Genomic DNA, 56,119 nt, shown 5'->3' with positions numbered 1-56,119 from the left:
GCTGGTCGTGCACGGCCCGCTCGTCTGCCTGGGCTACCTCGACGACGGCACGCTGTCCCACCGGTTCCACCCCGCGGCCGAGGAGCCCTCGTACCGCACCGGGGACCTGGTGCGCACGGACGACCACGGCGATCTCGTCTTCGCCGGGCGGCTGGACGGCGAGGTCAAGGTGAACGGCATGCGCGTCGACACCGCCGCGCTGGAACAGCGGGTGGCCACCCTGCCCCGGGTACTCGACTGCAGGGTCGCCCAGGACGAGGGGCACACCGTGGCCTTCGTCAAGACCGACCCCGCCACGCTGTCGGACCCCCGCACCCGCGACCGGATCGAGTCGGTGGTGCAGGACTTCTCTCCCGCGATCGGGGTGCGCCTGGTGGGCCGTTACCCGGTCAAGGCCGGCGGCAAGGTCGACTTCCCCACCCTCATGGACCGATACCGACTGACAGACAAGGCCGAGGAATCATGACCGACATATCACCGACCGCCATCACCGACTGCCTGCGCGAGGTGCTCGACCGCGACATCGCGGCCGACGCCGACATCTTCACCGCCGGAGTCGACTCCCTGGCCGTGCTGCACTGCCGCGCCCTGCTGAAGGAGCGGACCGGGGTCCGGGTGCCGGGCCACGTCTTCTTCGAGGGCAGGACCCCGGCACGCATCGCCGAACTGATCGGAGCCGAGCATGCTGGTCGTTGAGGACAGCCCGCTGTACTCGCCCGAGTTCTTCGCCGACGACGACCCGTGGGCGTACCTGGCCGAGCTGCGCAAGAACGATCCGGTCTCGGTCCACCGCAGGGCCGACGGCTACGAGTTCTACGCGCTGACCCGGCACGCCGACGTGTACGCGGCCTACGTGGACCACCGCCGGCTCAGCTCCTCGTACGGCACCATGGTCGACGGCTCCTACCTCCCGCAGAAGGACTCCGCCTCCGGCCGCATGCTCATCGTCTCCGACCAGCCGGCCCACACCGCGATCCGCAAACCGATCAAGACCAGCGGGTTCAGCCGGGACATGCTCGAGCGCGTCGGCCGCACGGTGCGCCGCAACATCCGCGAGGCCCTCGGCGGGCTTTCGGTGGGCGACCGGCTCGACTTCAGCACGGTGATCGCGCCGGAACTGCCCAAGGGCGTACTGGAGGTGCTCTTCGGCATCGGCCCCCAGGACGCCGGGGGGCTCCTTGAGGCGACCCGCACGATGATCGGCTACCGCGACGAGGCATACGCCGGGACCCGTCCCCTCGACGCGCTCGTCGACGCGCAGCTCGACGTTCTGGAGTTCATCGACGAGCTGATCGGGCAGCGGTTGGCGGCGGGCTCGGCCGACGACATGATCGGTTTCCTCGCGCAGTGTGTCGCGGACGGCACCATGCCCCGGGACGTCGCCGTGCTCAACGGCCTGAACGTCGCCGTCGGCGGGAACGAGACCACCCCGCACACCGCGAGCCTGACCGTCCACACCATCGACCAGGAGCGCGACCAGTGGCGGAAGGTGGCCGACGGCGACGTGGGCTGCGAGGTGGCCACCCAGGAGTTCCTGCGCTGGACCTCGACCAACAGCTATGTGCAGCGCCTGACGGTGGAGGACGTCGAGATCGGCGGACAGCTCATCCCGGCCAACAGCTTCGTCACCCTGTGGAACATGTCGGCCAACCGCGACGCGGAGGTCTTCGAGCGCCCCGACTCCTTCGTGATCGACCGGGCGGAGAACAAGCAGATCGCCTTCGGGGCGGGCGTCCACCGCTGCGTGGGCGCCCCCGTGGCCAGTCTGGAGATCCAGACGTTCATCGAGGAACTGGCCGCGTGGGACAAGGCGTTCGCGGTCCTCGCCCCGCCCCGCCGCCTGCGCTCCAACTTCATGCTCGGGCTGACCGAGCTGCAGGTGGAGGTGGTCGACGCGAAGGACGCCGGCACGTGAGCGAGCACCCCGGGGCGGGCGTCCTCGTCTGCTTCCCGGCCGCGGGCGGAGGCGGCGCGACCCTCGCGCTGCTGAGGGACGCCGCCGTCCGCCGCGGCCTGACGCCGCTGGCCCTGTCGAACGCCGACTCCGTGGACGACTTCGACTCCGGCCGCTGGCGGGCCCGTACGGTGACGGAGATCCGGCGGGCAGCGGACGGGACGCCGGGAGGCCGGGTCGTCCTGGCCGGGCACTCCATGGGCGGCCTGTCCGCCGTCTGCCTGCACTCCGGCCCCGGCGCGCGCATCGGACCGCCGAGCGGGGTACTGGTCATCAACACCCCGTGCCCCGACTCATCAGGACGCATACCGACGATGTCACAGCTTCAAGACCGCGAGATCGCACAGGTTCTCGCCCACGACGGCTTCCCGCAGGAGTTACTCGACGACGAGGACATGCTGGCGGAGATCGCCCACGGACTGCGCGCGGACGCGGTCGTGGCCGACCGTCTCGCCGAGTGGATCGCCTCCCACGACCCCCGTCCCGAGCGGCTCCACGTGCTGTCCGGGCGCGACGACCGGTTCATCCCGCCCGAACGCTGCGCCGCCTGGCGCGACCGTGTGAGCGGCGATCTCCACCTGACCCTCGCGCCCGGCGGGCACAGCCTGGACAGCGCCGGGGCCGCGGTGCTGGAGCGCGCCCTCGACGATCTCCTGGCCACCACCACCCCGTCAGAGGAGGGCCAGGCGTGAGCGGACTGCAGAAGTCACTGGGCGGCGCCGTCGGCACGTTCCTGGCGCTCTCCACGATCCTGGGCAGCGGCATGATGATCCTGCCCGGCACCAGCTACCACCAGCTGGACCGCTCGGCCTGGATGCCCTGGGCCGTCGCGGCGGTGTCGGTCATCCCGCTGCTGTACTGCTACGCCTGGCTCGGTCGGCGCTACCCCTCCGCGTCCGGAGTCGCCCACTACTCCGAGGTCGCCTTCGGGCGGCCCGCGGGGCGCTCCGCCGGGCTGCTGGCCACACTCGCCCTGGTCGCAGGCATCCCGGCGACCGCCATCACCGGCGGGCGCTATGTGGCGGAGTTCTCCGGCATCCCGAGCCTGGCCTGGGTGTTCCCGGTCGCCGTGCTCGCGGCCGCAACCCTGATCGGCTGCCTGGGCACGAACATCTCGGGCAAGGTCCAAGTGGGCCTGGTGCTGGCCCTGTTCATCCTGGTCACCTGCACCGCGCTGCTCGCCCTCGGCGTCCACGGCGTGCGGGCACCGAGCACCGCGGTGCCCCCGCTGGGCGAACTGGGCAGCGTGCTCACCGCCGTCTACGTCGCCTTCACCGGCTGGGAGACCGTGGCCTTCACCTTCGAGGAGCACAAGCGCCCGGACGCCATCCCACGCATCTTCGCGGCCTCGTACGCGATCGTGGTCGCCCTGTACGGGCTCGTGCTGCTCGGCCTGTTCAGCGCGGTGGACCCCGGCGACGGGGCACTGGACCAGGCTCCCCTGCTGAGGCTCGCGGAGCGTTCGCTCGGCGACCTCGGCCGGCCGGTCACGCTGGCCCTGGTCGTCGCCGCCATCACCGCGAACGTGTGCGCCTCCGTCCTGGCCCTGTCCCGGCTGGTGTTCGGCATGGCACGCAGTGGCTATCTTCCCGCGCCGCTGGCCCGCGTGCGGGAAAGGGACGGCAACCCGGTCACGGCCGTACTGGCGGCCGGCGGTGTCCTGACGCTGATCGCGGTGCTCGGCTCGACCGGCGTCATGTCGTTCCAGCTGCTCTTCGTCCTGTCCGGCGGGATCTACTTCGTGCTGTACGGCCTGGGCGCGGCCTCGTACACGAAGCTGGCCGGGCAGGGGCCGCCCCGCGCCGTCGCGGCGCTGTGCGCGGTCACCGTGGTCGCGGTCACCGTGCTCGCGGGGCCGCCCATGTGGACGTGCTGGGCCCTGTTCGCCGTCGTCCTGGCGGTGACCGCGGTCCTGGCTCGACGGCGGTCGACGGCGGCGCCGGAGCGCGAACGTGTGCGGACGGACGAACCCACGAGGTGAGCCGCCCTCACATCTCGCGTGCCGCACGGGCCAGTTGGGACGCCGACAAAGTCAGGGAGGACGTCATGACCGACAGCGTGTTCTTTCCCGGAGCGGGCTCCTTCGGCGGCGAGTTCCGGCCGCTCACCCAGGCGCTGGGACCAACGTCCTGGCTGGTGGGCTATCCGGGGCGGCACGGCCGGGGCTTCGGCGTGCCCGCCGCCTCGTTCGACGCGGTGGTCGGAGCCTGCGCCGACCAGATCGTCCAGCGCGCCGCCGAACCGCCGCTGCTGTTCGGGCACAGTTACGGCGCCTACGTGGCGTGCGCCACCGCGGCGCGCCTGTGGGAGGCCGGGGTGGACGTCGCATCGCTGGTGGTCGCCGGTGCCGCCGCCCCCGGTCGGCTTGAGCTGCCGGACGGAGCGGCGGGCAGCCCGGCGGAGGCGGCCGCGTATCTCACCCGGGTCGATCCCGGCATGCTCGCCGAGGCGCCCTCGGAGGAGTGGCGCGACCTCGTCGCGGAGACGACGGCGCAGGACCTGGCCCTGCTCGGCGAGTTCGATCCCGCCGAGGTGGCTGCCCTGCACTGCCCGGTCCTGGCCGCCCGCGGCGCCGAGGACCCCCTGACCACGGATGACACGATCGCCGAGTGGCACCACGTCACCACCGGCCCCTTCGCCCAACGCACCTTCCCGGGCGGCCACTCGGACCTCCTGCGCTCGCCGGACTGCGCGAAGTGGCTCCGTGACTCGTGGCAGGCCGTCAGTACCTGACGGGGCGCGGTGTGCCCTCTCGAAGGCGTTGGAGTGGTGCGTGGCTGGTGAAGCCGGGGCTGCGGCCGCGTCCTGCCCGCCCCGGCTGAGTCAGTGCCCGGGGGCGGTGACGGTGGTGCGGCCGGTCGAGAGGGCGGACGGCCGCCGGTGCAGCAGGCTGACGGTGACGGCCGCGGCGGCCGACACCGTTCCGCCGAGCACCAGAGCGGCCTGAGGACCCGCGGTGTGGACGAGCAGGCCGATGCACGGGGCGACCAGCGGCGTGGTGCCGAGGGAGGCCAGCATGTAGAGGCTCATCACCCGCCCTCGCATGCCGTCGCCGACCCCGAGCTGGAGGCGGGCCTTGGCGACGGTGAGGAACACGAGCAGCGCGGTGCCCGTCGGAACCAGCATCAGCAGGAAGGCGAGGTGACTGGGCATCAGGCTGCTGACTGCCTCCAGGACGCCGAAGACGGTGGCCGCTGCCGTCATCTGGTCGCCGCTGGGCCGCTGACAGCGCACGGCGAGCAGGGAACCGATCACGGACCCGGCGGCGAGTGCCGCGTTGCCGATGCCGAACGCGGCGGCCGGGGCCCGGTACACCTGGGTGGTCATCAGAGCCGTCGTGATCTGGAAGTTCATACCGAACGCGGCGACGATCGCGACCAGCACGAGGGTCCGCGCGAGGTCGGGGTGCTCGTTCACATACCGCAGTCCCGCCCGCACCTGGCCGGCCGCGCGCGCCGCGGGCGGGGCCGGATTCAGGGAGCCGGGATCTATGAGCAGCAGGCATACGATCACCGCGAGGTACGACGCGGCGTTGGCCATGAAGGCGGGCGTGGGACCGAACACCACGATGAGGGGCCCCGCCAGCGTGGGACCGGCCATGCGCGCCAGATTGAGGACCGCGCTGTTGAAGGCCAGGGCACTGACCAGTTGGCCGGGCGCGACGGACTCGGCGATGAAGGCCTGAAGGGCGGGCTTCTCCACGACCATCGTCAGCCCGAATGCCAGCGCCAGGCCGTACAGCGCTCCGAGACCGATGGTGCCCGTCACCACGAGCACCGCCGGAACCAGCGCGACCACGGCCATCACGGCCTGGGTCGCCATCAAGGTCCACCGTCTGGAATACCGGTCCACCAGGACGCCGCCGTACGGGCCCAGGAGCAACAGGGGCAGGAACTGCAGGGCGGTGGTGATGCCGAGCACGGTGGCGTCACCGTGCGACAACTCCAGCGCCAGCCAGTCCTGGGCCACCTTCTGTATCCAGGTGCCGGTGTTGGAGGCCGTCTGGCCGAGGGCGAAGAGGCGGAAGTTGGGGCTTTTGAGCAGGGGCCAGCGGCGCGACGGGCGGGTCCGCGCAAGCAGGGGCCATCTCCTGGCCGACGACGCGTCGGTGCTCACCAGACGGCGGCCGCGATCGGGGCAGCAGCACGCAGGCGGGCCCGGCAGGCCGCCACGACCGCGGGGGTGACGGTCGGCATGGCGGTGCGCCAGCCGACGTTGGCGTTGACCTCGCACAGGGTGAAGCCGCCGCCCGGCGTGAACAGCAGATCGACGCCCGCCACGCCCAGCCCCAGGACCTCCGCCGCCCGCACGGCGAGGGCCTCGCCCTCCGGATAACGGCCCGTGCACACCCGGGCGGTCCCGCCAAGCGCCAGGTTGGAGCGGAACTCCCCGTCCTGTGCCGTGCGGACCTGCGCCGCCACCGCACGGCCGTCGACCACGATCACCCGCAGGTCGCGCCCGTGCGAGTACTCCAGGTACTCCTGGAACAGGAACGGACTGTCCTGGCAGAGGCTTCCCTGGATGCCGTGCAGCATCGCCGCGTCGGGAGCCAGGAACACCTGCTCGCCGCGGTGCCCGCGCACGGCCTTCACGACACACGGCTGCGGGACTCCGGCCCCGATCGCGCCGTTCAGCGGAGCATCGGCGTACGTCCAGGTGTCGGGCACCGGCAGGCCCGCGCTCGCGAGCTGCTGCAGATGCCAGAACTTGTTCAGACACGCCAGCATCGCGTCCACCGGATTCACCAAGGCGGTTCCCATCGCCTCCAGGTGCCGCAGCAGGGTGATCTCACGGTCGGTGCCCACCGTCGGCGTCCACACCCGGGCGTACGCGACCTTCGGTGCGGCCAGTTCACGGCCGTCCAGGTCGCACAGCGCGAGACGGCCACCGCGTACGGCCATGAGGAGATCCTCGCTGCACACCACCGCGCAGCGGTCGCCGAACTCCGCGGAGAACGCCTCCGCGAGGCGGCCCGTCAGGGGCCGTTCCTTCAGTCCCGCCCCCAGTACGAACCAGAAATCGGCAGCACGGCCCCTCGCACATCCACCGATTCCGCCGACATCCACCACACGCAACTCCCGTCGCCCACCGTGCGCGCGGACCATCCGCCACACCCGTACGACGTCTGCCCCACCGCGGCGACAACTGCGCCGAACCCGGCGGCCTCCACCTGATCGGCCCACAGCGGGGCCGGGCGAACAGCCGGTTGGCCGCCGCACCCCGTCCGGGGCAGGCGCGGCCGCGGGGTCCCGGCCGGGGCAGTGCCCGGAGCCTCAAGGGGTGGCTCCTTTCGGGGCGTTGTCGGTGGATGGCCGGAAGTGCCGCAGTGGGCAGGGCGTGGCGTGGGGCATGGTGGCGGAGTGCTGAGGTTCAAGCGTGCTGTTGCAGTGCTTGGGTTCGTCGTCGCGACTCTCGTGCCGTCGGGGACACCGGCCTCCGCCGCGGCCCCGGCGGGCGGCCGGGCGGGCGTCCAGGAGTTTTCGGAGGTGGTCGCCCCCGGGGTCGGGTACCGGGCGTTCACCGTACGCACGTCCCATGGAAGCGCCCGGGTGCACGTGGTGACGGTGGATCTGGGCCGGCGCGGAACGCGGGCCGGACTGTTGTATCCGGGCGGTGTGGCCGTGCGCCAGAAGGTGTCCGCGATGGCAGCGGAGCAGGGTGCCGTGGCGGCGATCAACGGAGACTTCTTCGACATCGAGGAGTCGCAGCATCCCGGTGTGCAGGCGACCGGCGCGACCTCCGGCCCCGCCGTGCTGGCCGGGAGGCCGTTGAAGGGCGCGGTCCCCGACGGGCAGCGGTTCGGCTGGCCACTGCCCGTCGGGGGCTCCACCCAGGACGTGGTCGGCATCGGAACCGATGGGCTCGGCCACACCGCGCGCCTGACACTTCAGGGCCACATCCGCACCGCACACTCCGTGCTGCCCTTGCGCGGCCTCAACCAGTACGCCCTGCCCGTCGGTTCGATCGGGGTCTTCACCCCGAGCTGGGGCGAGGCCTCCCGTGCCCGCGCCGCCTGCGGCACCGACGGCAACCGGGCCGCGCCCTGCACCCCCAACACCTACGAGGTCACCCTCCGGCACGGCATCGTCCGCTCGGTCGCGCGGACACCCGGGTCGGGGCGCATTCCCGCGGGTACCGTCGTCCTGCTGGGGCGCGAGGCCGGGGCGGACGCCCTGCGCGCGCTCACGCCGGGGACGGCGGTGCGGCTGGACTACCGCTTTTCCTCCACCAGTCGCGTCCCGCTGGCCTCCGCGCTGGGCTCCCATCGCATCGTCCAGCACCGCAGAGCCCTGCCCGGGCTGGACAAGGCGGTCGCGGAGCCCCGTTCAGCCGTCGGGATCGCGGCGGGAGGACGGATCATGCGGCTGCTGTCCACGGACGGCAGGGAGGGAACCTCCAGCGGCCTGACCGTGAGCGAACTCGCCCACCTCCTCGCTGCCCTCGGGTGCGACGAAGGGACCTATCTGGACGGGGGCGCGTCGGCCACTCTGGCCACCCGGGACCACACCGGCCGCATCGTCGTGCGCAACCGCCTCGACCACGGTGCGGAGCGCCCTGTCCCCAACGGCCTCGCTGTTTACTCCCGTTGAGGGCGCGGGGGCTGGTGCGCCGGGGCGGGAGGAGCCCCGGCAGCACCGTTCACTTGCCGAAGGAGAGGAGCGCGTGGTCCTTGCCCTTGTCGGACGGGCTCTGCACCCGGCCGCTGAGCATGAAGAACCGTCCGCCTGACCAGAGCATGTGCGGGTTGAGGTAGAAGGCGCGTTCGCCGCCGATCGCCGCTTCCGGACTCTGCAGCACCACCTGGGGGGCTCCGCCCGTCGGAGCGAAGGCGACCACGGCGGCCGCGTCCTGGACCCTGCCCGGGTGCACGTACGCCACGAGCTTTCCGCCCTCGACGGCCTGGGGGCGCATGGCCCGGCCCTTGGGGTCCTTGGTGCGCCACTTCTCCTTGCCGTTGCCGAGGTCGATCGCGACGACCTCATTGGTCTCCGGGTAGCTGCTGATGGCCCCGCCCGAGCCCTGGGTTCCCAGATACAGGGTGCCGGAGTCGGCCGCCGCGGCGGTGCACCCGTCAAGGCCCTGGCTGTCGTGGCCGTTGCACCCGCTCATGACCTTGAAGTTCGGCTCCACCTGCCAGCGGACCTTGCCGTCCGGGGCGAACGCCGTGAGGTTCCACGTCTTCTTGTCCCTGTTGTCGGCGGCCACGACCACCGGGTCCGACGAGAGGACCGCGGTGACGTTCCAGCCCTGCTGGTACTTGTAGTTCCACTTGGACTTGCCTGTCGCCGGGTCGAGCTCCTCGACCAGGCTCTGCATCTTGTTGATGTCGTCGCCGGTGCACAGGCCCACGCTGATCAATTTGGCGCCGCCGCCGATGTCGTACGGGCTGCAGCCCGCGGTCTTCCACGACCCGAACCGCTTGCTGCCGTCGGTGACCGAGAATCCGCTCGCGTAGGCGCCGTGGTGGACCACGACCGTGTCGCCGGAGAGGGCGATGGTGAATTCATTGGTGGTGTCGTACGACGACTCCTGCGGAACCGTCACCTTCCAGCCGACCTTGCCCGTGGCGAGGTCGATCTGCTGGAGGTAGGTGCAGTGGGCGGTCTTGGTGTTGTTCTCCAGCGTCGCGATGACGGCCTTGCCGCTGCTGGAGGGGAGGTGCGCCGCGCCGCAGACCGGCGTCTCGAAGGAGGTGCTCCACTTCTGCGCACCGTCGGCGACGGCGTAGCCGGTGATTTCCTTGTACATCGCTTTGGCGACGACGTCACCGGCCCGCCACGGCCCGTATTGCAGCGCGCCTTCCTTGGTCAGTCGGGTGTCGTTCTCGCGCACCCAGACGCGCGCCTCGCCCGGCTTCATGTCGGCGTTGAAGTCGTACGCGTCGTTGCCGCCCCCGGGGCCCTTCCCGTCGCCCTTGTCGACGGAGGGGGAGGAGGAGGGCCCGGAAGCCGTGCTCTTCGCACTCGGCTTCTCGCCGCCCGTTTTCCCGGCCCATACGTACACGCCGCCTCCCACCAGGAGCAGGACCGCGATCAGCGCGGAGAGCAGTAGGGCGCGGCGGCCTCGAAAGGGGCTCCGGCCGTCGCCGGGCGGGGACGGCGGGGGTGCCGCAGGGGGTTGTCCCGCGCCGCCGTAGCCGCCCGGATAGGGAGGCAGGACCGGATAGGGGGTGCCGCCGGAAGCCGGAGGCTGCCCCGGGTAGCCGTAACCGGCGCCGGGCGATGCGCCGTCCGGCTGGGCGTACGGGTTGCCCGGTACCGGCTTGTGCGCGGACTGATCACCGCGTGGCTGGGGTTCGGGTGGCTGCGTCACAGCGGTGTTCCCTCCGGAGGTGCTACGTGCCTGTTCTTCGCCGTCAGTCGCGGCCCGCTCGCCATCACGTCACGACTGCGGCTGCTCGGTGGGGGCTCCGGACAGCCGGACGGTGCTGAGGACCCGCATGATGACGTCGTCGCCGATGGCGCCGGGCACACCCGTCCTTCCGTAGAAGTCCCAGGCGACGAAGTCACCCTTGGAGTTCTTGAAGCCGAACACGATCGCCTGGCCGTCGCCGGAGCACTTGTTGGGCTTCTTTGCGCCTTCGGAGTGCGCCCTGACGTAACTGCCCTCCACGCCCGCCTTGGTCGTGTACTTCACGGGCTTGTCCCACTTGACGACGGTCTTGTCCGGTTGTGTGTAGGCGGCGTACACCCAGGTCGGTGCGGACTTCTCGGCGACCTCGTCGGTGCTCTTCGCGCCGTCCGCTCCTTTGGTGCCGGTCGAGGCCAGCGCGAAGTCGTCGATCTTGCCGTCGCCGTCCGCGTCGATGCGGCACCACTGGGACTTGTAGAAGGCGGGGGCCGTGTGTCCGATGAGAGCCTTGTCCGGGTTTCCTCGCTCCGAGTAGCCGCTGAAGACGGTGGGCGCCTCCACCTCCCACTCCGGCGGGACGTCGAAGGCCGTGCCGTGAGCGGGGTTCACCACCACCTTCCAGCCCGCGATGATCGGCTTCACCGCGCCCGGCCCGGAGGAGCCGGAAGGGGAGGCCGAGGGAGCGGGGGAGGAGGGACTGGGCTTCGCGTCCGCTCTGTCGCCGCTGTTCCTGTCGTGCCGCAGGACCAGCGCGCCCGTGACCACCGCGGCGACCAGCACGGCCGTCGCGGCGTAGATCGCGACGATGACGGTGCGTCTCTTCTCGCGGTCCGGCGGCCCGGGGGTTTTGAACGGGCTCCCGCTCGCCGGATGCTGCGGCACGGTCGGCTGCCCGGGAGGCCCGAAGGCTCCCCCCTGCGCCTGCGGATACGAGCCTCCAGGAGGTGGCCCATAGCCGGGAGTGGGGGGAAAGCCATAGCCCGGCTGGGCCGGGGGCGGCTGCGACGGTCCGCCTTCCGCGCCGTCCCGCGGCGGCTGGTCACTGGAGGGCTGGGACACGGCGGAGCTCCTTCCGGCAGCCACCCCTGGCGGCGCTCGTTGTCGTACGCGATGCGTCGTGGGCCTCGCCGCGGACGGCACGGTCGAGGTGAACGTCCCTCTACTCTCCCCCACTTGAGGCCCGTGTGGCGAGGGTGGCATCTCACCACACGATGGCCGTTGTGGCTCAAGCCCCTCTTGACCAGGCGTGGTGATGGGGGTCCGCGTCGGCCCGGTGGGTTCGGGGGCCGTGACGACGGCGACAGGGGGGGTGCCCGTCCGTCGACGGGCACCCCCCCCTTCAGGCGTCAGGCACCGGCGGCGATTTGCCGTCCGTCACACCCAGATGCGTACCGCCTCCATGCGTCGTGACTGTCCCGTGGTCCCCACGTAGACCGGGTTGCCGGTGACCGAGCCCAGCCAGCCGTACCCCTCCACGTGTGCCTGCGCCCCCACGCTGCCCGTGCCGACCTGGACGCCCAGCGCTTCCATCCGCCGCGACTGCCCGGTGGTGCCGACCGTCACCACGTCGCCGTCGCGGCCGCAGGCCCAGCCCTGCCAGCCGATGTTGGCCAGGTGGGCATCGGCGCACACACCGCCGACACCGCTGGTCGAGATCGCCAGGGCCTCCATCCGGCGGCTCTGCCCGGTCGTCCCCGCCACGCTGCCGTCACAGACCGCCGACTGCCAGCCGATGTCCTGAACATGAGCGGCGTAACAGATCACCCGGGCGTTCGGCGCGAGTGAGGCGCGTGCTCTGGTCGTCGCGGCCTTGAGCTCCGCGACGACCGAGGCCGGCGCCTCGACGGTCGAACCGGCCGCGCCCGCCTGGCTGACGGCAGGGGCCGCGGCCGGAGCCGGGACCGGCTGAGTCTGGGCCTCGGCCACCCCCGTGGCTCCCAGGGTGCCCGCCAGCGCGAGCCCCAGGACGACCCCAACTGCCTTCCCCATGGTCTTCTTCATGATTTTCCCCTCCTTGTACCGACTGGTCGCGCACATCTGTACCGGCGTTCCCAGGAGGGGAACAACCGTTTGGCGCGGCTGCGGCTGAGAGCAGCCCCGGCATGGCGCGCTCCGGGAGCTTGTGCGAACACCGGCACGTGTGCGTCGGCACTGGATGGATCAACTCCACACGTGTCAAGGGAAGTTGGTGGTTCAAGGAGATGTGCGGAGCCTGACCGCACGAAGGGGCCACGGGGCGGCTCAGGAGGCCGTGGCCGCCACCTGTGCCGCGACGGGCGGCCACCCCGGGCGTCCAGGGCCAGGGATCGGCAGCCAGGGTGTCCAACTCTCAGTGACTTCGGGCCCTTCGGTGTCGGAGGGCCCAATGGCGGTCGCTCGGGGTGGGACGGGTCCGCCAGCGTGCCCGCAGGATTCCGTCGCTGTCGGGCATGACGGCGGTGAAGAGCGGCACGCGCTCGTCGGCGTAGACGGACAGGAGCGCGGCTGCCTGGGCCCTCGACATCCGGGCGGTCAGAGCCGGGAGGTCGTCCTCGTCGACGATGGCGCTGTGGATGCGGCCGCCTTCGTCCTGCCAGACGCCTTCGACGAGGCCTTCGGAGGGAAGCGCCCGCAGCACGGCTTCGACGTCGCGGGACAGGGGTGGCCAGACCTCCAGGCGGGCCCTGGGCGCCAGTTCGGCGCGGACCGCTGCGAGGGCGCCGTCGCTGAGGAGGTGCCATCGTGTGGCGCCCTCGACGTACGTCTCTTCGACGAGACCGGCGAGCCCTTCGTCGACAGCCTGGCGCAGGCAAGTCCAGAAGTCCTCGTCGCCGGGTCGCTGGATGCCCTCCTCCTCGTCCTCGAAGCGGTAGGGCGAGGCGTCCAGGGGTTCTGTGAACAGCCCGAGTGCGCCGGCCTGGGCGACTGCTTCCGCGCAGGGCCGGGCGCTGCTGACGTAGAGATACTGGTCCCACCCCACGTGGACGGCGAAGGCGTCCTCGACTTCGAGCCTGCACCAGGCGCCGTTGTCGCGCAGCATGGCCCGCACCAGCTCCAGCCCGATGCCGACGGGCACTACGGCCCCGTCGTGGAAATCGGCGAGGTCGGAGCGGAAGAGGCCGTGCAGTCCAAACCCGTTCGCCGGAGGCTCGACGCCGAAGTGGGCGAGTGAGGGGACTTGCGGTTCCCGTACGACGAGGTGATCGACACCGCTCTCCCTGGCGAACGCCGCGACCGCCCCAAGGTAGGCAGCCTCCACCTCGCCATGGTCGCTGGTGACGTCTTCCGACCCGGTGTAGGCGCCGTGTTCGTCGCGGTCGGCGGGGTCGTACTTGGTGACGCGGTAAATGTGGTTGAGCACGGTTCATCTTCCCGGGATCGCCGAGGGACGAAGGGAGTGGGGTCCCATGGCCGAGCGAGGACGGCCCGGGCGGCGGTGCCCCGCTGTCATGGCCAGGAGATGGTGTCGGCGGAGCACTCCTTGTGGAGTTCGTGGAGTGCGCGCCGGTGAAGCGGGGTGTCGCCGAGTTCGGCCGGCGTGGCCAGGCGGAGGCCGGCCTCTTGGCAACGGTCCAGGTACCCCTGGAACCGCGCCGCGTCGAAGGCTGCCACGTCGAGTTCCAGTTGGACCCGGTCGTCTGCCATGGCGTGGCGCTCCCTTTGGAGTCTGTGGCTCGCCTCGTTCAAGAGGGCGACGCCCCAAGGTCGTTCCGGGTTGCGTGTACGCGGCATCCCTGCCAGGGCCCCGCTTCTTCGAGCAGGCGCAGCCGGTGGGGCACAAGCAAGCAGCTCGCCCGGATCCGCTCCGTCGTCCGGTGACCGGCCGCGCGTGGATCACCCATGGACAGGGGCCCCGGCCGCGGATGACATCGGTCGGGGCCCCTGGTGCAGGTGGTGGGTCAGCCGTCGTTCTCCGCCGACGGGATGTACGCGCCGGGTACGTCCTTGGGTGCGTAGATCTTGTTCTCGCCGGGGTACGGCTGGGTCCAGTCGTGGGTCTCGTACCAGGTGAAGTGGTTCATCTGGGCGGGGTTGGCGAAGTCGGGCTTCGCGTTGGGGCCGGTGAGCCTCTGCTGCGCCTTCCAGGTGTCCCACTGAGCGGCGAGCGCCTGCTTGTCCGCCGGTACCTTCGGCGCCGGCACGGCCGCCGCCCTCGGGTTCTGGGGCGCGGGGGCGTCCACGCCACAGGGCGGCGGCGTCTTGAGGCCGTCGGTCAGCGGGATCCGGTTGGGCAGCGCGCTGAACGGCGTGAGGTCTGGCTTTCCGGTGAACGCGGCGGCCATCGGGCTGGCCGCGCTGTCCTTCTGGTTCATCGGGTGGATCCCGAGGATCTGCTCGATGGTGCGGATCAGCGTGATCTGCGAGTAGTAGTGGCTGTCGACGACGCCGTGCCTGGCCCAGGGGCTGATGATCTGGATCGGGGCCCGGTGGCCGTCGACGTGGTCGAGACCGGCCTGGGAGTCGTCCTCGACCACGAAGATCGCGGAGTCCTTCCAGTACTTGCTGTGCGAGATCGTGTCGATGATGCGGCCGGTCGCGAGGTCGTTGTCCGCTACCTGGGCGGGCGCGTTGGCCGGGCCTCCGGTGTGGTCGCTGGAGAGCCAGAACATGTTCAGGCCCGACGGGCCGTTCTTGGCGAAGTCACGCTTCCAGATCTCGGCCCGGTAGACGTCCGGGACGCTGGTGTCGAACTTCGGGAAGCCGTGCACCGACACGTCGTTGAGCGACGGGATCGGCGAGGAGGAGACCAGGGGGTACGCGGTGTCCTGTCCGGTCGACGCCATGTTCTTGGAGTCGCAGTACAGGTTCTGCCAGCTCGCGGCCGCGGGCTTGGTCAGGAACTCCTGGAACTCGCCGAAGTCGCGCACGGACTTGCCCGCCGCCTGGGCCCCGGTCCACAGGAAACCGGAGCGCTGGTGGCCGAGCGCGTCGTCCTCGGTGTCGTAACTGCGCGCGTACTCACCGGCCGATGACTCGGTGTACTCCGGATCGTCGGCCTGCATCAGCCAGTTGTGGCCCTCGGCCGAGTTCGTGCCGATGTCGTAGGTGTTGTCGTAGAGGCCGAACTGCTGGGCCAGCGCGTGCTGGTTCGGCGTCACGTTCTCGCCGAACTCGGCCAGCGACGGGTCGCCGTTGCCCTTCCCCACATCGCCGTAGACCTGGTCGTAGGTCCGGTTCTCCTTCACGATGAGGAACACGTGCTTGATCGTCGACGGGTCGCCGAGCCGCACCGGCACGGGCACCGGCTTCGCACGGCTCGCGCCGTTGGCCTTGTCGACGGCGCCGCGGGTCCAGCCGTTCTGCTGGAAGACCTTCGCAGTCTGGGACTTGATGACGCGGTCGCTCGGCAGGGTGAACCGCTGCAGGCTCGACGTGGTGTCGTGCGTGCCGTGTCCGGCGGGGTTCACGGGCCGGCGGGCGTCGATGCCGCGGGTGTTGGAGACCACCACCTGGTTGCCGACGGTGGCGATCTCGGCGGGGAAGTAGTCCGTGGGGAGCAGGCCGACGTAGCTGACCGGCTCCTGCGGGCTCGTGTACCGGTAGACCGCGACCGCGTTGGCACGGCCGAGCGTCACCAGCAGATGGCCGTCGCGGGTGAGGGCCACGGCATCGGGCTCGTAGCCGACCGACGCCTCCGGCCACGGCTTGGTGGAGATGGTCTGGACGACCTTGTTCTTCGCGGTGTCGATGACCGATACGTCATTGGTCGCCGTGTTGGTGACGAACAGCGCCCGGTCCTTGGCGTACAGCGCGGTGGGGTGCAGGCCGACGTCGATGCTCCCGACGGCCGCGCCGGGGTGGCCCAGGTCGATGACGCTGACGGTGCCGGTGGTGGTCGCCGCCGTCACCGGGTCGGCCGGCACGGGGGTGTTGTACGAGTTGATCGTGGTGTCACCGGGCTTCGCCGGGCGGCCGCCCTCGTTGCTGACGTACAGCCTGGAGCCGATCCTGACCATGTCACGCGGCGCGTTGCCGACGGCCCAGCTCTGCTGCACGGCGCCGGTCGCCGCGTTGATGGCGACCACCCGGTTCTGCCCGTTGACCGCGGCGTACACGGTCGAGCCGTCGGGGGCGAACACCGCCTCGCCCACCAGGGCGTGCTTGGGGCCGTCCGCCGGGATCTTCACGGTCGTGGGCGCGGCCAGGGTGCCGTCCGGATTGACGGTGAACCTGGTGTAGCCGTCGGTCTGGCCCAGCCACAGCTGTTTGCCGTCGGGGGAGTACGTCGGGCCCTCCTGGCCCACGTCGTTGCCCTTGATGCGCAGGTCCGCCGAGGCACTGTTCCCGACGAGCTGCTGCACCTTCCAGCTCTTGAGGTTCACGATGGCCATCGCGAGGCCGCCGTCGGTGACCGAGGCGGCGAGGTGACTGCCGTCCGGGCTGACCGACGACGACATGATCTTGCCGTTGTTGAGGACGAGACGGTCGCCGTACGGGGCGATGTACTGGTCGCTGGAGATGACCTGGCCACGCGGGGTGACCTGGCCGACGTGGTCGGTTCCGAACTGGTGGGTCTGGGCGAAGGCCGTGCCCGCGAGGGCCAGGGCCAGACCGGCGGCGCCCGCCGTGGCCAGAGGTCTCCGGCGGCCGAGGCGCCAAAGATGCGGGCCGGAGCGCACCTCGTCTCGCCTGCGGCGACGTGTTACCTGCATGGGGTCATCCCTTCGGGGTGGCGGAGAGCAGCTCGACGTTGCCGTCGAACTGCCAGAGCGGGTTCGGCGCGTCCCCCCTCGGGGTCCGCACCAGGAAGTAGCCGTTCACTTCCTTCGGCCCGTCGCCGTCGGCGACGTACCGCCCGTCCGAGGCGACGTCGAGCTGGTAGATGGCCTGCCCGGTGGCCTCGACGTCGGGGAGGTGCCAGGAGACGACGCAGCGCCAGTCGTTGCCGGGCCCGTGGGCGTCGCTTCCGGCCCCGCCCTTGGTGCACGCCGCGGTGGTCTTGAGCTGCGCCTCGGTGACGGGCGGACGGTGGAGCTGCTCGGTCTGCGCGCGGTAGAGGTGGGCGAAGGCCGTGGCGACCGAGCGCTGCACCTTCTCCTGGTCGATGCCGGAGCCGGAGGCCGCAGGCGCCGCGGCGAGAGCGGTGACCGTCACGGCGAGGAGACCCGCGAGGGGCAGGGCGCCGACGGTCAGCGCGCGGCGCCCCGAGCCGTCGTGGGCCTGGTTCGTGAAGTCGCGGCGTACGAACAGGAGATGGGCCAGCGTGGTCGCAGCCGCGGCCCACAACAGGCTGACCGCCACGGCGATGAGGAGGGGGCCGGTCTGGGCCGGGCTGGTGAACAGACCGTTCCACGCGATGAAGGCGTAACCCGGCAGGGCCGCGCGCACCGCGGTGGGCAGTGGCAGCAGCTGGGCGAGCTGCGTGGTGAGCGCCACCAGCGCGGGCAGCAGGAGTCCCATCGGGGAGCGTCCGAGGGCGACGGACCCGAGCAGTCCGATGGCGGCGAGGGCCAGGGTCGGCGCGAGGACGCAGAGCCAGGCGAGCAGCACCTTGGCGGCAGCGTCCGACGAGGACAGCGCGTGCCCGTCGAGGCCGACCAGCGGGTGACCGCCGACGGTGGCGAGCCCGGCGGCGGTACTGGAACAGACGAGACCGGCCACGAGCAGCAGGATCACCGTGAGGCTGGCCAGCGCTTTCGCCGCGAAGATGCGATGCGGTGACCGTACCGCCACGAGGAGGTGGCGCCAGGTTCCGAGCCGGTCCTCCGAGGCGAACACGTCGCCGGCGACCACCGACGTCAGCAGGGGGAGCGCCCAGGTGCCCGCGAAGCCGAGCACCACCAGGGGGCCCGCCCAGCCAGTGGCGAGCATCCAGCGACCAAAGAGGGTGTCCGACGGGAGCGTGCTCTGCTGGCTCACCGCGGCGACGAAGACCGCCGGCGCGGTCCAACAGGCCAGAACCAGCAGGCGGATGCGCCATTGCGCCACGAGCTTGAGCAGCTCGAAGCGGTAGGCGCGCGCCACGGAAACCCGAGGGACGCCGGGCGCGGACCGGGTGGTGACGGCCGTGCTCATCGTCCTGCCCCCTGCGGTTCGGTCCGCCGCCCCGGACGCGGTGAAGGCCGCTCGGGCGTTGGGCGGTCCGGTGGGTCCGCCGACTGCCCGGTGAGGGAGAGGAAGGCGGCTTCGAGCGGTGACACCACGGGTGCGAGCTCGCGCAACGCGATGCCCGCGTGCACGAGGCGGCGTACGAGTTCGTCCAGGGCGGGCACGACGGCGCGGACGACGAGGACGGCGGGGTCGTGGCGCCCCGGCGCGGTGTCGGTGACCGTGACCCCGGTGGTCTCGGCGGCCAGCCGCCGGGCGGCCTGGGGGTCGGAGGTGATCAACCGGTAGCCGAGGGCGTCGTTCTCGGCGGCGAGCTTGCCCAGCGGCCCGGAGAACACGACCCGTCCGGCGGAGAGGATGGTGACCTCGGAGCACAGGGCTTCGAGATCGTCCATGCGGTGGCTGGAGAGCACCACGCTGGTTCCGTCCGCGGCGAGCTCGGTGAGAACACCATGGACGTGTCTCTTCGCGGCCGGATCAAGCCCGTTGGAGGGTTCGTCGAGCACGAGCAGCCGGGGCTTGGTGAGCAGGGCCGCGGCCAGCCCGAGCCGCTGGCGCATGCCGAGGGAGAACCCGCGGGCCCGCTCGTCGGCGACCTCGGTCAGCCCGACCTGCGCGAGCACGTCGTCGACTCCCGCCGCCCGGGCGTTCTGCCCGCGCAGCGCGGCCAGCGCGGCGAGGTTCTGCCGGGCGGTGAGCGCGGGGTAGAGGCCGGGCCCGTCCACGAAGCCGGACACGCCGTCCGCGGCGGCCGGGGTTCGCCCCACCGGGGCGCCCAGGATGTCGAGGCGACCGCTGTCGGGAACGGCCAGCCCGAGCAGGATGCCGAGCAGCGTGGTCTTGCCCGCGCCGTTGGGTCCGGCCAGGCCGTGGATCTGGCCCTGCGTCACCTCCAGGTCGACGCCGTCGAGGGCGACGACGTCCCCGAAGCACTTGGTGATCTCGCGGGCCTGGAGTGCCGGCTGTGTGTCCATGAGCCCCTTCTTCCGACGAACCTCATGGACCCTAGGGAAGGCTCCGCCACGCCTGCAGGGACACGAGGCTGAACGCTGCGGGAACGGAAGGCAAAGCGGCGCCCCACCCGATGGACGTCGCCTCATCTTTCCCACCCCGAAACGTAGCGGAGCCCTCAACTCGCCTGCTACGGCGCAGAGATGAGGATCGAAACGTGTCTGGCTGTCGTGGCCTTCCGTGGTTCACCGGTGCTTGGACGGGACTGGTCTGATCGGGCCTGTCGGTGCGCTGTCGGTGCCCGGCCAAGCTTGTCGGTGTTCTGTCGGTGCCGCTGCCGAGTATGGACCCATCGAACCGATTCGGGAGGTCACCATGACGAACAGCATCCGACCGCACCACTCACGCGACACCACGGTCCTGGTGTCCGGCGCCGGCATAGCCGGAACCGCTCTGGCGTACTGGCTGGCGCGCTACGGCTTCCGCGTCACCGTCGTCGAACGCTCGAAGGACCTGCGGGGCGGAGGGCAGGCGGTGGACGTGCGCGGCAGCGCCCTCCAAGTGATCGAGCGCATGGGCCTGTTGGAGGAGGTGCGGGCCCGGAAGACCGGCCTGCTCGGCATGTCGCACGTGGACGCGGAGGGCCAGGAGCTGCGCCGCACCACCGGATGGACGGCCAGCGGCGGCCCTTCCGACGGCCCCGACGTGGAGATCCTCCGCGACGAACTCGCCGAGCTGGTCGCGCAGGCCGCCGGGACGGACGTGGAGTACCTGTTCGGCGACTCGATCGGCACCCTGGTGCAGGACGACGAGGGCGTCCGGGTCCACTTCGCGAGCGGCGCCGAGCGGCGGTTCGACCTGGTGGTCGGCGCCGACGGCCTCCACTCGGCCACCCGCCGCCTCGTCTTCGGCCCCGAGGCCGACTACCTGCACCCGATCGGCACGTACGTCGCTTCCTGGAGCGCCCCCAATCACCTCGGGCTGGACCGCTGGGAGGTCTTCCACCAGCCCGGACTCGACAACGTGTGGGGCTGCATGGCCATGACGGTGCGGGACAACACCGAACTGCGCGTCTTCGTGGGCTTCTCCTCCGACGAGGCCTACGAACGGCTGTTGCCGCGCGACCCCATGGAGCAGAAGCGGCTCGTGGCCGAGCGGTGCGCGTCCCTGCGCTGGGAGGTGCCCCGCTTCCTGAAGGCCATGTGGGAGACGGACGCCTTCCACTACGACGTGGTGGCCCAGATCCGGATGGACGAATGGTCCCGCGGGCGCGTCGCGCTCCTGGGCGACGCCGGGTACTGCTGCTCGCCGCTCACCGGGCAGGGCACCAGCGTGGCGCTGACCGCCGCCTATGTGCTCGCGGGGGAGCTGCACGCGGCCGACGGCGACCACGAGAGGGCCTTCCGCGCCTACGAGGAGCGGCTGCGCCCCCATGTGACGGCCAATCAGGCTCTGCTCGCCCTGGGCCAGGAGATGCTGGCCGCCGGCGCGGAGGTGCCCGGGCCGCCGACGAGCGAGGAGGCGGCGGTCCTCGACGGGCCCGGCCGGGAGAACCTGGCGGTGTTCCAGGCTGCTGTCGCCTTCGATCTCCCCAATTACTGAGGGGACGTCAAAGGGCCCGCGCCCGTGGAGGAGAGACCTGCACGGGCGCGTCCAACGGCCTTGCGTCAGGAGCTGTCCGGAAAGCGCGGGGGCGTGTGCCGGGCCTTCGTACGATGCCCCGGTAGGCAACGGGACGGCGGACGGGGGCCCCATGGACGCGCAGACCGAAGCCGTCGCGCAGGGCGGCGAGCCCGGCGGCACGACGCACCAGGGGCGCCGGCTCAGGGCCACCGGGGTCGGCGCCCTGGCCGTGCTGCTGTGGGCGTCGCTCGCGCTGTTCACCACGCTCACCGGGCGGATTCCGCCGTTCCAGCTCACCGCGATGGCGTTCGCGGTGGGCGGCATCATCGGGCTGCCCCGGGCCCTGCGCGGCGGGGCGGGGCTCGCCCGTGGACTGCCCGGCGGCGCCTGGCTGCTCGGCATCGGCGGCCTGTTCGGCTACCACTTCTTCTACTTCCTGGCGCTGCGCAACGCACCCGCCGTCGACGCCGGTCTCATCGCCTACCTGTGGCCGCTTCTGATCGTCGTGTTCTCCGCGCTGCTGCCCGGTGAGCGGCTGCGCTGGTGGCACATGAGCGGCGCGGTACTCGGCCTGGGCGGCACCTTCCTGCTGGTCACCGGCGGCCAAGGGGTGCACTTCCGCCGCGAGTTCCTGCTCGGGTACGTGGCGGCGATGGTGTGCGCCCTGGTGTGGTCGGCGTACTCGGTGGCCAATCGCCGGTACCCACAGGTGCCCACGGACATGGTCGCGTTCTTCTGCCTGGCCACCGCGGTACTCGCGGCCGTGTGCCACCTGCTGTTCGAAACCACCGTGCGGCCCGACGGTTGGCAGTGGCTCGCCGTGCTGGCCCTCGGGCTCGGCCCGGTCGGCGGTGCCTTCTACGTCTGGGACCACGGCACCAAGCACGGCGACATCCGGCTCCTGGGCACCCTGTCCTACTTCGCCCCGCTGCTGTCCACCACCCTGCTGATCGCGACAGGGCGTGCCGACGCGAGCTGGCCCGTCGCCGTCGCCTGCGTCCTGATCGCGGGCGGCGCCATGCTGGCCTCGGCGGACACACTGCGTTCGGCGCGCCGCCGACGCCGGGCCGGGCCCCGCCCGTCCTGAGCAGAGTCCGGCCCGAAGAGGTCAGGCGTCCACCGGCCAGGTGCCCCGGCGGACCATTTCGGTCACCTTGTCGGCGCCGTTGGCCCGCACAAGGAGCTCCAGGCGCATGCGCTCGATGTCCTCGGCACTCCACTGGTCGGTGGCCATGGTGGCCTTCTCGTGCGACCAGCCGTTGTCGTAGTGGCGTACGACGTAGTCCTTCTGGAAGTCCCACATCTTCGTGCCCGGCAGCGGGGTGACGATGAACGGGTTCGCGTACGCCATGCCGTGGCCCATGAGCGTGACCGCGTAGTCGATGGTCCGCTCTATCTGATCGAGGGACTCGATGTACGGCGCGGCTCCGGGCCGCTCGGGCGGGTTGACGAAGCCCAGCATGAAACCGCCGGTGACCTGGATGCCGTACTCGGTGAACATCTCCACGATCTCGCCGGTGGCCTGCTGGATGGCGTTGAGCCGGGACTTTCCGGAATGCTCCAGACTCTCCTCGTTGGCGCTCTCCACCGCGAGGTAGACGCTGTAACAGCCGCCGTCGGCCATCGCCTTGATCAGGCCCCGGCAGGTGAGCCCGGCGCGCATGGCGGCGAGCACGTTGCGGAAGTTCGGGTCGCGCCGGTCGGCCTCGTCCATGCCGTCGGCGAACCCGGCGCCCAGGTGCAGCAGGACGAGGTTGAACAGACTCAGCCCGCCCTCCTCGACCCACGGCAGGTCGTGCTTGCGCAGCAGCTCGAAGACCCGCATCGCGTACAGCGGGTCGTGCAGCAGGTGATCGTCCTCGATGAGGACCTCGGTCACGCCCTGCTTGGTGATCTCGGCCAGGTGCAGGTCGAACCAGTCGGTGCCGAGCGCCCGCCACGGGCCGTTCACCATCGGGATGTAGCAGAAGTCGCAGCCGATGTTGCAGCCGATCGTCGAGAAGATCTGCGCCCAGGAGCCGTGGTCGCGCACCCGCTTGCCGGAGGAGTGGTACGCCTGCTCGTACTGGCGCATGTCCAGCATGGCGAAGTCGGGCAGCGGCATCAGGCCCAGCCGCTGGTCGAGGCCCTGCCGCTTGGGCAGGATGCGCATGTAGGGCGACATGGCGGTCGTGCGGACCACCGCTCCGTCACCGCGCCGGTAGGCGATGCCGGGCACGGCGTCGATGTCGCCGCCCTCCTCCGTCAGCGCCCGCAGGAGCGCTGTGAAGGTCTGGTCGGCCTCGTTGATGACGACGTGGTCGAAGGGGGAGTCGGGCACCGCGTACTGCCAGTCGCCACTGGGGTGGGCGCCGCCGGTGACGGTCACGATCTCCGGATCGATGTCCTTGACCAGGTCGGCGAGAGCGCGCGCGTTGCCCCACTGGACGGTGTAGATGCACTGCACCCCGACCACGTCCGGGTCGAACTCCTCGATGAGCGTTCGGAGTTGGGTGTCGTCGAGGCCGTAGCGCACCAGAGAGCTGCCGCCTCCGAGATCGACGTGCCGGCGCTCCTGTTCCCAGCCGGCGAAGGGTGAGTCGACGATGCGGAGGTCGAAGCCGGCGAGGCGGGCGTTGGTGGCTATGCGCAGTAGGCCGATCGGGGTGCCCGCCCGCTTCATGACCTCGAACGTGCCCAGACCGAGCGCCCGAAAGCTGCTCCCTCGCGGAGACGGCTCGACGACCCGGGTGTAGGAGGGCACGAGGAGCAGGACGCGGGGCGCCTCCCCGCGGGCGCGCCGCCGGGTGCCGGAGACCGATGTGCGCAGGGAGGGCGTGCCGAGGTGCCGCAGCGGTACGCGCTGTGGGGCACTGGAGAACTTGACCGAGGGACTTTCGATGAGCACGGGCGAGTGGGAACCGATGCGCGACATGAGTACCCCGTTGTCCGGTCCGATACGAAGGAAGACCTTTGTTCGAGTGTGGCCTCGCGGACCCCGCTGGAGGGGGCCGCGAGGCCAAGTGGCGCGAATCAGCACGCGTGCCGTGCGGGTTGGCCCTCAACACGACCGAAATGCACGCGCCAAGTGTCATGGCCTCGGCCATGTCCTGAGTGGCGCACCGGCAAGTCGCTTGCATACCACAGGAGTTGATCCGGTCGCCCTGCTCGTGATCCAGGCCGGGGCCTGAACCGGGGAGCCGCCCCCGCTGTGCCTCCCACTGATCACGGAGGTGCGGGACGCGCTCGGTCCAGTCGGGGAAGGTCGGCATGCCATGCGAACGCGTCAGGGTGAACGCAGGGTTCGAATACGGACGCCTGAGATGCGCAAGTGGCGTGCCCGGACGTGTAGTTGGAAATCCAGTCGGCCCCGGTGAGGTTCACAACCGCCGGGTACGCAGGACGCCGGTCAGCATGGGCAGGGTGAACCCGCCGCGGGCGGTCTCCGGTGTGCCGGCGAGGAAGGCCCGGATGCGGTCCAGCCTGGCGTCCCGTACGTGCTCCGGCATGACCAGCATGCCGGCCCGCGTCGCCAGGGTCGCCACGAGAGAGTCGGCGGTGCGGTGCTGTCCGTGCGCGAACTCGGCCTGCTCGGGCGAGCCGAACCGGGCGCTCATGCCGGTCGCCGGTTCCGGGAGGTGCAGGGTGGCGGTCTCCGTGCGCCATGCGGCGGGAGTGTCACGCGGGCCGACGGCCGCGCTTTTGCCGACCTGGGCGAGTCCGGCGACCCACTCGACCCGGTCGTCCAGGAGGTTCCACAGGCCGGACAGGACGCCGCCGGGTGCCAGCACTCTGGCGATCTCGGGTCCCGCGAGGGCCATGTCGAACCAGTGCATGGCGTTGCCCGCCAGCACGGCGTCCACGGAACCGTCCGGCAGCGGGATGGCCTCGGCGCTGCCGCTCAGGGCGCGGACATGTGGCAGCGAGCGGCGCAGCTCGGCCAGCATCTCCGGGTCGGGCTCGACCGCGATGACATCGGCGCCCAGCGCCGCCAGCGTGGAGGTCAACTTGCCGGTCCCCGCACCGAGGTCGAGCACGCGTGGACCCGGCGCGTGCTCGATCGCCCAGCGCACCGCGGCCTGCGCGTAGCCCGGACGGTGTTCGGCGTACGCGGCCGCCGCGGCGCCGAACGACGAGGCGTACAGCGCCAGTTCATCCTGATCCATCCGGCCAACGTAACCGTGGCGTGGGGGCCGGGGTGGGGAATCACGCATCCCGTGGGGTACCGCGAACCTCGCCAGGCTCGGCCGTGTGCCGGGCGAGGTCGATGACGGGCCGGGTCTCCAGGGCCCGGCGGAGCTGCTCGACTTCGCGGTGCAGGCTGGCGCCGTCCTTGGCGGGGGAGGGCTCGTTCACGTCGAACGCCCCAGGCGCGCGTGGGAGGGGCGGCGGTCCTTGGGGCGGGCGCATGCGCGGCCCGCGTCGCTGAACAGGGGGCCGGTGTTGGTGAGCCTGAGGAGCCGCTCCACCTGCGGGCCCGCGCCTCGGATGCGGATCGTTTTGCCCTGAGTAAGGGCCCGGTGGCGCAGGCGCAGCAGCACGTTGAGGCCGGAGCAGTCGCAGAAGCCGACGCCCCTCAGGTCGAGAGTGAGCCCCTGCGGCGAGCGGTCGAGCCTCTCGCGCAGGGCGGAGTAAAGGGCCTGCGTGCTGTCGAGGTCGAGGTCGCCTGCGACCAGGACCACGTCGGGCCTGTCGGCGGCGCGCACCAGCAGATCCGCCGAGCGACCGGTCAGGACGCCTGCGGTCTGCGGGAACAGCTCTCGGTCATTCACGGCAGGCTCCCCACGAGGACTCCCGGCTAGGTCCCTACAAATCTCCCCCGCGCACCCCTCACCCGTCAAGGGTTACCGGAAATTGATTTCGTCTTTTTGAGTGCATGAATCGCTCGTCCTATGCTGGGAGGATGGGCGGAGTACCTGAGGCGCACACCGGCTGGACCTTCCTCACCAACCATGCCCGCGTGTTGGCGACCATCGCGGGGGATTGCACGGTGCGCATACGTGACATCGCGGCGCACTGCAGACTGACGGAACGGTCCGTGCAGAACATCATTTCCGACCTGGAGCGCGGCGGCTATCTCACGCACACCCGGGAGGGCCGCTCCAACATCTACCGCGTTGCCCCCGACAACCCGTTGCGTCACCCGGCCGACAAGGCCACGGTCGCCGACCTGCTCTCGGTACTGGCCCAGCACGACAGCCTGCGGTCCTGACTGGGCCGGTAAGGCGTCACTGACCATGACCACCAGCGCCCTGGGCGACAGCGTTCGCGAACGCCCGTGTCCCCGGCGCCGGGCAGGGGCCGGGGGCACGGGGACGGGCGGGATCAGGAGTTGGCGCAGGCGTTGCCCGACGCGGGGTTGAGCAGGGCGATCAGGTCGATCGTGTTGCCGCACACATTGACCGGCACGTGCAGCGGTACCTGGATGACGTTGCCGGAGATGACGCCGGGGGAGTTGCTCGCCGTTCCGGTGGGTCCGTCGTCGGCCGCGGCGATCCCCGCGCCCGCGACGACGGCGCCGCAGGCGGCGGTGACGGCGATGGCCAGCTTGACCTTTGAGAACACGTCAGACTCCTTCGGGAGGGGAAACGGGGTTGTGTTCCCACTGTGTGGTGTCGCCCGTCGCCCCGCACCCAGGGCCGAGCCGTACGGGGTCCTCCCGTGATGCGGCCGGTTCACGGGGCGGCCGACCGGCACATCGCGTACCGACGCGACAGGAGCGCCGGTGAGCGGGTCTCAGTCCGCGAGGGCGGTGATGCGGGCGCATTCACGCACGACCGCTCGCATGCTCTGATGCCGTCGGTAGAGGTCGCGCTGCCGCTGGGCGCCGGTGCCCTGCGCCGTCAGTTGCGCGAGGGTGCTCCGGACCCTGTCCAGGTCGCCGCTGTCGCTCAAGGCGTCCTGGACATGGGAGAGGAGGGCCGCCACGACGGTGGAGGCGGGCTCCGCCCGCATCGTGCGGGGGTCGACCAGTGAGCCGGTCAGGCCCGATCGGGCGGCACGCCAGGCCGCGAGGCGCAACAGCCCCGCACTGACCGGGGCCGGGGGCCGGCCCGCGCGCCACGACGCGGCGGCGGTCTCCACCAGGGCGCGGACAAGGGCGGCGATCAGGACCGTGGTGCTCGGCTGGAGGCAGACATCGGAGACGCGGATCTCCACCGTGGGGTAGCGGGCGGACAGCCGGGCGTCGAAGTAGATCATGCCGTCGTCCCGCAGGGCGCCAGTGGCGATCATCGACTCGACGTGGCGGTGGTAGCGGTCGGCCGAGCCGAACACCTCCGTGGGCCCGGCGGAGGGCCACCTGTTCCAGACCCGGCTGCGATAGCTGCTGTAACCGCTGTCCTCGCCCTGCCAGAAGGGCGAGTTCCCACTGATCGCGGTCAGCACCGACAGCCAGGGCCGGATCCGGTCGACTACCGCGACGCCCTCGTCGTCGGACTCCACCGCCACGTGCACATGGCAGCCGCACGTCAGCTGCTCGCGGGCGGTCAGTCCGAAGTTCTCGGCCATCCAGGTATGACGCTCACCGAGGTCGAGCGACGGTTCCACCGGCACGGGCGAGGTGGCCAGGGCCGCCACCGTGGTGCCTGCTCGCTCGGCGCGGCGGGCTGCCTCCCGGCGCAGCCGAACGATCTCCTCTTCGATCTCGCTCATCGACGTCAGCGGGCTGGTCGCGAACTCCACCTGCTCCTTCTGGAGCTCCTTCTCGAACTCCTCCTCCTGTGGACCGTCCGCTCTTCGGGAGGCGGAAGGCGACACGACGACCGTGGAGAGGGCCAGCACCTCTCCGGTCCGCGCACTCACCATGAGCAGTTCTTCTTCCACTCCGACGGTGCGCATGTCCAGTCTCCGATCCGTGCCGGTGTTCAGCCCTGTCCGTGTGCCCCGTCAGCGCGGAGTCATACGGAAGGGGGGCGGCGGGGCCCACGGTCACGGTGCCCGGGGCGCGCGAACCCGGCGGCCACCGGCGCAGGGGGAGATCCGGCCTCCCAAGTCCGCGTGCGTGGGCGGCACATGAGGCGATGCGCTCTGTTGGGCCGGGCCCTGTCCCGTCAGGACGTGCCGTATTCGTGGGCCGGGGCGCCCTGCCAGGCGATCTCGGGCGAGTCGCCGTCCACCATCGCCTCGGCGTCGGTCGCGTCGATGCCGCTCTGGCGCAGGAACTCGATCAGGTGCCGGTCCGAGTACGCGATGCCGGTGTCCTGGCCGAGGACGTAGACGTGTCGGCCCCCACGGGCCAGGAGCCGGTGTACGACGATGGGCGGCTCGGTCATGGCTCCACCGTGACCCGCCCGGCCGGGCTCCGCATGCCGAGCCCGGGCGGGACAGGTGATCTGCCCGGGAGGGTGCTACGGGTGCCGGGCGGCCGCGGGATTACAGATCTGCGGGGTCGCGCGGTTCCAGCGGTTTCAGCGCCGGGCCCTGGAGGATCTCGCCGTCGATGCCGAAACGGGAGCCGTGGCAGGGGCACTCCCAGGTCCGTTCGGCGTTGTTGAAGGCGACGAGGCAGCCCATGTGGGTGCAGACAGCGGAGACGGCGTGCAGGTTTCCCGCATCGTCGCGGTGGACGGCACACGGTTTGCCGTCGGCGCGCACGACGGTGCCCTCGCCCGGCCGGAGCTCGCTCACCGGTCCGTTGGTGCCGTCCCCGAGGGTGGCGAGGCGGTCCTTGACGAAGTGCTTGCCCGTGTCCCACTGGGCCTTGAGGGCGGCGGGCGCCGTGCGGACGAGGGGGCCGATCCGCCGCGGGTCGTAGAGCTCGGTCCACGGTCGCTCGCCGCCCGTGATGAGGGAGGCGATGAGCTGCGCGGCCACGACACCGCCCGTCAGGCCCCAGCCCGCGAAACCGGTGGCCACATAGACGTTCTCGCCCGCGGTGGGCAGCCGGCCGATGAGCGGGAGGGTGTCGGTGGAGCTGTTGTCCTGTGCCGCCCACCGGTGGGTGACCGCGAAGCCGGGGAAACGCTGCTCGGCCCAGGCGCCCAGGCGGGCGTATCCGGCCTTCGTGTCGTGGCCGTCGCCCGGGGTGAAGGCTTCCCCCGTGACGATCAGCAGCCGGTGCCCGCCGGGCAGCGGAGCCGTGCGCACGGACCGCTTGCCGCCTTCCTCGGTGATGTACATGCCGTCGAGGTCCTGGCCCGCGGGCAGTTGGCCCGCGATGACCAGGTCGCGGTGCTGGGTGAGCCGGGCGGCCAGCAGGGCGTCGTCGAACAGCGGGTGGTGGGTGGCCACCACGACGTGACGCGCCTGGACGGTGATGCCCGATGCCGTGGTCACCCGGCACCGGTCGCCGCCTTCCACGTCGGTGACCCGCGCGTTCTCGAACAGCCTGCCGCCGCGCGCCACGAGGTCGTCGGTGAGCCCCCGCAGATAGGCGAGGGGGTGGAACTGCGCCTGGTCCTCGACCCGGACGGCGCCCGCCACCCGGTAGGGAAGGCCGGTCTCGGTCACGAAGGAGGCGTCGAGCCCGGCGGCCCGGGCGGCTTCCGCCTCGGCACGCAGCGCTTCGACCCCGTCCGGTAGCTCGCAGTAGGTGAGGGCGGGGCGGCGTTCGAGTGAGCAGTCGATGCCGAGGTCCTCGGCCACCTCGATGACATGGCTGAGCGCGGTGCTCTGCGAGGCGGCGTAGAGGCGGGCGGCGTCCTCGCCGTGCTGGGTGCGGAGCGTGGCGTAGATGGCCGTGTGCAGTGCGGTGAGCTTGCCGGTGGTGTGGCCGGTGACGCCTCCCGCGAGCCGGTCGGCCTCCAGCACGATGACGCCCAGTCCGGCGCGAGCGAGCTCCCAGGCGGCGCTGAGGCCGGCGATGCCGCCGCCGACGACCACCGCGTCGGCCTCTTCGTCAGTCGTCGGCGGACCGAAGGAGGGGAAGTCGGCCGTCTGCGTCCAGTAGGACGGGCCGGGGACAGGAAGTGGCTTCATGTCCGCCGACTGCCCGCGAATCCTCGACCCGACGCGCGGAAGGGGGGCCGGGTCACCCGGGTGGCTCTGAACCGGCACCGTCCGGGCGCCGCTGTTCGGCGAGGGGTCCAGAGTCCACCTCCTGGCACCGAAGGGGCGGGCGTACGGCCGGTGACGGTGGCCGGTGGGGGCGCGGGGGATCGCGGCGGTCCGGGCCCCGAGGGCCCGTCCGGACCGGTTGGTCACCCCTCGTTCTCGGTGCGCAGAGCCCGGGCCGCGAGGGCGTCGCGGAGCGCGAACAGGGCGGTGCGGTCCGCCTCGCGTGCGAAGCGTTCGAGGAGCTCGGACGCCGCGGCGTCGCGCTCGCCGTGCATCGCCTCGACGAGCGCGGTGATGCTCCATGAAGAGCGGGAAGGGTCATCGTCCACGGGGTGTCCGGTTCTGTCGCAGAGCAAGGCCGGTGTCGCCCCAGCCACCTAGTCATATCAGGGCGGGCCGGTGCAAAGTGGTCGGCCGCGTCCCGAGCCGCCGCGTAAACCTGCGAGCCCGGCCTCCGTCGCGGGCGTCAGACGCGCTGGGCGCGGTGGAAGAGGGTGTGCAGGCCGTGGGGCCGCAGTGCCGCGCGGGCGGCGTTCGCGCCGGGTGCGCCGTGCACGCCTCCGCCCGGATGAGCCGCCGCGGAGGCCAGGTAGAGACCCTTGATCGGTGTCTCGGGGCGCCCGGTGCCGGGCACGGGGCGGAAGATGGCCTGTTGGTGCAGCGCGGCGGTGCCGTTGTTGATGGCGCCGCGGTGCAGGTTCTCGTCCATGGCCTGGAGCGTGAGCGGCGACAGGACGCGGCGGGCGCGGATGAGCGCGCGGAAACCGGGTGCGAACCGCTCGACCTGCGCTTCGACGCGCTCGGCCATGGCCTGTTCCTCCCGCTCGTCCCACCGGCCGGTGAGGGCGTCGGGCCCGGCGTCGGACGTGATGCGCTGGGGCACATGGGTGTAGGCCCACGCCGATTCCGTGCCGGCGGGCGAGCGGCTGGGGTCCGCCGTCGTCATCTGGCCGAGCAGGAGGAACGGTTGGGCGGGCACCTGGCCCATGGCGATCTCGGAGGCGAACCGGGTGAGGCCGTCGAGGCCGTCGGCGAGGTGGACCGTCCCCGCCCCGCCCGCTTGCGGCGCGGTCCAGGGGATGGGTCCCGACAGGGCCCAGTCGACCTTGAAGGTCGCGAAGTCCCACTGGAAACGCTTGAGGTCGGTGACCAGGCGTCCGGGAAGGTGCTCCTCGCCTACCAGGTCCCGGTACAGAGCGGGCGCCGACACATCCGCCAGCACGGCCCGGCGGCCCCGGACCGTCTCGCCGCCCGCGCAGGTGACCCCCATGGCCCTGCCGTCGCGTACGACGACGGACGTGACCCGCTGCCCGCACCGCACCGTTCCGCCGCGCTTCTCCAGACGGCTCACCAGCGCCCCGGTCAGGGCGCCCGCGCCGCCGACGGGGACGGGGAAGCCATGGCTCTGGCCGAGCATCGACATCAGCCAGCCGAAGCCGCCGCTGGCGGAGGACTCCGGTCCCAGATCCGCGTGCAGGGCGCAGCCGGCCAGCAGGATCCGGCCCCCCTCCCCGGTGAACTCCTCCTCGCCCAGGCGCCGCACGGGCAGCGTGAGGTTGCGGGCCAGTCTGAGCCCGGCGGGGGTGCGGAGCTTCGCGGCCAGGCGGAGCCCGGCACGTACCGGAGGGAAGGGCGTGAACAGGGCCTGGACCAGATCGGGCGCCACCTTGCGCCACATGCCGTACATGTCCTGCCAGGAGTCGCCGTCGCCCGCACCGAACCGGGCCAGCCCGGCCGCGGTGTCCCGCACATGGCGCTCCAGCACGGCGCACCGGCCGTCCGGCAGGGGGTGGGCCAGGACCCGGGGGGCATGGCTCCACCGCAGGCCTTCGGCCGCGAGGTCGAGGCGGGCGAGGACGGGGGAGGCGGCCGCCAGCGGATAGAAGGCGCTGAAGAGGTCCGAGACGTAGTCGGGGTGAACGCCGTGGTCGCTGCGGACCGCGCCGCCGGGCTCCTCCTGCGCCTCCAGCACTTCCACGCTCCACCCGGCGTCCGCGAGGAGGTTCGCCGCGACGAGGCCGTTGGGGCCGGCGCCGATCACCACGGCGTCAGGCATGACGTGCCCCCGAGCCGTCGCGCTCGACGACCTTGGCCAGGCGGGCCAGCATGCCCCGGTGGCGCAGCTGGAGCAGTGCCTCGGTCACGGGGTTGTGCAGGGTGCCGCCCACGCCGCGCAGCGGATGCTCGTCACAGATGACCAGGGTGTCCTCGCCCCAGGGCCGGAGCTGGAGGTGGATCCTCGCGCTGCCGAGGGCCTTGAAACTCGCCTCCAGTTCGAGTTCCTCGCACGCCTGGCTGTGCCGGACCGTCGTCGTGCCGTCGCCCGCCCACGGCCCGATCCGGAGTGTGTAACGGAGCCGCGAACCGGCCTGTGGCCAGGTCTGGTCGATGGGCTCGGACTTGTCCGGCCCCACCACCCAGTCCCCGTACCGTTCGGGGTCGGCGAGGACTGCCCACACCTCGGCGGGGGAGCGCTGGATCAACTGGTGGCGAATGGCCATGAAGAGTCCTCCTCGCCGGTCTACGGCTGTGACGGGCCCGTAGGGCCTGGCGCGCTCGGCGGGGACGCCGCTCGGGACAGGTCCGGCGGACCGCGGGAGCGCCGTGCCGCGATGCTCTTGGACGATTGTTTTGCGTGGGGCGGAACGCCCCTGCTTCCTTTGCTCGCGAGCCCTCTGACGCGCGCCGCATGGAGCGACCGCCGCAGGCGGGAACCTCGGGCCACGGCATGGCCCGTGCTTCGTCGGCGACGTCCAGCCCATGGTGCGCGCCCGGGCCCGCGCTCGCATCCGCCCATGGCCGTCACCTCGGCACCCACTGCCGCGTGCGATGTCGGGCCGGGTCCCCCGCACAGGCCACAGGGGGACGGCTCCGGCGCGCGTTCCGACCGCCCCGCCCCTAGCGTGTTGCTGTCAGTAGTTCACTCGTCACGCTGGGAGTTTGTGATGGCCAAGGGCAAAGGCAAGATGGACCAGGCCAAGGGCAAGATGAAGGAAGCCGCGGGCAAGGTCTCGGGCAACGACTCCATGAGGGCCGAAGGCAAGATGGACCAGGTCAAGGGCAAAGCACGCGAGACCCGGGCCGAGGCCGAAGACCAGGCCCGCGAGGCAGTGCGCAACATGCCGGGCCGGAAGAAGTAGCCCGACCGGTGAACAGGGCAGGCTCGCCGGACAGCCCCGTGCTGTCGGGCGAGCCTGCTCCGCCATCAAGGCGAGCACCCCCGGGGCAGACCGGTGCTCCGCCGGGCCCCCTGCCCGATCGACTGTTTGGATTCGCGCCGCGGGGGTTAACCGCATCACATGCGATTCCTGGCAGGGAAGTTGGCGTCGGACGGACCGCGTGCCACGACACGCGGCGGCGGTGAACAGTGCGGGGCCGCGACGGCGGGCCTCCTGAAGGCGCTGGACGCGCTCGGCGGGGCGCGGCAACTGGACCGGGTGACCGGACCGTTGCAACGCGCGGTTCGAGCGCTGCCGCTGGGCCCCTATCGCGATGTGCTGCACGGCCGTCCGATCGGGCACCCGCTGCACCCGGCACTGGTGCAGGTACCGATGGGGGCGTGGCTGTCCTCCGCACTGCTCGACTGGGTGCCGGGCGCCGGGCGCAGCGCACGCCTGTTGGTCGGAGTGGGCGTCGTCTCGGCCGCGCCGGCCGCTCTCGCGGGCTGGGTGGACTGGGCGGAGCAGCCCGAGCGGCAGCTGCGGACCGGTGTGGTGCACGCGGCGTCGAACGCCGCGGCCATCGGCCTGTACGCGAGCTCCTGGGTCGTCCGGGGCCGGGGCAGGCCGGTGTTCGGCCGGTTCCTCGCGCTCGCCGGGCTGACCGCGGCGAGCGTCGGCGGAGTGGTCGGCGGGCACCTGGCCTACCGGCAGGCCGTGGGCGCCAACAAGACGGAGCCGATCGACCACCTCGTGGAGCCGGGCTGGCACAACCTCGGCGACGCCGAGGCCTTCCCGGCCGGACAGGCGGTCCGGCGGATGCTGGGCGAGGTCCCGCTGCTGGTGATGCGGGTGCCGGATGGCGCGTTCCACGTTCTGGTCGACCGCTGCAGCCACATGGCGGGCCCCTTGTCCGAGGGCAAGGTGGCCGACGGCTGCGTGGAATGCCCCTGGCACGGCAGCGTGTTCAGGCTGGCCGACGGCCAGAACGTACGAGGGCCGGCCACGGCACCGCAGCCCACGTTCGAGAGCAGGCTCAGCGCGCGGGGCGAGCTGGAAGTACGTCTGCCAGACGCTGCCTGAACCGTTCCCCTTCCGCGCCGGGCCTCCCTGCGACGGGAGGCCGGGCGCGTCAGCGGGCGGGATGCGGGCGCGGGGTCAGGCGGGTTCAGCAACTTGCATGAGCTGCTGGAACGTTGTCATGCAAGGCAGGCAATGGTGATCGGTTTCCTTGTTCTCGGTCGGCTCAAGGGGTCGGCCGCACAGGGTGGTTCGATGGTCATGGGCGACAACGTGCCACACCTGGCGATCGCCAGTGACGGCTGTGCCGACGTGCATTTCGTACATGGCAGTCCTCCGTACCGTTGGACAGCACTCCACGTCATCACGACTGCGGCCCTGGCGCGCTCTTGAGGCGGCGTTCGGGTGAATTTTCGGTGGGCCCCGTGATGTCCTCCGTGCACCGCTCCACCCCGTCCGGCCTGCGGTGACGCGGTGCGGTCCCGGGCTCGTCGGCGCGTGCGCGGCGCCCCGGCAGGGACGCGTGGAAAACCCGGCTTCGGGTAGGCACGGCTGGGTGTGCCCGCCGCCCCTCGTCATGGCGGCCTCCGGGGCCGCGGGCGCACCCACCTCGGTGTGCGTCGCCGAGCGTGCCGGGTCCGATCACCGTCCCGCGCCGGGGAGTGTCGTCCGCGAGGGCGTGGGTACCAGGCACGGACCGCCCATCGAAAGCGAGGACCCACCATGACCGATCGCAGGCCCGAGGGGCCAGGAGACGACGGAGCAGCCACACCCGAGCCGATACCCCGGGACCTGCCCGACCAGCAGGCCGGGCTCGACGCCGATCCCTGGGAAGCCGAAGGCGATTCCGCGGACAGCACGCGGGGTGAGCGGCCCGACCCGGAGATCCCCGACACGGACGAGGCGGGCACCGGCCGCCGAGGCGCCCCGCACTCCGGCAGCAGGCGTGACGGTCACCCGATCCCGGACGAGTCGACCGCTTGACGCGCCCGGGGTGCTGTCGCGTTTCGGGCCTCGCGCGCCGGGAGGAGATCCAGCCTTCCTCGGGGAAGTGAGCGTTCTTCGCTGGACAGCGGGTACGCGGCGTCGACGACCTCGGCCGTGCACGGCAGCGGCAGATGCCATGGACTCCTGCGGATGCGAGTGACAACCGCCCGGAGGCTGTTTGAGGTTCGCGGCCCTGCGGTCATGGCTGAGGTGTCTTGACGACCGCCACCGGGAGATGAGCATGACCACAGAGCACCCCCACGCAGATGCCGCGGCGAACGGCGGCGGCCTTCCTGGCAAGCCGGGAGCCGCGTCGCCGTCGGTTGCCGAACCCACCGAGCCCGCCGGGCCGCTGCCCCCGAAGCCGGACCAGCGAGGTCCGGAAACCGTGAGCCCCACCGGTCAGGCCACGGGCGCGGACCCGGCGCGCACCGCGCAGAGCGGCGCGTACCTCACCACGGCGCAGGGGAACCGCCTGTACGAGAGTGACCACTCGCTGAAGGCCGGGCCGCGCGGTCCGGTCCTCATCCAGGATCACCATCTGCGGGAGAAGATCACCCACTTCGACCACGAGCGGATTCCGGAACGCGTGGTGCACGCGCGTGGCGCCGCCGCTCACGGAATCTTCCAGGGCTACGGCACCGCGACCGAGGTGACGCGGGCGGCCTTCCTGGCCAAGGACGTCGAGACGCCGGTGTTCGTCCGGTTCTCCACCGTCCTGGGCTCACGTGGTTCGTCCGACACCGTGCGCGACACCCGCGGCTTCGCGACGAAGTTCTACACCGACGAGGGCACCTTCGACCTCGTGGGCAACAACATTCCGGTGTTCTTCATCCAGGACGCGATCAAGTTCCCGGACGTCGTGCACGCCGCGAAGCCGCACCCCGACCGCGAGATCCCGCAGGCCCAGAGTGCGCACGACACGTTCTGGGACTTCGTCTCCCTGCACACCGAGGCCACCCACCACACGCTGTGGAACATGTCCGACCGCGGCATTCCGCGTTCGTACCGCATGATGGAGGGCTTCGGAGTCCACACGTTCCGCATGGTCAACACGGCAGGCAACAGCGTGCTCGTGAAGTTCCACTGGAAGCCGAAGCTGGGTGTGCACTCGCTGGTCTGGGAGGAAGCCCAGCTGATCAACGGGATGGACCCGGACTTCCACCGCCGGGACCTCTTCGACGCGATCGAGGCGGGCGCCTTCCCCCAGTGGGAGCTCGGCATCCAGGTCTTCCCCGACACTCCCGAGCAGACCTTCGAGGGAATCGACCTCCTCGACCCCACCAAGATCGTCCCCGAGGAGCTCGCTCCCGTTCAGCCCGTCGGCCTGATGACCCTGAACGCCAACACCAAGAACTACTTCGCCGAGACCGAGCAGGTCGCCTTCCACCCCGGCCACCTGGTCCCCGGCATCGACATCACCGACGATCCGCTGCTCGCCGGACGTCTCTTCTCGTACCTCGACACCCAGATCAGCCGGCTCGGCGGCCCCAACTTCGCGCAGATTCCGATCAATCGGCCCCACGCGCCCGTCAACGACATGCTCCGCGACGGCATGCACCAGACCGCCGTCCACACCGGCGTCGCTCCTTACCGCCCCAACAGCCTGGACGGCGGGTGCCCCTTCCTCGCGGGCGCCGACACGGGCGCCTATGTCGAGACCCCGGTGCGCATCCCGGAGACGAGCAAGGTCCGTGAGGCAGCAGCCTCCTTCGAGGACCACTTCAGCCAGCCGCGGCTCTTCTGGCTCAGCATGAGCGCGCCGGAACGCGAGCACATCATCGCCGCCTACACCTTCGAGCTGAGCAAGTGCTTCGAACAGGCCGTCAAGGAACGCAACTTGCAGGTGCTGGCGAACATCGACCAGGAGCTGTGCGAGCAGGTCGCGGCAGGGCTTGGCCTGCCGGCGCCGCAGGCCACCGTGGCGCCCGCCCAGGTCGCTCCGAGCCCGGCACTGTCCCAGCTGGGAGGCACCTGGCCGACGGACGGCCGGGTGGTCGGCATCGTGGCCGACGCGTCCGCCGATCTGGAGGGCGTACGCGCCGCACGGCAGGCAGTCCTGGCCGCCGACATGGTGCCCCTCGTCATCGCCCCGGTCGGCGGGGCCCTGGACGGTGACGGCGACCCCGTCGCCGTCCAGCGGACCTTCGCCACCGCCCGGTCCGTCGAATACGACGCCCTTCTGTTCGCCGGAGCCCCCCGGCCCGGCGCGGACGCCTACGGAGCCCGGGACGCCAAGGCCGGCTCGCCCGCGCCGCAGGGGCCCGACCCGCGGGTGCTGTTGCTGCTGACGGAGGCGTACCGGCACGGCAAGGCGATCGGCGGCTGGGGTGACGCCCGGGACATGTTCGAGGCGTCCGGCATCGAGGAGGGCGAGGCCGGGTGTGTGCTGGGCGACAGCGGGCCGGCCGTCGTCGAGCGTGTCACCCGGGCGCTGGCCGAGCACCGCGCGTGGGACAGGTTCCCGCCCGCTCTGTGAGCCCGGTGTGGGCGTGCCCCCACGGGCGCACGCCCACCTCGCAGTCCCCTTCCGGGGAACGCCGAGGGCCCCGGCCCGACCACGTTCCGTATCCGTACGAGGACGGACGAGCAGCCCGGCATCCGTGGCGTGTGACCGCCCGGTTTGCCGGGTATTGGCCTGTCACGGAAGTGAGTCCTGCGCCTCTTGGGAGCTGCCCATGCCCACCACCGACGCCATCGTGATGCTGCGGGAAGGCCACAAGGAGATCAGGCGCCTCATCCGCTCGTACCGGGCCGACCGGGATCCCGGTGTGGTGGAGAAGTTCCTGGGTGCCCTGACCGTGTACACCTACATCGAGCGGGAGGGCATGTACCCGCGGGTGTCCGTTCTGGCCCCCGAGACCGAGCTGACGATCGTGGCCTTCCGGGAGGAGCACCACATCGCCGAGGTGCTGGCCGCCGAGCTGCTGGACATGCGTCCCGAGGAGATCGCCTACGACGCGAAGGCGAGCCTCCTGATGGACATCGTGGAGCGGCACATGGACGCGGAGGACCACCAGTGGTTCCCGCAGGTGCGGACCTCGGTCGGGCGCAAGGAGCTGAGGGAGATCGGCGCCTGGATGACCAAGCTCGCCGAGCGGGCTCCGCGGCGTCCGCACCGCCCGGATCGGCAGAAGGTCTGGGACGCGGTGGCCGCCTGAACCGCCGCTCGCCGCCCTCTTGTGCGATCCGCGTGCATCGGCATCAAGGGTGTTCCCGAAGCCGGATACAGGTCACGGAGCGGGGTACCCGGGACGGGCTCGGCCGCCACACCGACTCGCGCGCGGGACGGAAGTCGCCCTCCCCAGGGCCGTCGGACCCGTGGTCTGCGCGGAGGGCCGGGCAGGAGCAGTGCACGACGATGCGGACTGGCGGCCGGTTCCAGCCGACCGCCAGAAGGAGGGAGCATCATGGCACCCGCCCGTCATGACCTGGACCGCGCCTGGGAGTTGGCCACCAGCGCGCACGATCTGCCCGAGTGGGGACCCGAACCCCAGATGCTGCAGGTGTTGACCCCCGGCCGCGCGGCCGCCTGGGCCTGCGGTACGCGTCGCAAGGTCGTGTGGCGTCTGCATGCCCAGGGGCGCGACGCGCGTCCGGTCCGCCTCAAGCTCGTCACCGCCGACCAATGGCGCGGCACGGTGGCCCAGTTGGCGACGGAGGTCGATCCCCGCGACGGCGGCACGGAAGTGACCGTGCCCGAACTCCCCTTGGGGACGTACTGGATTCAGGTCTCCCGCGGCAGCCGACTGCTCGCGACGAGCAGGCCCTTCGCCATCGGCCCGGCCGGGGGAGCCCGCACGGTCCACGGACACCGCCGCCTGCGGCCGGGGAGGCCCCGGGCCTCGGCCTACCCGAGCCGATACGGCGCCTAGCGGCCGGGAGGAACGGGGTCGTCCTGGCCCGGACGAACCGAGGCCGCTCCCGGAAGCAGGGGGAGGCAGGCCAGGAGAAGGAGACCGGCGAGCGTCCAGGGGGCGTCGAGTCCGGTGTGCTGGGCCAGGGCGCCGCCCGCCGCGGCGCCGACCGGCATCGCGCCCCACGCGGCGAGCCGGTAGCCACTGGTGACCCGCCCCAGCATGTGCTCGGGGGCGAGGCGCTGCCGCAGCGACACGGTGCACACGTTCCACAGCACCACCCCCGCGCTGTTGAGGGCGAGCATGAGGGCCACGAGCGGCCATCGTGGCAGCACCGCGACGACGAGATAGCTGAGCGCCGACACGGCGACCGAGGCCCTCATGCTCCACGCGGCACCCAGCCGCCGTACGGTCGCGGGCGCCGTTCTCGCTCCGGCGAGGCTTCCGGCCGCCGCCGTGACCAGCATCAGGCTGTAGCCGTAGGGCGGCAGGCCGAGCCTTTGCTCCACATAGACGACGAGAACCGCGTAGACCGCCTGTTGCCCTACGCCCAGGACGGCGACCACCACCATGAGGCGGCGCAGCATCCGGTCCTGGCCCAGAAACCGCAGCCCTGCCCAGGTGCCGCGCACAAGGCCCCGCAGCCCGCGTTCGTGGGCCTCTGTCCCGCCGGGCGCGGTCCGCTCCGGCAGGGTGGTGAGGAGCAGCGCCGACGCGAGGAACGTCAGACCGTCGGCGAGGAAGGGCAACGGGTGCCACACCGCCCACAGCACGGCGCCCAGGGGCGGTCCGATGAACCCGGTTCCGGTGATCTGGGCGGCCAGGATCCGGGCGTTCGTCCGCTCCAGTTCGTGGTCGGCGGCCAGCGTCGGCACCACGGCCTGCGCGGCACTGTCGAAGAAGACCTCGGCAACACCCGCGCCGAAGGCCAGCAGCACCAGCAGCACCACCGGGGGCCGCACGATCGGCACCACCGCGAACAGCACGAGCAGCGTGGTGCAGCGCGCGAGGTCCGCGCCCACCATGGACCGGCGTCGGGGGACGCGGTCCACCAGGGTGCCGATGACCGGTGCGAGCAGCCAGGCCGCCCGGCTCGCGGCCGCGACCACGGACACCCAGAAGACCTGACCGGTGCTCCACATCGCGAGGAGCGGGAGTGCCGCGAACCGCGCGCCGTCGCCCACCGAGCTGAGCGCGTTGGCGGCAACGAGCCGACGCAGGGCCGTCGTTGCCGGCCCGCCCGGCAGACGGGCTGAGGGAATGGCGAACCTCATGGGGCAGGGTTCTCTCTGCGGCGGGCGGGCGGGCGGGCGGGCGCGGCGCGGTCAGGAAGCCGCTGCGGCACCTTCGGTGAGTGGGCACAATCGACCAGCAGCGCGTACCCAGTGCGCGGCGGACCATTCCTGTCGTCCTGGATTTCCATGCCGCCCTTTTACCCTCGCCGCACAAGCCCCCGTCTTGATTGCTCGGGACGGTTGACACGGCTTTCCCGCGGTGGAATCTTCGGTAAGCGTCAGTCGCTGATTTGTCGCCAACAAGCGTGCTCCACCGGCCTGTTGGCACCTCTGCCCATCGCACTCGCCGAGATCTGTGACGAGTAAGGGAGTAATTCGACAGGGGCCACTGTATGCAGAAGCCTGCGCTTGTTGCACTGGCCGATCACCCCGTGTTCGCCCAACCGGCAAGCATCATCGACCGAGTATACGAAACCTATGATTTCCTTCTCGAATGCGTCGCACCCGATTTATGGCCGGCGGATTCGAAAGGGCGCAGGGTCACCCCCGACTTAGCGCTGGATCCCGTGATTCGGCATGCGTGGGATCAGGCGCTGCGCAGCATTCGCGATACTCCCGCGTGCCGACGGCAGTTGGCCGCAAGGGCAGACCCGCTCCACGCCAACGCCACGCTGGCGGCCACAGAGGAGCGCGCGGGAATCCACCAGGGGATCGAGGTGTCCGGCCACCGGCTGAACCTGCTGAGCGACCCCGCCCTGCCCGCCGCCTCCCACCGGCAATTCGAGGCGCTCTTCCGTCGCCACCTCAGCGCGGGAGAGAACGCCGACCATCTGACCGGCTGCACGGTCGAGGTATCCGCGATGGTGCGCGCCGCGGTCGAGCTGATGCTCACGACGGCCCCCGAGCTGTGCAGCGGGCTGGTGCGGCACGCCCGCTACGTCGTTGCCGTAGACGGCCCCGACGCCTTCGACAGCGCCTCCACCCACGAGATTCCGGGAACGGCATTCGTGGCCCTCCGCTGCATGCGCACCCCCGAGCGGCTGGCCGAGGCGCTCGTCCACGAGTTCGTGCATCTGCGCCTCTACGACCTGCAGACGACGAGGTCGATCTTCGCTCCGACCTACGACACCGACACCGCACCCACCGTGGCGCCGGAGTGGCACAGAGCCTCGAAGGTCTCGCGATGGCCCGTCGACCGGGCCCTGGCGGCGGCGCATGTCTACGTCCACCTGGCCGCATGGTTCGAGCAGCGGGCCGTCGACGGCGGCGGGCCGGACGCGGAGCAGTCCGCGGAGATCGCCGTCCTGCGAGCCGCCAGTCTGCTCGACAAGGTCGCCCGGCACGCTCAGGGCTGCCTCGGCCCGGCGGGCCAGGACTTTCTGCGCTGGCTGACGCAGGTCCACGAGGGCAAGGTCGGCCCCCGCCCCCGGGAACGGGTGCTGTCATGACGGGTGGAGAGGCGACCGGGCCCGGCCCGCGCCGGGCACGCCCTCTGATCCCCTTGGTCGCGAGACCCCTCGCCACCACTCCGCACCTGCCCTGACCTGTCCTGCCGTGCACCACCGCGGACGCGCGGCGTCCCGTACAGCCCACTCCCGGCCCTGTGTCCGCCCCAGGCACTCAGGTGCCCGTTTTTCCGCAGGCCCTGACGCCGTCGCGTCGAGCCGTCATTTCTCAGTGCCGGTGCCCCGCGGTGCCGGTCAGGACGGAGACCCATGGATCTCGTACTCAACGAGCCCCTGAAAAGCTGGTTGCAGGTCACGCAGTCGTGCAACCTGAAATGCCGCCAGTGCTACGGAGACTGCGAGGACCGGCCCCGCAGCGAGGAGATGCGCCGGGAGGAGTACGCGGCGCTCATCCGCGAAATGGCCGACTCCGGCGTGATCGAGGCCTTCGTCGAGGGAGGCGAACCCCTCAACCGGCCGGACATCCTCGACCTGCTCGGGGAGTTGACGCCTCATGTGATGACGCGGCTGCGCACCAACGCGACGCTGCTGACCCCGGAGGTGGCCGCGCGGCTGAAGGAGATCGGTGTCGGCGAGCTGTACGTGGACGTTCTGGGCGCGACCGCGGCCACCCACGACTGGCACGTGCGGGTGCCGGGGTCCTTCGACAAGACGGTCCAGGGGGTGCGGAACGCACAGACCGCCGGGCTCTCCGTATCCCTGTTGATCATCATGACGCGGCGCAACGTGCACGAACTCCAGGACGTGCTCGACCTGGCGGCCGACCTCGGCGTCACCCGGGTGGGGGTGCTGCGCCTGTACCCGCTGGGGCGGGCCCGTACCCAGTGGAAGGACCTGGCGCTGCGGCTGCCCGACCAGATGGCCGCGCTGGAAGCGCTGCGCGTGCCCGACTCGGTCCACCTCATGACCTCCTGGCACCCCAAGGACGGCAACTGCTGCTGGCAGAACGCCGGCGTGGACGCCACCGGCCGCTCCGTCGGCTGCGCCTACCTGCGGGACTACGCCGACTACGGCAACGTTCGCGAGGTCAGCTGGCTGGACACCTGGAACAACCCCGTCTACGTCCACAACAGGGGCGCCCACGTGGACGGCGGCTGCGAGTCCTGTGAACAGACCCAGGGGTCGTCCGGCGGATGCAGGTCCACGGCCTTCGCCTTCACCGGGCGCTGGGACGCCCCCGACCCGTTCTGCACGACGACCAACGGAGGGATCGATGTCTCTCAGCTCCCCGGCGACCTCGACGACCGGCGTGTCCACCCGGCCGTTCCGGCTACGAGCCGACTGCTTTGAGCAGAACGGCTCCGCCAGGTTCCGTCCCATCCCGGAGTGGAACTGCATGCTTGCCTACACCCCGCACAAGCCGGCCATCCACTACCTGAACCCGGTGGCATGGGTGGTGATCGAGCTGTGCGACGGATCCTCCGGTCCGCAGATCTACGCCTCGTTCCAGGAGCTCAACAAAGGCCGGATCGGCGAACCGGAACTCCAGGAGGCGTTCGAGTCGGCGATGGCCATGCTCCTCGAAGGGGAGCTGGTCACCATCGAGTAGCCGACCCGGCGCTCCTCAGGAAGGGAGGTGAAGTGATGACGAAGAAGAAGGCGGATTTGGAACACCTCATGGCGGCGGCCGGCGCGACCGGTGAAGGCCCCGCGGTCGAGGTGGTGCAGCCGGAAGTACGCACCGGCTCGCAGTACGCCCTGCTGCCGTCGATGAAGGCCAAGCGCCCGGACGTGTCCGGCGCGACGCAGGAGACGGAATCGGATGAACAAGAGTGACACGGGCGGGATCCGTGCCACCTCGACCGGCGCCCGGGCGGCCGTCCGGGCGCCGGTCCCACCAGGCCACGAGGAGGGCTGATGCGGAGCAAGAAGGGCATGAAGACCGTTCTGGTGAATCCGCCCCTGTGGAACGCCTATGCCCCGCACCTGGCCGTCCCCCTGCTGCTGGGCGATCTCCGTGCGCACGGCTACCAGGCCACGGCCTACGACCTGAGTATCGAATGCGTCGACTGGATGCTCTCGGCGACCGCGCTTGAGCAGCTGCGGCAGAAGGCGGCGGCGCGCCGTTCTGTCGGACTGCGGGACGAATGGGCGCGCCGGCGGGCCCAGTTGGTCGCCCCCGCGGCGATCCGCGACATCGAGGAGGCCAAGGCCCGCCTGAGGTCATTGGCGACGCTGCACGACCCCGCCGCCTTCCACGCCGCCCGACGGACCCTGCGCGACGCGCTGTGGCTCGTCTCGGGCGCGTTCCCCTCCTGCGATTTCGACCTGGTGTCGAATACGTGCGCCTACTCGGCCGAATCGACGCTCCAGGTGCTCGCCGCCAGCGGGGACGCCGAAGGCAATCCCTACCGCTGGGCCTTCGACCGCATGCTCGACCGGGACCTCCTCCTCGACCCGACCGTCGGGGTCGTCGCGGTGAGCATGTCCGCCGACACCCAGCTGATCGCCGCGGTGACGTTCCTCAGCATGGTGAAGGACATGCGCCCGGACGTCCATGTGGTGCTCGGCGGCAACTACGCGACCCGTCTGGTGGATCGCTGGCAGCACCGGCACGCCCTGTTCGACTACGTCGACACGGTGGTGACCGGAGAGGGCGAGGGAGCCCTCGCCGCCGTCGTCGACGGCCTCACGGAGGGAGGGACGGCCACGGCGGACTTCCGCGAGAGGATCCCGGGCGCGGTCTGGGCGGACAACGGCATCCTGCTGCGCACACCCCGACAGAGCGCCGACATCTCGGCGGCGGTCAAGCCCGCCTACGACGCCCTGCCCCTGGACAAGTACCTCGCCCCGGGCCCGATCCTGCCGGTCTTCGCCTCGCGCAGCTGCCCCTGGGACTGCGCCTTCTGCTCGATCCCGTTCGCGAGCAACTCCTTCCGCCAGCGTCCCGGCGAGGCGGTGGCCGAAGAGGTACGCGCCCTGCGGGCCCAGCACGGCTCCAGGTACTTCATGTTCGTCGACGAGATCATGAGCCCGCGGACCCTGCGCAACGTCAGCGAGGCGTTGGTGTCGACGTCCGCCGACGTGTACTGGTACGGCGAGACCCGGTTCGCCGGAGCACTGGACGACGAACTCGCGGGCCTCCTGCACCGTTCCGGCTGTCGCCGGATGAACTTCGGCCTGGAATCGGCGAGTCAGCGGGTCCTCGACCTGATGCGCAAGGGAACGCGGATCGAGGACGCCTGCGAGAACATCACCTCGATGCTGGAGGCCGGGGTGCCGATCCACCTGTTCGTGATCCACGGCTTCCCGGGGGAGACCCGGGAGGAGGCCGAACGCACGGTCGCCTTCGCGGAGGCCGTCCGGCGGCTGTCCGTGCACCACTACGGTGTCGCCCACACGACCTGGGGCGGCTCGCCCTTCGTCCTGGACGTCCACGCGCCGATCGGCACGCAACCAGAAGCGTTCGGCATCCGGATCGACCCGCCGGACCCTGCCGAGGACCTGAGTCTCAGCCGCGACTACCGCACCGCGTCGGGCATGTCGCAGCAGGACACTCTTCAGGTCGCCGAGGACGCGTCGGGTTCCGCCGACGACACCGGCGTGTGGTTCCGTGCGGTGCGTGACCCGATGGCGAGGGAGATCGAGGAATTCACGTTCCTGCGGGCCAGTGTGCGCGCCGCGCCGCCCGAGCCGCTCCCCGTCCCGCTGTTCGACTGGCCGCCACCGGAACCGGACGCCCGGCTCACCCTCGCCCCCGGCGTGACCTTCACCCGCGTGCCCTGGCCCGCCACGGAAGCGGACACCGAACCGGCCATGGCGCTGTACAACCCGGCCCATGACAGGTTCCTCCAGCTCAACTGGGGCGGCGACCTGGACTGGCGGCAGTTGGACGGCCTTGCCTGGCGCGACCTGGAGGCCTGGCTGACGTACCAGAACTGCCACTACCTGGGGTGCGGTCCTGCCGACACGGCGGCGCTGCTGCTCAGGCACGGTCTCCTGGTGCCGTCGCGGCGGCAGGTGCGGCCGCCCGATGCCCGCCTCCGCCCCGAGATCGGCATCGCCATGGAGACCCGTCGCGCGACCCCCTACCTCTCCAACCCCATCACTGGGGTGACGATCCGGCTCCGGGGCGAGGCCGTCGAGACGTGGCAGCGCTGGCGGAGGGGGGAGGCCCCCGCGACAGGGGAGGCGGACGGGGTCACCGATGCGCTGGTTCGTCACGGCTTCCTGTACCGCGAACCGGCCGGTGACCGCCAGACACAGCCGAGGTATCTCACCCAGGGGCAGGAGGCCTAGCCACATGGATCCGCTCAAGGGCACCGACGAGGGGCCGTTCACGGTGCGGCCCATGCTGCCTGAGGACGAAGCGGCCGTGAGCCGTGTGCTGGCGGCGTGCGACGACTACTTCCTCGCGGCCACCGGTTCCCCCGCGCTGCCCGCCGACGTGCAGAGCCTGTACTACTCCCTGCCGGACGGCGCCGACTTCGACCAGAAGCACCTGCTGGTGCTGTGCGACGGGAACGAGGTGGTGGGTGTCGTTGACGCCGTGGCGGACTGCCCCGACGCGGGCAGCTGTGCGGTGGGGCTCTTCCTCGTCGTCCCACGAGCCCGCCGCAAGGGCATCGGCATGCTGGCAGCCCGGCAGCTGCTGCGGGACGCGACGGACCGGGGGCTGCGACGCGTGACCGCCACCTGTCCGCGGAACTGGACGCCCGGTCTGGCGTTCCTGGAAAGTCTGGACTTCGAGGTGCACCCACCGCCTCCGGATCCCGGCCCCACGGTGGGCAACCGGCGCCGCCACTCCACCGAGGGCGACGTGTGCACCGCCGTACGAGAAGCGGACAAGACGTTCCCTGACGCCGCGCATCACGACCGGAGGCCGTCATGACCCTCGCGGTCTCCCTCCTCGATGCGAGCCCCGCCGACGTCGAGCAGGACATCGGTGAGGCGTACGCGTTGGTCCGGGCCTTCGACGGCGACGGGGTCTGGTCCAAGGGCGCCGATCCGCATGCCGAGTTCGCGGCGTTGCGCCGACTGCGGCCCGTCCACGGTTCGACGTGGGAGCGGGTGCTGACCGGCGCCGAACTGACGGATGCCGCTTCCACACCCGTGTGGCACGTGGTGTCGTTCGCCGCGGCCGAACGCGTTCTGCGGGACGAGGACACCTTTTCGTCATCGGCCTACGACGACAGCATGGGCCGGGTCGTGGGCAGGTCATTTTTACAGATGGACCACGCGGAGCACCGGGGTTGGAGAAACGTGCTCCATGCCGGTATGAACCGGCAGACGGTGCTCGCCCAGCGCGCCCACATTCGCTCGTCGCTGGCCGCGAGGCTCGCCGCCACGCTGGCGCGGCCGGGCGGTGACCTCGTCGCGGACGTGGCCTTTCCGGTGGCCCTGACAACGATCGCGCGCTTGATCGGCCTGCCGCCCGGCACACGGATCGGCACGCTCTACGCCTGGGCGGTCGGGTTGACCCAGGACCCCGGCCATCGGATGGCCGATGCCATGGGGGAGTTGCTCGATATGCCGTCGGCGTGGCCGCCGGGCAGTCTCGTGGACCTGCTCTCGCGTGCGGACAGCCCGGCCATCGGGTCGGGCCCTCAACTCCTGCCCGCGGTGCGGTTGTTGCTGTCCACGGGCACGGAGCCGCCGTTCCGCTCCCTCGCCACCTTGATGTACGCGGTCCTGAGCGACCGGGCCGTGCTGGAGTCCCTCCGCGCGGACGCGTCCGTCGCCCCCGCGGTCTTCCACGAGTGCTGGCGTTGGGAGTGCCCCCTGACGTGGGCGCTGCGCCGCTGCACCATCGATACCGAAGTGGCCGGACAGGCGATGGGGCGGGGCGACCTGGTCTGCGTCAACCTCGCCTCGGCGAACCGGGACGAGACGCGCTGGAGTAATGCCGACCGGTTCGATGCCCGGCGGGAGTATCTGCCGAGCCTGGCCATGGGAACGGGCCCCCACATGTGCCTGGGCCGTCATCTCGCCGCCGTGGAAGCGCACGAACTGTTGTCCGAGCTGGCGTCCCTCGCGCCGCCCCCATGGGCCCTCGACACGGACGGGCCCATGGGCCGGGGCTTCCGCTCCCCGAGGCGTCTTCGGATCAACTCCCGGCCCGGGCAAGGGCTTTGAGCGATAGAGGCGTCGTCGCGGGGGCGCCCTGCCCGGTGCCTGGGCCGGGCAGGGGCGCGAGGCGGTGGGCCCGCGTCAGCGGTGTTCGTCCTCGTCGGGCAGGTCGGCTTCGATCTTCTCCTTGCGGACCTGGCCGGTGACGGTCTCCTCTTCGACGTGCTCGTCCGTGACCAGGCGGACGCGCTCGACCGGTTCGGCCTTGATCTCGACGACCGGGGTCTCCCGGTGCAGGGTCACTTCGTGCTCGGCCTCGGAGATCTCGGGGCCGGACAGAGCCCCCGCCCGGTTGGCGTCGGTGATGGGCTCGCGTTCGAGGTGGGCCTCTTCGTGGCGGACGGGGATGGTCTGCTGGACCTCCTCGGTCACCACGTACTTGCGCAGTCTGGCCCGTCCGGCCTCCCGGTTCTCGACACCGACGTGCATCTGCTCCTCGGAGCGGGTCATCGCGTCGTCCTGGGCGGAAGCCGACGTGTCGGCGAGGGAGCCCGCGTGTCCCGCGGCCCATCCGCCTTCGCCCGGCTGGTTGGCCTGCTGCCAGGCGGCGTCCCAGTTCATGCCGTAGTACTGGTACAGGCGGCGTTCCTCCTGCTCGGACAGGCGGCCGCCGGAGTCGATGTCGACGTTCGGGGCGTCCTTGATCTTGTCCTTGGCGAACGGGACTTCGAGGTGGCCGTCGACCACGGTGGCGTTCTCGATGGGGACGAACGACTCGTTGGTGCCGAACAGGCCGGTCTTGACGCTGACCCAGTCCGGCTGTCCCGTGGCGCCGTCGAGGAAGACGTGCTTCGCGTGGCCGATCTTGTGTCCGCCCGTGTCGTAGACGGCGTGGTCCAGCACGGCGGGGATCTGGTTTCGGGTGATCACTTCTGCTCCTCCTCTGCTCTGGTCATCTGTTCTGGGCTTTCTCTCAAGCGACTACCCGCATAAAAGCTCGCAAACATTCATATATGGGATAAAAAGCGACGTTTTTGCGAGGCGGATCGTGGCGCAGGGGCCGAGCCGCCCCCGCGTCCGGCTCCGCGCAGACCGGCGGCGCGCCCCGCCTCCGCGTCCGTGGGGCGGGGGCGGGGTGCGCCACCCGGGTCAGTTCAGGTGGAACTTCTGGGCGGCAGAGCCGTTGCAGTCCCAGATCTGCAGCCTGGTGCCGTTGGCGGTGGCGCCGCTGGGCGAGTCGAGGCACCTGCCGGACTGCGGGTTGAGCAGCGAGCCGTTCGCCTGGATCACCCACTTCTGGCCGCCGACGCCGTTGCAGTCCCAGAGTTCGACTTTGGTCCCGCGGGCCGTGCCGTTCCCGTTGATGTCCAGGCAGCGGCCGAGGGTGCGCAGCGTGCCGTCGTCGAGATGTGCCCAGTGCTGGTCCTCGGCGTACTTCTGGCAGTCCCACAGCTGCACCGCCGTGCCGTTGACGCCGGTGTCGTCGCCGGCGACGTCCACGCACGTGCCGCCGGGGCCGGTGAACTTGCGCTGGTCGCCGTTGGGTTCGTCGGTCTGGCCGGAGTAGCCGACGGAGGTGATGTCGGCCTGGACGGCGTTCTCGGCGGCGTCCGTCGGATAGCCGGAGACCATCACGCCCTCGAAGAACGTGCCGCGGTTCCAGTTGCTGTTGTCGCCGCCGGTGGCCAGGATGATGCCGCCCTCCTGCCGCATGGGGGCGTATCCGCCGCGCTGGGGCAGCGCTCCGTCCCACCAGGTCGACAGGGCGCCGGACTGCGCGTCGCCGCCCTTGAGGGCGTACCGGGTCTGCCCGTTGTTCTTGAGCATCGCGGTGACGTAGGGGGTGCCGTTGCCGAGGTTGGCGGTGTTGGAGCCGTCGGCGCCCTGGAACATGCCGTTCTCCAGGTCGGCCTCCACCCACGGCCCGGCACCGCTGCACGGGGCGAAGTAGCAGGTGGTCGCGATGGACACGGCGTCCATGTGTCCGTTGCCGGTGTCGGCGGGGGTGCGCTCGGCGTTGCCGTAGTCGAAGCAGCAGGCGGATCCCACGTGGGTGCCGCTGGCGACCATGTAGGCGCCCTCGGCCTGGCCGTCGACCGCGGTGCCCGAGGCCTGGCCGTGCGAGCGGTAGCCCACGCCCGGCGAGCCCCAGATGCCGTAGACCTTGTGACCGCCGGCCGTCACGGAGATCTCGGCGGCGTCGGCGCCCCGGTCCGCCCCCATGCCCGCGGTGCCGGCGGGGCCGGGGAAGAGGTCGTTGTGGCGCGGGGTCTGGTCGTAGATCCTGCTGATCGAGCAGGTGGTGTCACGGCAGAAGCCGTCCTGGGCGGCCGCATCCGCGTATCCGCCGGGTGCCAGCAGCCCGATGTCCTTGACCGCTCCGTCGGCGGCCCGCTTCACCTGGTAGAGCGGGCCGTTGTAGGAGGAGATGAGCGCGCGGGTGGTGCTGTGCGCGGCCACGCAGGGGGTGCCGGCGCTGCCGTAGATGTCGCAGGGCAGGGACGAGGCGGCCTGGGACGCCCCTGGCAGCGTCAGCAGGGTGGCGAACACGAGGGCCAGGACGGCGAGGACGGTGAGCGTGGCCCGGCGCGCGCGGGAGGGTGGGGCATGATCCGGGATGCCGTGTTGCCAGCAGGGAAGGTGCGCTCTGCGCATGCTGTGCTCCTGTGGGGTCGGTGGAGCCTCAACGGAGGGGCGGGAGACGCGAGTTGCGGATGTGCGACAGGGCCGGAACGTAGACCCGCTGTTCGGTTCCGTCAATGTTTGTTGCTTCGGCTCGCGATTGCTTGAAGGAATGTTTTGGATTCCCTGCGCGCCGAGCGGAGCAGGTGGGCGCCGCGGCCCGTCGGCGCCAGCGCGGCGGGCTCCCCCTCCGTCACGCAGAGCCACCGGTACGGCGAGCTGATGCCCACTCCACCTGCGCGGGCCATGATGAGAGGTGGAGCGCGAATGACCGGCGAGACCAGGGGTACCCCCACACGCGCAGGCCCCGCCGACACCCGAGAGAAGGGGGTCACGGTGAGTGAGAAGGACGACTTGCGGACCTACCGCGGGAAGCGGCACTTCGACAGGACGAGTGAGCCGCGCGGCGAGAGCACCGCGGAAGGCGGAGCGCGCACCGATGACGCCGAGCCCGCGTTCGTGGTGCAGATCCACGACGCGAGCTCGATGCACTTCGACTTCCGTCTGGAGGTCGACGGCGTCCTCAAGTCCTGGTCGGTCCCCAAAGGACCCTCCACCGATCCGCGCGACAAGCGACTCGCCATCCCCACCGAGGACCACCCCCTGGCCTACCGGGACTTCGAAGGCGTCATTCCCCGGGGCGAGTACGGCGGCGGAACCGTCATCGTCTGGGACCGCGGCACCTATCGGCCCACCAGCCATGACAAGCGCAACCGGCCGGTGCCGTTCGGGCAGGCACTCGAGAACGGCCACGCCACGTTCGACCTTCACGGAGAGAAGCTGCACGGGCAGTACGCGCTCACCCGCTTCCACGGCCGTGAGGAGCAGGACGGAACCGCCCGGAAGCCGACCTGGCTGCTGGTGCGGACCGGCTCGGCCCACGGCCCCCGCGGCGGCACCCCGGACCCGCGGCGGGCCCGGTCCGTGCGCAGCGGTCGTACGCTGCGCCAGCTGGCCGAGGCGCCGGACGCCGACACCTGGGACCCGGAACGGAGGTGAGCGGCGATGACCGGCCTCCTTGACACCCTGCCGCCGGAACTCGACGGCCGTACGGCCGAGGCCGCGCCGGGCATCGAACTGGCCGCGTCCCCCATGCTCGCGACGCTCAGCAGCAGACGTGACTTCGCGGCGGGCTGGGTCTTCGAGCGGAAGCTCGACGGCATCCGCGTCCTCGCGGTGCGGGAAGGCGGCAAGGTCACCCTCCGGTCCCGTTCGGGACGACGGCTCGACGCCACCTACCCGGAGGTCGTCGACGCGCTCGCCTCCCAGGCCTGCGCGGACTTCACGATCGACGGGGAGATCGTCGCGTACTCCCACGGCCGAACGGACTTCTCCCGGCTCCAGCAGCGCATGGGACTCACCCGGCCCGCGGACGTCGCGGCGAGCGATGTCGCGGTGACGTACTACGTCTTCGATCTGCTGCGCCTGGACGGCATGGACGTCCGGCGCCTTCCTTTGCGCACCCGCAAGTCCCTGTTGCGCCGCGCCCTGACCTTCGCGGCGCCGCTGCGCTTCACCACCCACCGCAACGAGGGCGGTGCCGAACTCCTCGACGACGCCTGCCGACGGGGCTGGGAGGGGCTCATCGCCAAACGGGCCGACAGCCTCTACCGCTCCCGCCGCTCCGACGACTGGCTCAAGCTGAAATGCGCCCGCGGCCAGGAATTCGTCGTCGGCGGCTTCACGGAGCCCGCGGGCAGCCGGGAGGGGATCGGGGCTCTGCTCATCGGGTACTACGCGGACGGACTGCTGCACTACGCGGGCAAGGTCGGCACCGGCTTCGACCGGCGGACCCTGCGCGCCCTGCGGGAGCGGCTCGACGGGCTGCAGGCGGCCGAGTCGCCCTTCGCGGGCCGTACGGCGCCGCGCACGGCCCGCTGGGTGCGGCCACAGCTCGTGGCGCAGATCGCGTTCGCGGAGTGGACGCGCGACGGGCTGCTGCGCCACCCCCGCTACCAGGGACTGCGGGACGACAAGAATCCGGCCGACGTCGTCAGGGAGCACCCGGAGCCATGACCGACCAGAGCGAAGTGATGCGGGCCCTGCTGCGCGGGTACGGGCAGACCTACGCCGCCGAAGCGGGCATCCGGCTCAAGGACACCCCTCAGCCGCTGTACCGGACCCTGGTGCTGGCGAGCCTGCTCAGCGCCCGGATCCGCGCCTCCGTCGCGGTGGCCACCACCCGGGCGCTGTACGACGCCGGCCTGCGCGATCCGCGCCGCATGCGCGACGCCACGTGGCAGCAGCGCGTCGACGCGCTGGGGGAGGGGGGCTACCGCCGCTACGACGAGCGCACCGCCACCCAACTCGGCGACGGCGCCCAGCTGTTGCTCGACCAGTGGCACGGAGACCTGCGGGCGCTGCGGAAGCAGGCCGACGGCGACCCGGACGAACTGGAGAGCCTGCTGCGTCGTACACCGGGGCTCGGCCCCACCGGAGCCCACATCTTCCGGCGTGAAGTACAGGACGTCTGGCCCGAGTTCGCCCCCTTCCTGGACGCGAAGACCATCGAGGGCGCCGAACGGCTCGGCCTGCCGAAGGACCCCGCGGCTTTGATCCGCCTCGCGGGCGACACCCCCCGCGCCGAACTCGCGGCCGCGCTCGTCCGCGCCGCGCTGGACCGGAAGGTGGCGGAGGACTGCATGGCCCAGGCCACCTGAACCAGCCGACCGCCCCCTACGAATCGAGGGTGCCTCCATGTCCCCCACCGAATCCCTGCGTGTCGGCCGGCGAACGCTGACCCTGCACCGGCAGGACAAACCGCTTCTGCCCGCGGGTGATTCCGGGGGCGATGCCATCACCAAGGGCGACCTCGTCGCGTACTACCGGCAGATCGCCCCCTTCATGCTCCCGCACCTGCGGGGCCGGCCGCTGATGCTGGAACGCCTGCCCGACGGCCTCGACGGGCCGCGCATCATGCAGAAGAACGCGCCCGCCAACTTTCCCGACTGGATCACCCGGGCAGAGGTGGCCAAAGAGGGCGGCACCGTGGTGCACCCGGTGTGCGACGACGCCGCGACGCTGGTGTTCCTCGCCGACCAGGCGGCCATCACCCTGCACCGGTGGCAGTCCAGGACCTCGCACGTGGATCGCCCCGACCGGCTGGTATTCGATCTCGACCCCGCTGACGACAGCGGTTTCGATGCTGTCCGCTCAGCGGCCCACCTGGTACGGGAACTCCTGGAGGGCCTGGGGCTCTCCTGCGGGGTGATGACCACCGGATCCCGCGGGCTGCACGTCGTGGCCGCACTCAACGGGGGCCTCGGCTTCGACGCTGTCCACGACTTCGCCAAACAGGCCGCCGACGTCCTGGCCGAGGCCCACCCGGACGACCTCACCACCGCCGCCCGCAAGAAGGAGCGCGGCAACCGGCTCTACCTCGATGTGCAGCGCAACGCGTACGCGCAGACCAGCGTGGTGCCGTACACGGTACGGGCGAAGGAGGGCGCCCCCGTCGCGACCCCCCTCGCCTGGGAGCAGCTCGACGACCGCGCCCTGTCGGCGCGGCGCTGGACCATCGCCGACGCGGCGGAACAGGCGGAGACCGATCCGTGGGGCGGACTGATGCGCAGGGGACGGTCGCTGGGCCCGGCCCTGCGACGGCTGGAAAAGCTGCGCAAGTGATGCCTCGTACGGGAGCCATATGTCAGGCATGGCCAGAAGATGGCCCGAATGGGGGCGAAAGTCCCGATATGGGCAACTCGATGACGGGGCACTTCCTGGGGCAGGAGAGTCGAGGGTCCGGGCGAGCCGGACGGATGCGCGAGGAGATGACCGTGCTGCTTCCCACAGCTGACGATCTGCGTCGGGCGATGACGCGTTATGCCGAAGCACTGAGCGAGGACGAGCGCTGCCCCACGCCGCGGACGCGTCGGGCACGCGAGGACACCGCCTACACGCTGTGCGTCATGACGAACACGAAGGACGTCCGCGACGCGACGCGCTGGGCCGAAGCCGTCCTGGCCCGCAGGGCCGCGACGATGCCGAAGCCCAGCCCGGTGCCGGAGCGGGCGACGGCGGCGCCGGCGCGGACCCCGCGCGTGGACAAGGCCGCACGCGACACCGCGACTCCCGCTCCGGCCGCCTTCGGCTGAGCCCGCCCGCACCCACTGCCGAGTGAAGGGCCCTGCCGACGGGGGATGCGGCAAGGCCCTTCACTGTCCACCGTACGGCCTTTACGGCGTTCCGGGTGCCGGGCGCGGGTCAGAGCCATCCGCGCCGTGCCGCCTGAAGTCCCGCCTGGAATCGGCTCGTTGAGGCCAGTCGGCCCAACAGCACCGACATCCGCCGCCGCAGGCTCCGCTCACTGATCCCGAGCTGACGCGCGATCGCCTCGTCCTTCAGGACCGCTGCCAGCAACGCCAGCAGCGCGTCGTCCGGGGCAGGCGCCGGCGCGGCCGGGGCGCCCCCGCCGATGCGCGCGCCATCCATCGCCCCCAACGGAGCGCCCCGCTCCCACAACTGCTCGAACAGGGCCACCAGCGCGTCGGTCAGCGCCGAGTGACGCACGAGCACCGCGCTGTCCATCATCCGGTCGGTATGCGTGGACAGGGGCAGCAGCGCCCGGCGCCGATCCGCGATGACCAGCTTCACCGGCACGCTCGGCAGCACCCGTATCCGCTCGCCCAGCTCCGCCAGCCGCTGGGCCTGACGCCAGCCGCCGTCAGCGGCCAGCACCTCCGCGGCGTGCACGGCCCGGCATTCGACGCCGCGCTCCAGAAGCCGCTGCATCGGGGCCAGGCTGTCGTCGGCCGGATCCAGGAACGGCGGCCCGACCAGCGTGAGAAGCTCTTTCTCCGTGCCGGCCAGCAGATCCTGTACCCGTGCGTACTGCGCCGTGCCACCCCGTACCACTTCGGTCAACCGCGCGGGCTCATCGCGCAGTTGAGCCTCGCGGTACTCGGCGGACAGCTCGTCCAGGGACTGACGCATCCGGTCCAGTTCGGTACGGCGGCGGCGCAGCAGCGCGCCGAGCGCCACCTGCGGATCGGCCGACAGCCACACCTCGCCGTCGGCCCCGGCCGCTTCGTCGCGGCTGTCGGCGCTGTCGGCCGTGACGAGTCCGAGCCCGGCCAGACTCCGCAACGCCGCCCGCACTTCGGGTTCGGACAGACCTGTTTCCGCCGCGCACGCGCGGGCGGTGCCCCTGCCGAGCCGCAGTAGCGCCCGGTACACCCGCTCGTCGGTCTCGCCCAGCCCCACCGCTTCCCACACTCTCGCAGGCTATCCGGCCGCCACCGGTCCCGACAGAAGCCGACGGCGGCCCGGCCGACACCTCAGCCGCAGTGGTCGCGTCGAGCCCGTGTCACCTGCTCGTCAGGGCGAGCGAGGTGGCTTGGGGCAGCCCGTCGGCGTCCAGCGTCGCGGTGACCTTGCCGGCGCGCACGTCGATCGCGGTGATGCCGCCCTTGTCCTCCTGCGCCTGGAACAGCCGCTTGCCGTCGGGGGCCAGGGCGAGCGTGCCGAAGGAGTCCGGCACGGAGATCCGGCGGACCTTCAGAGTGCGGGTGTCCACGACCGAGACACTGCCCTTCGCGGTGTTGGCCACGAACAGGCTCCTGCCGTCCTTGGACAGCTGCGCCTTGAACGGCTGGCCCCCGACCTGCGCCTGGCGGGGTTTCGCGGCGGGATCGTCCACCTGGTACGAGGAGACGGTGCCGCCGTAGTAGTCCGTCGCGTACAGCGTCCTGCCGTCGCGGCTGAGCAGCACCTCGCGCGGGGCCCTGCTGCCGGTGTAGGAAGCGGTGACCTGGTAGTTCGACAGGTCCATGCGATCGATCCGGTTCCTGGAGTAGATGCCGAGGTACGCGGTCCTGCCGTT

General features: G+C 71.3%; 55 protein-coding genes (2 of these 55 cut by a window edge). 28 read left to right on the top strand and 27 right to left on the bottom strand.

Annotation, left to right across the window (positions count from 1 at the left end):
* The 6 genes from AC07F3_RS09795 to AC07F3_RS09770 all read left to right on the top strand — a co-directional run.
* Positions 1–466: the end of an AMP-binding protein gene (locus AC07F3_RS09795; protein WP_479112239.1), read on the top strand. It extends 956 nt beyond the left edge of the window; the window shows 466 of its 1,422 coding nt (coding positions 957–1,422); its start codon lies off the left edge, out of view; its stop codon occupies positions 464–466.
* Positions 463–696, top strand: a complete 234-nt coding sequence (locus AC07F3_RS09790; RefSeq protein ID WP_114037478.1) for an acyl carrier protein — start codon at positions 463–465, stop codon at positions 694–696. Before AC07F3_RS09795 ends, AC07F3_RS09790 begins: the two co-directional genes overlap by 4 nt.
* Complete coding sequence (locus tag AC07F3_RS09785; RefSeq protein ID WP_479112237.1) at positions 683–1,915, top strand: cytochrome P450; 1,233 nt, start codon at positions 683–685, stop codon at positions 1,913–1,915. Before AC07F3_RS09790 ends, AC07F3_RS09785 begins: the two co-directional genes overlap by 14 nt.
* Positions 1,912–2,646: a thioesterase II family protein gene (locus AC07F3_RS09780; protein WP_479112235.1), complete on the top strand. Its 735-nt coding sequence runs from the start codon at positions 1,912–1,914 to the stop codon at positions 2,644–2,646. Before AC07F3_RS09785 ends, AC07F3_RS09780 begins: the two co-directional genes overlap by 4 nt.
* On the top strand, positions 2,643–3,935 hold the full coding sequence (locus tag AC07F3_RS09775; protein WP_479112233.1) for an APC family permease: 1,293 nt from the start codon (positions 2,643–2,645) through the stop codon (positions 3,933–3,935). Before AC07F3_RS09780 ends, AC07F3_RS09775 begins: the two co-directional genes overlap by 4 nt.
* A 65-nt stretch (positions 3,936–4,000) precedes the next feature.
* Positions 4,001–4,687 (top strand): thioesterase II family protein, encoded by a 687-nt coding sequence (locus AC07F3_RS09770; protein WP_479112231.1) that lies wholly within the window; start codon positions 4,001–4,003, stop codon positions 4,685–4,687.
* 90 nt (positions 4,688–4,777) lie between these two features.
* Here the strand turns inward: AC07F3_RS09770 and AC07F3_RS09765 are convergent, their stop codons facing one another.
* Together AC07F3_RS09765 and AC07F3_RS09760 are read right to left on the bottom strand one after the other, a co-directional pair.
* Positions 4,778–6,070: an MFS transporter gene (locus AC07F3_RS09765; protein ID WP_479112229.1), complete on the bottom strand. Its 1,293-nt coding sequence runs from the start codon at positions 6,068–6,070 to the stop codon at positions 4,778–4,780.
* Positions 6,067–7,023, bottom strand: coding sequence for a RimK family alpha-L-glutamate ligase (locus AC07F3_RS09760; protein ID WP_479112227.1), 957 nt, complete (start codon positions 7,021–7,023; stop codon positions 6,067–6,069). Before AC07F3_RS09760 ends, AC07F3_RS09765 begins: the two co-directional genes overlap by 4 nt.
* A 318-nt stretch (positions 7,024–7,341) precedes the next feature.
* Here AC07F3_RS09760 and AC07F3_RS09755 point away from each other — a divergent pair, with 318 nt between their 5' ends.
* Positions 7,342–8,544, top strand: coding sequence for a phosphodiester glycosidase family protein (locus AC07F3_RS09755; protein ID WP_479112225.1), 1,203 nt, complete (start codon positions 7,342–7,344; stop codon positions 8,542–8,544).
* A gap of 49 nt (positions 8,545–8,593) precedes the next feature.
* Here the strand turns inward: AC07F3_RS09755 and AC07F3_RS09750 are convergent, their stop codons facing one another.
* The 8 genes from AC07F3_RS09750 to AC07F3_RS09715 all read right to left on the bottom strand — a co-directional run bounded on the left by AC07F3_RS09750 (position 8,594) and on the right by AC07F3_RS09715 (position 19,308).
* A complete protein-coding gene (locus AC07F3_RS09750) occupies positions 8,594–10,267 on the bottom strand; it encodes an outer membrane protein assembly factor BamB family protein (protein ID WP_479112223.1) in 1,674 nt (557 codons plus the stop codon).
* A gap of 69 nt (positions 10,268–10,336) precedes the next feature.
* The gene (locus AC07F3_RS09745) at positions 10,337–11,188 is read right to left on the bottom strand and encodes a DUF8017 domain-containing protein (protein ID WP_479112222.1); all 852 of its coding nucleotides are present in this window, start codon (positions 11,186–11,188) and stop codon (positions 10,337–10,339) included.
* 492 nt (positions 11,189–11,680) lie between these two features.
* Positions 11,681–12,307, bottom strand: coding sequence for a polysaccharide deacetylase (locus tag AC07F3_RS09740; protein ID WP_479112220.1), 627 nt, complete (start codon positions 12,305–12,307; stop codon positions 11,681–11,683).
* Between the two features lie 328 nt (positions 12,308–12,635).
* On the bottom strand, positions 12,636–13,646 hold the full coding sequence (locus AC07F3_RS09735; protein ID WP_479112218.1) for an RNA-binding protein: 1,011 nt from the start codon (positions 13,644–13,646) through the stop codon (positions 12,636–12,638).
* 86 nt (positions 13,647–13,732) lie between these two features.
* Positions 13,733–13,930: a hypothetical protein gene (locus AC07F3_RS09730; protein WP_479112216.1), complete on the bottom strand. Its 198-nt coding sequence runs from the start codon at positions 13,928–13,930 to the stop codon at positions 13,733–13,735.
* A gap of 254 nt (positions 13,931–14,184) precedes the next feature.
* Positions 14,185–16,938: an alkaline phosphatase family protein gene (locus AC07F3_RS09725; protein WP_479112214.1), complete on the bottom strand. Its 2,754-nt coding sequence runs from the start codon at positions 16,936–16,938 to the stop codon at positions 14,185–14,187.
* A gap of 4 nt (positions 16,939–16,942) precedes the next feature.
* Complete coding sequence (locus tag AC07F3_RS09720) at positions 16,943–18,301, bottom strand: ABC transporter permease (protein ID WP_479112213.1); 1,359 nt, start codon at positions 18,299–18,301, stop codon at positions 16,943–16,945.
* Positions 18,298–19,308, bottom strand: a complete 1,011-nt coding sequence (locus tag AC07F3_RS09715; RefSeq protein ID WP_479112211.1) for an ABC transporter ATP-binding protein — start codon at positions 19,306–19,308, stop codon at positions 18,298–18,300. Before AC07F3_RS09715 ends, AC07F3_RS09720 begins: the two co-directional genes overlap by 4 nt.
* Before the next feature lie 352 nt (positions 19,309–19,660).
* Here AC07F3_RS09715 and AC07F3_RS09710 point away from each other — a divergent pair, with 352 nt between their 5' ends.
* Positions 19,661–20,887 carry an FAD-dependent monooxygenase gene (locus AC07F3_RS09710; RefSeq protein WP_479112209.1) on the top strand — a complete coding sequence of 409 codons (1,227 nt, stop codon included), beginning with the start codon at positions 19,661–19,663 and terminating at the stop codon, positions 20,885–20,887.
* A gap of 151 nt (positions 20,888–21,038) precedes the next feature.
* Positions 21,039–21,995 (top strand): aromatic amino acid exporter YddG, encoded by a 957-nt coding sequence (yddG, locus tag AC07F3_RS09705; protein WP_479112207.1) that lies wholly within the window; start codon positions 21,039–21,041, stop codon positions 21,993–21,995.
* Positions 21,996–22,016: 21 nt separating this feature from the next.
* On the opposite strand, the gene AC07F3_RS09700 is transcribed toward yddG, so the two are convergent.
* The 4 genes from AC07F3_RS09700 to AC07F3_RS09685 all read right to left on the bottom strand — a co-directional run bounded on the left by AC07F3_RS09700 (position 22,017) and on the right by AC07F3_RS09685 (position 25,659).
* Positions 22,017–23,822, bottom strand: coding sequence for a B12-binding domain-containing radical SAM protein (locus AC07F3_RS09700; protein ID WP_479112205.1), 1,806 nt, complete (start codon positions 23,820–23,822; stop codon positions 22,017–22,019).
* A gap of 445 nt (positions 23,823–24,267) precedes the next feature.
* Positions 24,268–25,053, bottom strand: a complete 786-nt coding sequence (locus tag AC07F3_RS09695) for a class I SAM-dependent methyltransferase (protein WP_479112203.1) — start codon at positions 25,051–25,053, stop codon at positions 24,268–24,270.
* Positions 25,054–25,093: 40 nt separating this feature from the next.
* The gene (locus AC07F3_RS09690; protein ID WP_479112201.1) at positions 25,094–25,243 is read right to left on the bottom strand and encodes a hypothetical protein; all 150 of its coding nucleotides are present in this window, start codon (positions 25,241–25,243) and stop codon (positions 25,094–25,096) included.
* Positions 25,240–25,659, bottom strand: coding sequence for an STAS domain-containing protein (locus AC07F3_RS09685; protein WP_479112199.1), 420 nt, complete (start codon positions 25,657–25,659; stop codon positions 25,240–25,242). Before AC07F3_RS09685 ends, AC07F3_RS09690 begins: the two co-directional genes overlap by 4 nt.
* 131 nt (positions 25,660–25,790) lie before the next feature.
* On the opposite strand from AC07F3_RS09685, the gene AC07F3_RS09680 reads away from it, so the two are divergent.
* Positions 25,791–26,099, top strand: coding sequence for a helix-turn-helix transcriptional regulator (locus AC07F3_RS09680; RefSeq protein WP_479112197.1), 309 nt, complete (start codon positions 25,791–25,793; stop codon positions 26,097–26,099).
* A 113-nt stretch (positions 26,100–26,212) separates the two neighbouring features.
* On the opposite strand, the gene AC07F3_RS09675 is transcribed toward AC07F3_RS09680, so the two are convergent.
* The 7 genes from AC07F3_RS09675 to AC07F3_RS09645 form a co-directional block, all read right to left on the bottom strand.
* Positions 26,213–26,452, bottom strand: a complete 240-nt coding sequence (locus tag AC07F3_RS09675) for a chaplin (RefSeq protein WP_479112195.1) — start codon at positions 26,450–26,452, stop codon at positions 26,213–26,215.
* A 171-nt stretch (positions 26,453–26,623) separates the two neighbouring features.
* Positions 26,624–27,727, bottom strand: a complete 1,104-nt coding sequence (locus tag AC07F3_RS09670; protein ID WP_479112193.1) for a glutamate--cysteine ligase — start codon at positions 27,725–27,727, stop codon at positions 26,624–26,626.
* 212 nt (positions 27,728–27,939) lie between these two features.
* A complete protein-coding gene (locus tag AC07F3_RS09665) occupies positions 27,940–28,161 on the bottom strand; it encodes a hypothetical protein (RefSeq protein ID WP_479112191.1) in 222 nt (73 codons plus the stop codon).
* Positions 28,162–28,261: 100 nt separating this feature from the next.
* Positions 28,262–29,806, bottom strand: a complete 1,545-nt coding sequence (locus AC07F3_RS09660; protein WP_479112189.1) for an FAD-dependent oxidoreductase — start codon at positions 29,804–29,806, stop codon at positions 28,262–28,264.
* Between the two features lie 221 nt (positions 29,807–30,027).
* Complete coding sequence (locus tag AC07F3_RS09655) at positions 30,028–30,213, bottom strand: hypothetical protein (protein WP_479112187.1); 186 nt, start codon at positions 30,211–30,213, stop codon at positions 30,028–30,030.
* A gap of 137 nt (positions 30,214–30,350) precedes the next feature.
* Entirely contained in the window at positions 30,351–31,940 is a 1,590-nt protein-coding gene (locus tag AC07F3_RS09650; RefSeq protein ID WP_479112185.1) for a phytoene desaturase family protein, read from the bottom strand.
* Positions 31,933–32,385: an SRPBCC family protein gene (locus AC07F3_RS09645; RefSeq protein WP_479112183.1), complete on the bottom strand. Its 453-nt coding sequence runs from the start codon at positions 32,383–32,385 to the stop codon at positions 31,933–31,935. The genes AC07F3_RS09650 and AC07F3_RS09645 overlap by 8 nt, the downstream gene beginning before the upstream one ends.
* Before the next feature lie 444 nt (positions 32,386–32,829).
* Between AC07F3_RS09645 and AC07F3_RS09640 the strand changes: the two genes are divergently transcribed.
* The gene (locus AC07F3_RS09640) at positions 32,830–33,024 is read left to right on the top strand and encodes a CsbD family protein (protein ID WP_479112181.1); all 195 of its coding nucleotides are present in this window, start codon (positions 32,830–32,832) and stop codon (positions 33,022–33,024) included.
* 159 nt (positions 33,025–33,183) lie between these two features.
* Positions 33,184–34,125 carry a Rieske (2Fe-2S) protein gene (locus AC07F3_RS09635; RefSeq protein WP_479112179.1) on the top strand — a complete coding sequence of 314 codons (942 nt, stop codon included), beginning with the start codon at positions 33,184–33,186 and terminating at the stop codon, positions 34,123–34,125.
* A gap of 75 nt (positions 34,126–34,200) precedes the next feature.
* Here the strand turns inward: AC07F3_RS09635 and AC07F3_RS09630 are convergent, their stop codons facing one another.
* Positions 34,201–34,389, bottom strand: coding sequence for a hypothetical protein (locus tag AC07F3_RS09630; protein WP_388977233.1), 189 nt, complete (start codon positions 34,387–34,389; stop codon positions 34,201–34,203).
* A gap of 396 nt (positions 34,390–34,785) precedes the next feature.
* Here AC07F3_RS09630 and AC07F3_RS09625 point away from each other — a divergent pair, with 396 nt between their 5' ends.
* From AC07F3_RS09625 to AC07F3_RS09610, 4 genes are all read left to right on the top strand, one after another.
* Complete coding sequence (locus tag AC07F3_RS09625; protein WP_479112177.1) at positions 34,786–35,046, top strand: hypothetical protein; 261 nt, start codon at positions 34,786–34,788, stop codon at positions 35,044–35,046.
* A gap of 244 nt (positions 35,047–35,290) precedes the next feature.
* Complete coding sequence (locus tag AC07F3_RS09620; RefSeq protein ID WP_479112175.1) at positions 35,291–37,528, top strand: catalase; 2,238 nt, start codon at positions 35,291–35,293, stop codon at positions 37,526–37,528.
* Between the two features lie 199 nt (positions 37,529–37,727).
* Positions 37,728–38,210, top strand: a complete 483-nt coding sequence (locus AC07F3_RS09615) for a hemerythrin domain-containing protein (protein ID WP_479112173.1) — start codon at positions 37,728–37,730, stop codon at positions 38,208–38,210.
* A gap of 249 nt (positions 38,211–38,459) precedes the next feature.
* Positions 38,460–38,924: a hypothetical protein gene (locus AC07F3_RS09610; protein ID WP_479112171.1), complete on the top strand. Its 465-nt coding sequence runs from the start codon at positions 38,460–38,462 to the stop codon at positions 38,922–38,924.
* Here the strand turns inward: AC07F3_RS09610 and AC07F3_RS09605 are convergent.
* Positions 38,921–40,180, bottom strand: a complete 1,260-nt coding sequence (locus AC07F3_RS09605; protein ID WP_479112169.1) for an MFS transporter — start codon at positions 40,178–40,180, stop codon at positions 38,921–38,923. The genes AC07F3_RS09610 and AC07F3_RS09605 overlap by 4 nt on opposite strands.
* Positions 40,181–40,773: 593 nt before the next feature.
* Here AC07F3_RS09605 and AC07F3_RS09600 point away from each other — a divergent pair.
* The 7 genes from AC07F3_RS09600 (at position 40,774) to AC07F3_RS09570 (ending at position 47,682) form a co-directional block, all read left to right on the top strand.
* Complete coding sequence (locus AC07F3_RS09600) at positions 40,774–41,589, top strand: aKG-HExxH-type peptide beta-hydroxylase (RefSeq protein WP_479112167.1); 816 nt, start codon at positions 40,774–40,776, stop codon at positions 41,587–41,589.
* 267 nt (positions 41,590–41,856) lie between these two features.
* Positions 41,857–42,897: a radical SAM protein gene (locus tag AC07F3_RS09595; RefSeq protein ID WP_479112165.1), complete on the top strand. Its 1,041-nt coding sequence runs from the start codon at positions 41,857–41,859 to the stop codon at positions 42,895–42,897.
* Positions 42,898–42,943: 46 nt separating this feature from the next.
* On the top strand, positions 42,944–43,156 hold the full coding sequence (locus AC07F3_RS09590) for a hypothetical protein (RefSeq protein WP_479112164.1): 213 nt from the start codon (positions 42,944–42,946) through the stop codon (positions 43,154–43,156).
* Between the two features lie 35 nt (positions 43,157–43,191).
* Positions 43,192–43,383: a hypothetical protein gene (locus AC07F3_RS09585; protein WP_114037441.1), complete on the top strand. Its 192-nt coding sequence runs from the start codon at positions 43,192–43,194 to the stop codon at positions 43,381–43,383.
* Between the two features lie 81 nt (positions 43,384–43,464).
* Positions 43,465–45,846, top strand: a complete 2,382-nt coding sequence (locus tag AC07F3_RS09580; RefSeq protein WP_479112162.1) for a B12-binding domain-containing radical SAM protein — start codon at positions 43,465–43,467, stop codon at positions 45,844–45,846.
* Between the two features lie 4 nt (positions 45,847–45,850).
* A complete protein-coding gene (locus AC07F3_RS09575; RefSeq protein WP_479112160.1) occupies positions 45,851–46,438 on the top strand; it encodes an N-acetyltransferase family protein in 588 nt (195 codons plus the stop codon).
* Complete coding sequence (locus tag AC07F3_RS09570; protein WP_479112159.1) at positions 46,435–47,682, top strand: cytochrome P450; 1,248 nt, start codon at positions 46,435–46,437, stop codon at positions 47,680–47,682. The genes AC07F3_RS09575 and AC07F3_RS09570 overlap by 4 nt, the downstream gene beginning before the upstream one ends.
* A 75-nt stretch (positions 47,683–47,757) precedes the next feature.
* On the opposite strand, the gene AC07F3_RS09565 is transcribed toward AC07F3_RS09570, so the two are convergent.
* Positions 47,758–48,546 (bottom strand): DUF2382 domain-containing protein, encoded by a 789-nt coding sequence (locus AC07F3_RS09565; RefSeq protein ID WP_479112158.1) that lies wholly within the window; start codon positions 48,544–48,546, stop codon positions 47,758–47,760.
* Positions 48,547–48,765: 219 nt separating this feature from the next.
* Positions 48,766–50,271: an arabinofuranosidase catalytic domain-containing protein gene (locus tag AC07F3_RS09560; RefSeq protein WP_479112156.1), complete on the bottom strand. Its 1,506-nt coding sequence runs from the start codon at positions 50,269–50,271 to the stop codon at positions 48,766–48,768.
* A gap of 363 nt (positions 50,272–50,634) precedes the next feature.
* On the opposite strand from AC07F3_RS09560, the gene AC07F3_RS09555 reads away from it, so the two are divergent.
* The 5 genes from AC07F3_RS09555 to AC07F3_RS09535 all read left to right on the top strand — a co-directional run bounded on the left by AC07F3_RS09555 (position 50,635) and on the right by AC07F3_RS09535 (position 54,392).
* Positions 50,635–51,297: a DNA polymerase ligase N-terminal domain-containing protein gene (locus tag AC07F3_RS09555; RefSeq protein ID WP_479112154.1), complete on the top strand. Its 663-nt coding sequence runs from the start codon at positions 50,635–50,637 to the stop codon at positions 51,295–51,297.
* 6 nt (positions 51,298–51,303) lie between these two features.
* Entirely contained in the window at positions 51,304–52,314 is a 1,011-nt protein-coding gene (ligD, locus tag AC07F3_RS09550) for a non-homologous end-joining DNA ligase (protein ID WP_479112152.1), read from the top strand.
* Positions 52,311–52,958, top strand: coding sequence for an endonuclease (locus AC07F3_RS09545; RefSeq protein WP_479112150.1), 648 nt, complete (start codon positions 52,311–52,313; stop codon positions 52,956–52,958). The genes ligD (AC07F3_RS09550) and AC07F3_RS09545 overlap by 4 nt, the downstream gene beginning before the upstream one ends.
* A gap of 37 nt (positions 52,959–52,995) precedes the next feature.
* On the top strand, positions 52,996–53,922 hold the full coding sequence (ligD, locus tag AC07F3_RS09540) for a non-homologous end-joining DNA ligase (RefSeq protein WP_479112148.1): 927 nt from the start codon (positions 52,996–52,998) through the stop codon (positions 53,920–53,922).
* A 152-nt stretch (positions 53,923–54,074) separates the two neighbouring features.
* Positions 54,075–54,392 (top strand): DUF5133 domain-containing protein, encoded by a 318-nt coding sequence (locus AC07F3_RS09535; RefSeq protein ID WP_479112146.1) that lies wholly within the window; start codon positions 54,075–54,077, stop codon positions 54,390–54,392.
* Positions 54,393–54,501: 109 nt separating this feature from the next.
* Here the strand turns inward: AC07F3_RS09535 and AC07F3_RS09530 are convergent, their stop codons facing one another.
* Both AC07F3_RS09530 and AC07F3_RS09525 read right to left on the bottom strand, forming a co-directional pair.
* Positions 54,502–55,512: a helix-turn-helix domain-containing protein gene (locus tag AC07F3_RS09530; RefSeq protein ID WP_479112144.1), complete on the bottom strand. Its 1,011-nt coding sequence runs from the start codon at positions 55,510–55,512 to the stop codon at positions 54,502–54,504.
* Between the two features lie 91 nt (positions 55,513–55,603).
* On the bottom strand, positions 55,604–56,119 hold the 3' portion of the coding sequence (locus AC07F3_RS09525) for a YVTN family beta-propeller repeat protein (RefSeq protein ID WP_479112142.1). The gene runs 513 nt beyond the window's last position; the window shows 516 of its 1,029 coding nt (coding positions 514–1,029); the start codon falls outside the window, past its right edge; it ends in the stop codon at positions 55,604–55,606.

The sequence above is a fragment of the Streptomyces sp. NPDC045846 genome, assembly GCF_056431605.1.
This window is presented reverse-complemented; position numbering and strand designations above follow the sequence as displayed.

What these genes read in the sequence shown, in the direction of transcription:
- AC07F3_RS09635 (WP_479112179.1), top strand. Translation starts at nt 33,184, where the DNA reads ATGCGATTCCTGGCAGGGAAGTTGGCGTCGGACGGACCGCGTGCCACG.
- AC07F3_RS09725 (WP_479112214.1), bottom strand. Translation starts at nt 16,938, where the DNA reads ATGCAGGTAACACGTCGCCGCAGGCGAGACGAGGTGCGCTCCGGCCCG.
- AC07F3_RS09650 (WP_479112185.1), bottom strand. Translation starts at nt 31,940, where the DNA reads ATGCCTGACGCCGTGGTGATCGGCGCCGGCCCCAACGGCCTCGTCGCG.
- AC07F3_RS09645 (WP_479112183.1), bottom strand. Translation starts at nt 32,385, where the DNA reads ATGGCCATTCGCCACCAGTTGATCCAGCGCTCCCCCGCCGAGGTGTGG.
- AC07F3_RS09575 (WP_479112160.1), top strand. Translation starts at nt 45,851, where the DNA reads ATGGATCCGCTCAAGGGCACCGACGAGGGGCCGTTCACGGTGCGGCCC.
- AC07F3_RS09610 (WP_479112171.1), top strand. Translation starts at nt 38,460, where the DNA reads ATGGCACCCGCCCGTCATGACCTGGACCGCGCCTGGGAGTTGGCCACC.
- AC07F3_RS09605 (WP_479112169.1), bottom strand. Translation starts at nt 40,180, where the DNA reads ATGAGGTTCGCCATTCCCTCAGCCCGTCTGCCGGGCGGGCCGGCAACG.
- AC07F3_RS09595 (WP_479112165.1), top strand. Translation starts at nt 41,857, where the DNA reads ATGGATCTCGTACTCAACGAGCCCCTGAAAAGCTGGTTGCAGGTCACG.
- AC07F3_RS09740 (WP_479112220.1), bottom strand. Translation starts at nt 12,307, where the DNA reads ATGAAGAAGACCATGGGGAAGGCAGTTGGGGTCGTCCTGGGGCTCGCG.
- AC07F3_RS09560 (WP_479112156.1), bottom strand. Translation starts at nt 50,271, where the DNA reads ATGCGCAGAGCGCACCTTCCCTGCTGGCAACACGGCATCCCGGATCAT.
- ligD (WP_479112148.1), top strand. Translation starts at nt 52,996, where the DNA reads ATGTCCCCCACCGAATCCCTGCGTGTCGGCCGGCGAACGCTGACCCTG.
- AC07F3_RS09695 (WP_479112203.1), bottom strand. Translation starts at nt 25,053, where the DNA reads ATGGATCAGGATGAACTGGCGCTGTACGCCTCGTCGTTCGGCGCCGCG.
- AC07F3_RS09615 (WP_479112173.1), top strand. Translation starts at nt 37,728, where the DNA reads ATGCCCACCACCGACGCCATCGTGATGCTGCGGGAAGGCCACAAGGAG.
- AC07F3_RS09670 (WP_479112193.1), bottom strand. Translation starts at nt 27,727, where the DNA reads ATGCGCACCGTCGGAGTGGAAGAAGAACTGCTCATGGTGAGTGCGCGG.
- AC07F3_RS09580 (WP_479112162.1), top strand. Translation starts at nt 43,465, where the DNA reads ATGCGGAGCAAGAAGGGCATGAAGACCGTTCTGGTGAATCCGCCCCTG.
- AC07F3_RS09720 (WP_479112213.1), bottom strand. Translation starts at nt 18,301, where the DNA reads ATGAGCACGGCCGTCACCACCCGGTCCGCGCCCGGCGTCCCTCGGGTT.
- AC07F3_RS09625 (WP_479112177.1), top strand. Translation starts at nt 34,786, where the DNA reads ATGACCGATCGCAGGCCCGAGGGGCCAGGAGACGACGGAGCAGCCACA.
- AC07F3_RS09665 (WP_479112191.1), bottom strand. Translation starts at nt 28,161, where the DNA reads ATGACCGAGCCGCCCATCGTCGTACACCGGCTCCTGGCCCGTGGGGGC.
- AC07F3_RS09770 (WP_479112231.1), top strand. Translation starts at nt 4,001, where the DNA reads ATGACCGACAGCGTGTTCTTTCCCGGAGCGGGCTCCTTCGGCGGCGAG.
- AC07F3_RS09715 (WP_479112211.1), bottom strand. Translation starts at nt 19,308, where the DNA reads ATGGACACACAGCCGGCACTCCAGGCCCGCGAGATCACCAAGTGCTTC.
- AC07F3_RS09545 (WP_479112150.1), top strand. Translation starts at nt 52,311, where the DNA reads ATGACCGACCAGAGCGAAGTGATGCGGGCCCTGCTGCGCGGGTACGGG.
- AC07F3_RS09680 (WP_479112197.1), top strand. Translation starts at nt 25,791, where the DNA reads ATGGGCGGAGTACCTGAGGCGCACACCGGCTGGACCTTCCTCACCAAC.
- AC07F3_RS09590 (WP_479112164.1), top strand. Translation starts at nt 42,944, where the DNA reads ATGCTTGCCTACACCCCGCACAAGCCGGCCATCCACTACCTGAACCCG.
- AC07F3_RS09710 (WP_479112209.1), top strand. Translation starts at nt 19,661, where the DNA reads ATGACGAACAGCATCCGACCGCACCACTCACGCGACACCACGGTCCTG.
- AC07F3_RS09630 (WP_388977233.1), bottom strand. Translation starts at nt 34,389, where the DNA reads ATGTACGAAATGCACGTCGGCACAGCCGTCACTGGCGATCGCCAGGTG.
- AC07F3_RS09620 (WP_479112175.1), top strand. Translation starts at nt 35,291, where the DNA reads ATGACCACAGAGCACCCCCACGCAGATGCCGCGGCGAACGGCGGCGGC.
- AC07F3_RS09700 (WP_479112205.1), bottom strand. Translation starts at nt 23,822, where the DNA reads ATGTCGCGCATCGGTTCCCACTCGCCCGTGCTCATCGAAAGTCCCTCG.
- AC07F3_RS09585 (WP_114037441.1), top strand. Translation starts at nt 43,192, where the DNA reads ATGACGAAGAAGAAGGCGGATTTGGAACACCTCATGGCGGCGGCCGGC.
- AC07F3_RS09790 (WP_114037478.1), top strand. Translation starts at nt 463, where the DNA reads ATGACCGACATATCACCGACCGCCATCACCGACTGCCTGCGCGAGGTG.
- yddG (WP_479112207.1), top strand. Translation starts at nt 21,039, where the DNA reads ATGGACGCGCAGACCGAAGCCGTCGCGCAGGGCGGCGAGCCCGGCGGC.
- AC07F3_RS09640 (WP_479112181.1), top strand. Translation starts at nt 32,830, where the DNA reads ATGGCCAAGGGCAAAGGCAAGATGGACCAGGCCAAGGGCAAGATGAAG.
- AC07F3_RS09570 (WP_479112159.1), top strand. Translation starts at nt 46,435, where the DNA reads ATGACCCTCGCGGTCTCCCTCCTCGATGCGAGCCCCGCCGACGTCGAG.
- AC07F3_RS09730 (WP_479112216.1), bottom strand. Translation starts at nt 13,930, where the DNA reads ATGGCAGACGACCGGGTCCAACTGGAACTCGACGTGGCAGCCTTCGAC.
- AC07F3_RS09785 (WP_479112237.1), top strand. Translation starts at nt 683, where the DNA reads ATGCTGGTCGTTGAGGACAGCCCGCTGTACTCGCCCGAGTTCTTCGCC.
- ligD (WP_479112152.1), top strand. Translation starts at nt 51,304, where the DNA reads ATGACCGGCCTCCTTGACACCCTGCCGCCGGAACTCGACGGCCGTACG.
- AC07F3_RS09660 (WP_479112189.1), bottom strand. Translation starts at nt 29,806, where the DNA reads ATGAAGCCACTTCCTGTCCCCGGCCCGTCCTACTGGACGCAGACGGCC.